This window comes from Prevotella sp. LCP21S3_D2 (assembly GCF_052118345.1).
Classification (GTDB): Bacteria; Bacteroidota; Bacteroidia; order Bacteroidales; family Bacteroidaceae; genus Prevotella.
On sequence record NZ_JBQKHJ010000013.1, the window covers coordinates 1 to 57,671 of the forward strand.

Here is a 57,671-nt window from a genome sequence, read left to right on the forward strand (position 1 = left end):
CATCTTCTTAGGAATGCAGAGTATCTGAACGAACTGGATCCAAACCAGAACTGGTCACGGAGATTCATCCATCTGATAGAACACTCTATAAATCTCAGAAGAGAGGACAACATTACCTCTAGAAAGATAAAGGTACTGAAGACAAAGATGAAGAACCTCTTGGGTGAAAGCCTCACGCATTTAGATAACGAGTTTGAGAAATTCAAGAGGGGTATCCTTAAAGTCAAAGACTACCTATTTACCTTTCTCTCCAATCCAAGTGTGCCTTACGAGAACAATGCCAGTGAGCGGGGAGTTAGGAAAATCAAGATAAAGCAGAAAGTCAGCGGTTGCTTCCGAACAGACAGCGGTGCCGATGATTTTGCCAAGTTGCACTCCATTGCTGAAACTGCTATGAAGAACGGAAATTCTAAATTCAATGCAATTCTTGCTGTAGTACAACAGTAAGACGATTACTCATGCCCATAGGGGTGCTGAGTAGTTACACTCAAGCCGAAAGATGTTAAACAATAATAATTTAAAGGAGTTTATCTTCTAAGCATCTTTATTTTTTCGTATCTTTGCGAAAAGTTTCGTTACGAAAAAATTCGATTATGGAAAATCCGTTTAAATTTGGCTCATTGGTTGATGCCCCATACTTTACAGACAGAGTGAAAGAACTGGACTACATCGTACAGTTTCTCAAGAGCGAGAACCACCTTGTTCTTATGTCACCACGACGTTTTGGCAAATCAAGTCTCGTAAAAAAGGCTGTTGTCCAAACCCAACGACCATACCTATGGCTCAACATGCAAGCCGTGCTCAGCAAAGAAGATTTTGCGGCAAAGCTTCTGAAGGAACTGCTCAATCAATTCAAACTGGAAAAGATGAAGCACTATCTTCGTAACTTCCGCATCATTCCTTCTATCAACATGAACCCGATGACAGACGAGCTATCGGTTTCATTCCAACCATCAACCGACAATGGAACAACTGCAATAGAAGATGTTTTAAATACAATTCAGAAGGTTTCTACACCTCAAAACAAACTGATTGTTGTCTTTGACGAGTTTCAAAGCATCCTGGAAATCGATAAAAACATGGATAAGCAGCTTCGTTCCATCATGCAGGAACAGACAGGCATCAATTACATCTTTCTGGGCAGCCAGGAATCGATGATGACAGATATCTTTGAACGTGTGAAGTCTCCGTTCTATCATTTTGGAATGCTGATGAGACTCAACAAGATTCCATACGAAGATTTCAAATCATATATTGCAGACAGATTGAAAGATGTATCAGAGCAGCCTACTCAAATTGCAGACGAGATACTGGCCTTTACAAGTTGCCATCCATACTACACGCAACAGCTTTCATTCGCAGTTTGGAACAACCTGGTAGCTGGCAAAAACGAGGATGTACTCCAACTCGCCATAGAAGACATCATAACAACTCATGATTTAGACTACGAACGTTTATGGTTGAATTTCAATAAGACAGACAAATATGTAATGGTCAGCATCTGCGAGGGCAACAATCCTGCACAAGACAGGAACCAGCCTACCAGCACGATGACCAGTGCCCTATTGCGTTTAAGCAAGAAAGGCTACATCATCCGAAGTGACAGATATGAAATAGAAGACCCATTCTTCAGGAAATGGATACTCAAGAATATGATAGAGTAAGATTATATACTGAGAAATCGCCAGCGAAGCTGTAGAAAGGCTTCGCTGGCGATTTTGCAAGAGAGATTTATCTATGTGTTAATAAAACAAACTCACTCCAAATTGGACTTTGATTGGATATCAATTAGAGCGAGTACTTATCCTGTGAAATCCCAATATTCTTGCAGCCTCGTTGATGCCCAGCATGGAGACACCTTCCGTTGTTGCAAAACAAATCTTCGACAGAGAGTCCAAAGAGTATTCCCTGCCGAAATATCTACAAATCATCTGCAAGCAGGTGATACCGCATTGCATGCTGTCATGTTGGTGAACAACCTTAATATTACGCATAAACAATTACAATACAGACGTTTTTGTCGTTCCGTTAAATTTCAAATTGCTCCCATGATTAATCTTCTTGCCATAATCTAAAGTATAACTTGCAGATAATGACACATAGCGTCTATCCCATGGACGGCTTTGATAAGAATAACTATCAATATAATCAGAGATAAGCCAACTCTTCGTATTACCATTTTTAAGTATGAGGGAATTAACCTGTAATTTAACAAATAAATTTCCCTTGGTATATTGTAATCCTAACTTCAAATTATCTGAGAAGCGAGTAAGGTTGGAACTTCCACGCATATATCCTTCTCCAGAACTATAAGCGTAATTGAGATTTACAGCCCAGAATTTTCCCAGTCTGCAATACAAGGTAGGATATAGTCCCCAATAACCGTTGTTTATATGAAACAGACCGGAATGCCATTCATGCACATACGAAACTTTAGAACTCAAACGAATCTTACCATGCGCAAGGTTCAAAGATGGAGTCACATTGATATATATTGGATTGAACGAGCCACTATTAATCATCTCCTTTACCATCAGTCCATTTATTTCATGCCAATAAGGTACAATATCATTGATGATATTATCCCAACTAAAGGATGAATTAAGAGAGAACAAATTAGAAGGCATCCATGTATATGACAAAAGGGCATAGGCCTGGCGTACAGTTTTCAAATCAGCATTACCCTTGCTGCCTGTCACCTCATCGTCCTGGCGCACCACTGTATTGTAGTAAGTAGGATTAATAGAACTTTGAGTGATGTTAGCCTGTACATAAACGGAATGCTTCTCGTTAAACCGTCCACTAAGCGTCATGCCTCCATTAATATAAGCCTTTGTCATCGTTGGTTCATCTTGAACCTTATAACTCTGTACAGGTATGGACATTTTCAAACTGCCACTCCACTTTTTAGAGAACTTATGATTATAATTTAAGTCAAAGGAATAGTAAGAGTTCACTAATTTCTGATAAGTATCGGCGGTTCCATAATAGTTCGTGCGATAAATCTCAGAGTTGAGTTGAGCAGTAAACACCAAATAATTTTGTTTATAAACAGGCAATCCATAACCTAGCCATAAGCTTGGCAAATAAGCATTTTCCCTTGTTCCATTGATGATGCTTTGACCTTCCGATTCCATTAATTGATAATCCTCGCTACCCTTGTTATGGTTATAAGAGAAAGAAAGTCCACCATATACATAAGCACGATGAGGCAGTCCCTCCAGATAGAATTGTGAGCTCACATAGGGCGTAAGAGATTGAGAGGTAGCATCAGAAACAGAAGAAGTCTCTTCAGACTCATTGTATCTAATGTTCTGTCGGGTATAAATATCAGGAGTTTTGTTATATTTCACACCAGCTTGAACCAACCAAATCAGATTATTGGAATCATATCTGGCGCTGATACCTGTAGAATAAATTCGCTGCTTTTCAACTTGCTCATAGTCAACCTTTTTGTTAAGCGTAGAAGCATCATTATAAGTATAAGTGATATTTCTGTTACCTCTTATTTCATGAGCATTTTTATAATATGCTCCCACAATTGCCTGATAAGTCATATGTCCCTTCTTCAGCTTTCCTGCGACATCATAATCACCACTATCATAGTTACCAAAGCTTTGGTTAGCCTCGGCCATTACATAACCTCCATATTTGTATTCACGCAATACAAAGTTGACTACAGCCTGATAGTTTTTATATTTTGCCTCAGATGGTGATTGTAAGAATTCCACACGTGCCACCTCTTTTGGTCGAAGAGTTTTCACCTCCCAATCGCTAGCCTCAAAACCATTGATAAAGAAATGAACTTCCTTGCCCCAATTTGTCTCAACTTTATTTGTAAATTCATCTACACGTAATCCTGCCACCATCATACGAGCCAGCAATGCCGAATAATTAGATGAAGACTTGCGTTCTTCAGGAGTTGGAGTGTATGAAACACCATCTTTGATTGCAACGTGATTCTTAGCAGTAACCACTACCTCTTTGATATGCTGAGTTTTCACAGAATCTACCTCTTGAGCAGAAACTGTAGCCGAAGATGCCAACAAAGTCAATAACAACAATTCTTTCATACTATTTTCTCTTTATATTAATTAAAATATCTAAGTGCAAAATTACGGCAAATTGCTCAAACTGGCAAACCTTTTACATCATTTCTTACATAATATTTATCCAAAAAAATATTATGTAAAAATGACGTTAAGAAGTACGCTACTTGAAAAAATATTTGTATTTTTGCATTTTTGAAGTTAAATGAGTAAAAATACAAAGCATGAAAAAGTATTATTGTATAACGGTTTTAGCACTTTTAGTTGTTATTTTGTTACAAGGATATAATATGTCTTTGCAATACAAAGATTATATCTATAATGAAACAGATAAGACAAATTCTGTACTAAAAGTTTCTGTTGATGAAGAATACGCTATCCGAGCTCAAAAGAGTAACACTCCGTACAAAGATAGGAAACAACGAGTTTATTACAAAGAAATGACAGAAGAAGACTTTCTTAAAGCGAAGCCTAAGAAAGAAGATATCATCGATTTTAATGAAATAAACATTCAAGATTTAAGAGACAAAGGTATTGTAGAAACTGAGTCTGATGCCTTGGGATTATTGACTAAAGATAGACTTACAGTCAAAGGTAAGCCCATCAACTTAGCTAAACTCTCCCAAATATTCAAGAAGAATTTAAATGAGGGCTTTACCTATACTTTATTAATATTAGACGAGAACAAAAAAGTTATCAAGAGTTATGGACAAACAAAGGACATTGATAGTTGGCAGGCTAGCAAGCCTATCGCCATCGGACTCAAACCTATCCGTTTCGTTCAAGCTAAGGTGAATATAACTCCATCTTCCTTCATCACAAACTCAATTTGGACATTAGTATCTACTATATTGTTGGCTCTTATCATCGTATTTTGCATAGGATACCAGATGACTGCCATCAGATACAAGGAAGACCTTCTGAGGAATCGTGAGGTAAGCCTTCATGGAACTGTACACGACTTGAAAGCACCATTGGCAAGCATCTTGCTAAAGTTGGGATTCATCAAAGACATCATCAAGGATGCTGACTTGCAGGAGATGATTACTTCTTCTGAAAGACAAATCAAGAATCTTGCCAATACCATCAAGACGATACTGATTACCTCTAAGGCCAGTGAAAGCAAGTTGGTTATCAACAAAGAGCAAGTTGACATCATCGAGCTGACGCAACAAGCGAAAGAACAAATAGACATCAACTATGCCTGCAAGCCACATGCCATCGGAATCCACGACCATCGTGAAGAGAATGCTCTGGTGTATGCAGATAAGTATCTGATAGAAAATGTGATGCACAATCTGATGGAGAATGCCGTTAAATACTCTGACAAGGAGGCAAATGTTGAAGTCAACATCAAACAGGATGAACATTTCACCATCATCAGCGTGTCTGACCATGGCGTAGGCATCGACAGGAAATATCAAAAGAAGATATTCGAGCAGTTCTATCGCATACCAGCCACACACCATAAGAGCGGATATGGCATAGGCCTTGCCATGGTAAAATATGCCGTCAAGGCACATGGCGGAACCATCAAGGTGGTGAGCGAACCAGGCAAGGGCAGTACCTTTACGTTCACATTGCCGCTCAACTAAAAGCAACAAATCGTAATGGGCAAGAAACAAGATAAAACATTATAAAATAAGAAATATGGAAAAGATAAAAGTACTATTGGTCGATGATGACCTGGATTTCGGCAACACTGCAGTCTTGCTACTTAAAAAAGCAGGCTATGAGGTCTATTTTCAAAACACGCTGTTTGGAGTAGAAAGCCTTATCATGAAGCTGTCTCCCAACCTCATCATCCTCGATGTGATGATAGGAGAAGAGAACAGTCTGGAAAGAATCAACGACATCCGTCTTGCCGCAGAAGACATCCCTATCATGTGTGTATCTTCGTTACATGATCCAGAACTCAAAACCGAAGCTGCCAATAATGGTGCAATGATTTACATCGAGAAGCCTTTCGACAGCCGTGAGTTCCTGGGATGGGTAAACCGCTATGCCAAGCGCAAAGACTTCAGCAATTCTCGTATGATAAACATGGGTGCCTACACCGTAGATACAGAGACTCATGTGCTCAGTTTCCGTGGCTGCAACGAGAAGACGCTGGGCAATACTGAGTTTGCCACACTCAAGCTATTATGGATCAATAAGGGCGAAGTCGTGCCACGCCAAGATCTCAAGGATACTGTTTGGAGAGGTGTACAGTGTAGCGAAGAAAGCCTCAATAATGTGATGTACAACTTGCGCCGATATTTCGCCAAGGATGCCTCCATCCACCTGGAAACCCTTCGTGGCGAAGGATTCAAGATGTGGATGGATGACTAGTTTAATGACGGCTCAATCCCGTCGGGAACCCAAAGACAGAGGTAACGTCATCTTCCAAGCGAGGTGAAGAGTGGTGAAGAGTGTTTATTTTCAGCCTTTCTGTCTGAAAGCAGAAGGCGTTACCCCTCTCATTTTCTTGAAGAACTTGGTGAGATGAGCCTGCGATGAGAAGCCGAAAGTGTTGGCTATCTCCTGCACCGTATGCGTGGTGGTAGAAAGCTCGCGCTCTATCTCCTTCACGATGTATTCATCGATGATTGCCTTCGGCGTCTTGCCAGAGATGCGGCGGGTAACCTGCGCCAGATAGCGGCCACTCACATTCAGCTGGTCAGCATAGAAATGCACATCGCTATAGGTGCGGCAGAAGTTGTTCACCTGCGAGATAAACTGATTGTAAAGTTCGGAACTCCTGCCCTGCAGATTACTCTCTCTTGCCAGTTCTATATTGATGAAATCCTGCGCCATCGCCAACGCCTCCTCCATCTTCTTGCCCTGATTCAGATAGATGGCAAGGGCAGAAGAGAAACGGTTGATGAGACCATGCGAATTGGCATTATCAAGGCGATAGATCCGGAGTCCCTGCTTCTCGGCAAGTTCCAGGAGTCGGGAGTTCTGAAGAATGATGTCGCTCTCCTTCTTTCTCGCCACAACTACCGAACAGAGCGGCAGCAGACGGTATTTGATCTGGCTCACCACATCCTCCGTCATCAGCGCATCGCCCTGACTAGACCAGATTGCTGGAGCATAGATGATATGAGCAGGACGATACCGGGTCAGGGCATCAATGACCACATTCAGCGTCTCCACTCTGCGTATCATACCTATCTTCACTATATCGGGCTGCATATCGTTCATGACAGCCTCTATCTGCCCCGAAACAATCTCGGCAGGAATATCGAAGAACTCCTGGATGCCGAGCGTATTCTGCACGGTAATGCTGGTTATCGCCGAAACGGCATAACCTCCCAATTCGAATATCGTCTTGATATCCGCCTGCACACCAGAGCCACCGGTGCTGTCGGAACCTGTAATCGTTAATATCATATACTTTGAACATTGAACATTGAACTTTAAGCTTTGAACTTGTAAGCCAATGCTGTTTCCGATAGACTTTACTTCTGTTTCATATATTCCGTAGGTGTCATTCCGAAGACCTTAGAGAAGCATTTCGAGAAATAACTGCTATTGGAGAAGCCAACAGTATACATCACCTCAGAAACACTAAACTTTCCGGCGCTCAGGAGTTTGGCAGCCTTTTGCATTCTCAGGTCTCGAATATATTCTACCGGAGTCATGCCTGTCAAGGCCTTCACCTTACGATAAAGCTGCTTATTGCCAATGCCCATTACTTCCTGGAGCATCGTGACATTGAAATCGGAATCTATCATGTGCTCCTCGATGGCATGGTTGATTTCATCCAGCAAATGCTGGTCAGCCTCACTCAATTCTGGTTCTGCAGCTGCTACCTCTGACTTTTTCTCATCAGCATCTTCATCTGCTGTCGATGAAGAAGTTTTCTCCATTTGAACGTCTGCCGTTGAAGAAGCATGATTCTGAGGCAGTTTGACATCCAGGAAGCGATGCATTAATTCGTTCACTTCATTAAACGACTGATGAGCCACAGCCATCTTCAATCCTTCGGTCAAACGGGCAAAGAAGGTCATACGCATCTGCACCTGATCAAGAATTTCAGCTTTCTGCTTCTGTTCCTCTGCCAATTTCTTATGAAGGAAATAGTAGCTTACCACCCAGGAGATAAGAACTATCAAAGCCGTGATGTAGAACAGTTTTGCCCAGATGGTAAGATACCAAGGTGGCAACACCGAGATGTCCTGCGAATAGACTTCTGCACCTATCTTTCCTTCACCATTTACGACACAAACCGTGAGATGATAGTTGCCATACGACAAACCATTGTAGACAATATCAATATTTCCCGACTTCAGATAATTCCAGTCATGATCACTGCCCTCCAGCTTGTATGCATAGACAGCAGAAGGATGATCAGCAAACGGAAGGTCTGTAAGCTGCAGGCTAAAACTGTTCTCATCGCTCTTGAGCACCAGTTTCTCACTACGCTCATCCCATGGTTTGCCATTCACGACAATGCCCGCCAAAATCAACCGGTTGAGTTTCTTCGGAGAAAGAACTGCATCAGAGCGAATCTCAACAAAGCCATCATTACCACCCATCACCACTTCATGGGTAGACTTGCTGTAGCAAATGGTAAATGGAGTAATGGAAGGGATGACAAAGCGCATGCTCTCTCCTTCACGGCTGATGACGCAACACTCATTACCGGTTACAGCCCATATCTTGCCATCCACATCACACATGGTACTTACCTTGCCCCCTATCTTCCACTCCTTTGAGCCGAAATTGGAACCCAGAATCTCGCCTGCAGCATAGTAACACTTCACCGAGCTATTATCACCAACCCATATATTGCCCTGGCTGTCGGTCATCATATAGTTAACCACATCAGAATTAGCCACATGAGCCACCTTCATATCATACGGATTGATACAATCGAGGCGATTGAAAGTGGAAACCCATATTCTTCCCTTTCCGTCCATGACCATCTGACCGACATGCAATCCGGAAAGGGCATTCTTGCCCTGGTCAGAGAAATGATAGTCGGCTACGGTCTTACCTGCAAGCAAGGAAGCCTTATCCATCACAAAGACACCCCCCTGATAGGATGCCATCCACAATCTGCCCTTTCTATCCTGAAGAATATCATAAGCCCAGGCAGTAGAATACTTGCCCGTTCTGTCATAGACGATGAAATTACGCATCTGTCTGGAGCTGCGATCATAAAGGTTGATACCATGGTCGGTACAAATCCAGACATCCCCATCATTGTCTTCATAAATCTTACGCACACGGTTGTGGCTAAGCGGATAAGCCTGATTGTTCTGCTTATACCAAGCCACATCCTGATAAGCAGCATCGCCTGTAGAAGATTTCGCCTGAGAATAATGAATCAAACCATTGGTTCCCCCCATCCACCATTCACCATTACGGGTCTGGAGCATGGCATGAAGACAGTTACCTTCGCCCGAAAAGGTTATCTTGTCGAGCGACACATAATTATAATAGGTATGGGTGGTGAGACGAGAAAGTCCGTTATCGGTTCCAATCCAGACATTCTGCCATTTATCCACGAAGCAGGCCCATACGATGTTGTTCGGAATGGTTGCTTCATTGCGAGAGTCGTGCGAATAATGGGAGATGGCATTGTTCATCGCCATCACATAGAGTCCGTTATCGGTTCCGATGTAAAGATTGCCATTTGCTTCTTCTGCCAGACATTTTACCGAGTTGCCATCCAAAGCTGCAATCCGGGAGAATGTCTGAAGATTGAGATCTGCACAATAGAGCGCACCTTCTGTACCAATCCAGTAGCAATGGCGCTTGGCATCGTATGCCAGGGCATTTACCAATGGCTGGGCACCTGCCGTAAGAGGCAACAGGCGGTTATTCAAATACAGACCATTTATCTTACCCTGCAACAGACCTTTTGAGGTATGCAGCAAGGCATAGACATCCCCTCCATAGTTGGCATTCTTGTCTTTCAGGTCCAGCACACGCAGCTCCATGACAGCTTTTCGCTTAGCTTCATCCTGAAAGTCTGCAACAGCTGGAGTCTGCACATAAGCATTGGCATGGGTGTCGAATTTCAAGATGCCATTGCCAGTAGCCAAATACAACAGGTTATTATCGAAAGCGAGAGCATTGACGCGCGTATTGCTATAGGCATGATCCTGATAGTGGAGATAGCCATGATAACCATCATAACTATAAAGTCCGTTATCAGTACCAATCCACATCATCCCCTGTGCATCCTGGGTAATGGCACACACGGTATGCGCACCCTCGAACGACACGTTAATGAATCGTTGCGCCGCAACCGGAAGAACCAGTAACGCCAACAAAAATACGACATATACTCTATGAATAAACTGCTTCATCTTGAAGTTATTTGTTAAATTAGTTGTTGTTGGCTGCAAAATTAATCAATTATTGGCACTTTACCAAATAAAAAGGAAAAAAAATCCCAAGGAATAAAGAACAGTCTCTATTCCTTGGATTTGTGAAAAGAAAAGGAATCCTACGATAAAAACGAAGGACATATATTTTCTAGATTGCCTCTAACTGAATGGTCTTTTCGATATTTCTTTTGCCATCCTTCACCTTCAGGGTGATATTGCCCTTCTGCGTACTACTCTGCACGATGACAACGAGTTTGCCTGAGAAGAGTTTCATATGTGGATGGGTGAAAGGTTCGAGCGATGTGGCATCGCCATTGCAGGCTGCCTTGAAGGTTCCGGCACCCGTTACTTCGAAGGTCAGCTCATCATCTGCGAGCGGACACTCATTGCCATCCTTGTCCAGGAGACTAACGGTAACGAAAGCAAGGTCCTTGCCATCAGCATTCAGCAGCACATTGTGCTCATCGGTGCAGCCTTCTACCATGCAGACGATAGGCTCATGGTCTGGAGTCTCCACACTGAACTTCATCTGCGCAGGTTCACCGGCTGTACGCTTCACGTCCTCGCCTACCTTGTCGCCATACTGGTTGTAGGTAACCACACGAATCTCGCCCGGTTCATACTTCACGTTGTTCCAGCGGAGGCGATAGCGGTCCAGACGGCTTGACTTGTCCTTGCGAACTCTGCCCTGGCTCTTGCCGTTTACAAAAAGCTCGCCTTCCACACCATCGGTGTAGCAATATACAGGGGTAATCTGTCCTTCCCTGCCCTTCCAGTTCCAGTGAGGGAGAAGATGGGTGGTATGCTGATGCTCATTCCAGCGGGCACGATACATATAATATCTATCCTTTGGAAGTCCGGCAAGGTCGCAGATACCGAAGTAGCTGCTGCGGCTTGGCCAGTAGGTATCGTATGGAGTCGGCTCGCCCAGATAGTCATAGCCCGTCCACACGAACTCTCCGATTACCCAACTGTGGTCATCCTGCATCTTCCAGTCATCATCCGGAAGATTACTCCAGGAGCAATACTCCGTGTCATAGCTAGAGCACTGACCATCGGCGTATGGATTGTTGTTGCTGGCACGCACCTCAACCGGGAACTTATACACGCCACGGGAACTGACGGTAGATGCTGTCTCTGAACCCAGGAGAAATCCCTGAGGCAACTGCTCGATATTCTTATAATATTTATGTACGCGATAGTTGAAGCCCGGAACGTCCATCACCTGGGCAAATCCACTCTTCAGGGCAGCCTCAGCCTTATCCATACCCTGGGTTACAGGGCGGGAAGGATCATACTGATGACAGATATCCTGCAGATGCTTGGCTATCTCCATACCCTCCTTGCTCCATTGCTCAGGAATCTCGTTACCGATACTCCACATAATGATGCTAGGATGGTTGCGATGGTGCTTCACCAGATTGGTCATATCCCTGTCGCTCCACTCCTTGAAGAACTTGGCGTAGCCATTCTTGCACTTAGGATAAATCCACATATCGAAGCTCTCAGCCATTACCATCATACCGAGAGAGTCGCAGATTTCCATCTGCATGGTAGAAGGCATGTTGTGGGCTGTACGGATGGCGTCGCAACCCATCTCCTTCATCGTCTTGATCTGACGGATGAGTGCCGCCTTGTTCTCTGCAGCTCCCAACGGACCGAGGTCGTGGTGCAGGCAGACACCCTTGATCTTGCGGGTAATGCCATTGAGCTGGAAACCATTATTCTTGGATACCGAGATGGTACGGATACCGGTCTTAAGCGTCTGGACATCAGCAACCTTCTTTCCTTCATATCGGGTTAACTTCACCTGATAGAGGTAAGGAGATTCCGGAGACCAGAGCTGAGGATTTGCTACCCTCAGGGTAGTCTTGATGGCTGGGGTTGCGCCAGAGATAGTCTGCTCGGCAACCTTTGTACCAGCCTCATCGAGCAAGGCGATGACCGTCTTGCCCGACTTACCGATTTTTCCTTCCAGCAGGGCGTTCACTTCCACTTCGGCTTCCTGCTTATCAGCTTTCAGGGTACGCACGAAGGTATCCCAGGTAGAGAAGTTCTCGTTACCGTAAAGTTCCACGGAAACCGGACGGTAAAGACCGCCGCCTGGATACCATCGGCTGCTTTCCTCTACATTGCTGAGATGAACCTCTACGAGATTCTTCTTTCCGCCAAACTGCACGTAAGGAGTAATGTCGATGCGGAAGGCATTGTAGCCGTAAGCCCATCTGCCAGCCTCCTTGCCATTCACCTTAACGATAGGCTGACTCATCGCACCATCAAAAACGAGGACAGCACGCTTGTAGCCCTTCGGCAACTGAAGATTCATCTTATACATACCCTCTCCAATCCAAGGGAGAGCTCCAGAGCGTCCCGACTTCTCGGTCTTCTCCTTTTCGCCATTCTGCTCGATAGCCACCATCTGCAGATCCCATTTCTTATCGAAAGGACCCGCGATAGCCCAGTCGTGAGGCACGGCTACCTGAGACCACACTTTGCCATCGCGGGAGAAATCCCACGATGGCAAATTTATTATTTTTCGGCTCTGCGCCTGGCACATGGTGGAGAGTGCCAGAGCGAGAGACATGAAAGCTATGCTTCTCTTGATCATATATATTATTTTCTATAGTTTGTTCTATATTCTATCTTCAGATTCGCTTCTATCGCTCCCAAAGGAAGCGAAGAAAGCCAACTTACCCGATTACTTGAAGGCATCGAGTGCAGCGGTTGGCTTGCCGCTGTTGTCGAAGGCTCCCTTGTCGTAGCCGTTCCAGCCGCTGTTGCATTCAGGCTCCCAGTAGAACACGCCCTCGCAGGTAGAGATTGCCTTGCAGCCATCCACCATCTTCTTGAGGAATGGAGCGGCATTCTCTGAATTCCACACCATACCAATCTCTGAGATGATGACATCGCAGTTGTATTTGCTGGAAAGGGTCTTGATGTTGCTGAGGCAGTTGTCAGAAACCTGCTCCCAGGTCTGGTCGGTAATCCAATCAGGATAGAGCGACATACCGATGACATCCCACTTGGCTCCATTCTGCTTCAAGCCATCAAACATCCAGGTATATTGACCGAGGTTGTTTCCCTTATCGAGATGCACAATCACCTTAGCCTCCGGATAAACCGCCTTGACGGCATCATAACCGGCATTGATATAAGCGGCAAAGTTTGCCATGTTCTTAGAGGCACGGCCTGTCACCTTCAGGGCAGCATCGCCATCCTCATCATTCCAGAGCATGCCATCGGTGGTCTCATTACCTACCTGTACCCACTCTACGTTAACGCCTCTTGCCTTCAAGGCATTGAGAACATCCTTGGTATGATCGGCAACCGCCTGCTTCATCTGCTCGAAGTCATAGTTCTTCCAGGCTGCAGGAATACCCTGCTTTCCTGGGTCAGCCCAGGTATCAGAGTAGTGGAAGTCTATCATCAGTCGCATACCGAGCTGCTGAGCTCGCCAAGCCTTGGCGATGACATCATCCTTGCCACACCAGCCACCTTCCGGGTTTACCCATACACGAAGGCGGATGGAGTTCATACCGAGGTCGCGGAGAAGCGCCATGCACTCCGTAGCCTTACCGTTGGCGTTATAGAACTTCTTTCCGTTCTGCTCCATCTCTGTAATCCAACTTACATCGGCTCCCTTGGCGAAGCCACTCATATCGTATGTCTTCTCCTTTTCGGGAGTGGTATTATCATCATTGCTGCAACTCGTGCCCGTAATAGAAAACAAGAGCGCTGTAGCCAGCAATATGGCTTTTCCTAAAATATTCTTCATTGTTATTCTGTCTTTAAGTTATTATTATAATGCAAAGATAATCAAATAAATGATTCGTTTACAATAAGGAAACTTACCCATGATGAATATTCTGCGCAACCGATTGCGCAGAATATTCATTAAGCTATTCATACTTCCATGTCATGGTGTTGAGATCGGCTGTAACCGTAAACTCAGTTTCACCATTTTCATCACCAAACCAGATATCCCAGGCACCATCGCCTGAAGTTAACTTGAACTGCTCACCATCGGCACCATACCAGGTCTGCTTGTCGTCCTTATTCTCTCCCACGAAGATGAAGCGGAAGTTCTCCCAGGAAGTTGGCTTGTACTTGCAGGTATAAACACCATCGCTCACTTTATTCATCACGGCAAGAAGGGTGTTACCATCCTTGCTGAACATGCAGAGAGTATTGCTAGCCTCTGGCTCAGGAGCAGTCTGGTTGCCTGACTCGATAGAGTAAGTCAGGTCGCTGTTCTCACCTACCTTCACGGTAACAGTATAAGTACCCGCCTTGGCAATGTTCACGCTGCCAGCAGTTGCGGCAGCTGTCATCTTGCCATCAGCAAGAGTGTAGTTCATTGTCTTGACTACGGCTGCAGCATCATCAGTTGCGGTTGCCTTGCTGTACTCTGCACCAGTAGCAACAATACTGATAGGTGTATTATCAGCAGAGGTTGTAATCACCTTGGTCCAGGCATAGTTAGGAGCATCATAGGTCATGTCCTCACCATTCAGTTGCATCGCCTTGATGTAGGTTGGCTTGAACTCCTTAGCCTTTGTATCTACCACAGTATAATAAATACCAGTCTGACCAGGGAACCAGAAGTTCCATGCCGACTCTGTATTATCCATTTCATATACATGTCCATCCTGTCCTACGTTACCCCAAATGGTTCCATCATTCTCCTTACCCCAGAAGTTGAGCCAGGAAGAAGCATTCATATATCCTGTGTAGATACCATCCTCGTCTGGAGAATAGAGAGAGGTCAGCACCTTGTTCTTATCCGCATTCCAGATGGTCATCTTGTCCATGTGTATAATATAAGGTGTAACGTTCACCTGGCACACATTGCTGTAAGCAGCATCTAGATTGTTGCCCATCTGACTCTTGATGCGGAAATAGAGAGGCGCACTCTGACCCGGAGTCGTTCCCAAATCCTTGGCAAGGGTGTTGAGATCAGCACCGGTGAAAGCCTTGGAGAGATCGGTTACAGAATACTCCTTTACCGTAGCAAAGCTCTCAGAAGAAGATGCCTGCAGATAGGTTTTCAACACACCGTTGCCCGCAGGCTTGGTCTCGTCGCTCGAAAGCAAGGTAGGATTCTTCCAAGCCATCGAGAGTACGATGCCCTTCGTATTGTCAACAGACAGGACCACATCGCTGGCCGATGCCATCAGATCGGATGCCTTGAAGCCATCCAGATATATCTTGTCGCCACTCTCGTCGCAACTCACCAGGGCGGTGAGTGCGCAGAGAAGCATCATCAGGTTTCTAAATATCTTTTTCATTCTTTTATCCTATTAATAGTTGTCGTTATGAAGATTTGGATTGGCGGTAAGCTCGGTGTTAGGGATTGGATAGATGTTGTACTTGCTGTCAACAGCCTGTCCATCGTGGGTGCCACCCTTCCACTGCCAGATATACTTGCTGGTAGTGAACTCGCCGAAGCGAATCAGGTCGGTGCGGCGATAACCCTCATGATAAAGCTCACGGGCACGCTCATCGAGAATGAACTGCAGGAACTCATCATCGTTGGCAAAGTTGTTAGCCCATACATCGGTATTACCTGCACGCTCGCGGAGAAGGTTGATCCAATAGATAGCTCCCTGCTTGCGGGAAGCGATAACCTCTGGATCAGCGGCATCAGTCTTTCCTTCTGGCCATGGGTCCCAACTTGAACCCTGGGTACGAGCCACGCACTCGGCATACATCAGATAGACATCAGCCAAGCGGAAGAGAGGATAGTCTGTTTCTACACCATCATTGGCAGTATTGGATGCAGTAGTTCCATCGTCCTTCAGGTTACTCCATTTCTCTGAGAGATAACCGGTGGTTTCATCGGTCATGCTGGTTACATCCTTGCTCTGACCATTAGTGAAGAACTTGCAGCGCTTGTCGCCACCTCCATCAATATCGGTCTGGGTAAACTTATCCACGAACTCCGGACGGAGACGGAACTCGCTCCAGCCATTGGTGACACCGAAGTCGGCAACATTCTGGTTGGCATTCGACATACTCAACTGTCCACACACCAAGTAAGTGGAAGAACCCCAGCTTACGGTATGCTCTGCACTTACCGGCAAGGCGAAGATAATCTCGTTGGTACGCTTGTCGTTATCAGCATTGAAGAGCTTGCTGTAATCAGACTCGAGAGAGTAACCCATGTTCATCACCTTCTCGCAAGCCTCCTTGCACTCGGCATACTTGGCAACGCCGGTATAAACCTCGCTGTTCAGATAAAGCTTGGCAAGCAGGGTATAGGCAGCACCCTGAGAAGCCTGACCGTAAGGACAGGTGGATGCAGGAAGCATATCGCCTACGCAATCCTTCAACTCACTCTCGATATAATCGAAAGTTTGCTGTGGAGTATAACGAGGAGGAATGTAGCTGCCCACAGGGTCGTTCTCTGTCACCATCGGAATATTGCGATAGAAATCGAGCGCATGGTAATAGAACAGAGCGCGCATGAAACGGACTTCTGCCTTATACTCCTTCATCTTCTCTGCATCAGCACCCGAGAAATTGGCATTATTGGCATTGCGGAGGAACTCGTTGCAGAGGGCGATGTTGTAATAGATACGATAGTACATATCTGATACCCAAGCATCGTTGGCATCCCATGAAAGATAGGTCAGGCCGGTGGTCTGCTCACCTGTCAGCCAGGTGGAGGCAAATTCATCGGTACCACACTCCTGCATATTGATAAACATACGCATGTAGTCGAAACCACTGCCGCTGTTCAATACAGAAGACATATCCTTGTTATCGCCACCCTTACCCTGACCACTGGTCACCATGGCAGCATAAATCTTACCCAGCACAGCCTCATAATTGGCAAGCGAGGTATAAACATCCTTAGAGGTTGTCTCCGTCTGAGGATATTGGTCGAGGTCGGATACACAGCTGGTAGCGCTGGTCAGCACTGCTGTTCCCAACATCATACTATATAATATATTCTTAAGTTTCATTGTTATCAATTTTGATTGTTAGAACTGAAGTCCGAGGCTTACTGAGTAAGTGCGAGGACGTGGATAGAACGAGTTGTCCATTCCGTTTGGCACCTCAGGGTCTGTGCCTGAGTAACCGGTAATGGTGAATACATTCTGTACCATCGCTGATACGGTGAGTGAAGCCCACTTGTTGATTTTACCTATGTTGTAGCTCAAGCTCAGGTTGTCGAGCTTCAGGAACGAAGCATTCTCTACGTAGTAATCTGAAAGATACTGACGGGTCTTGAAACCGGTCTTCAGGAAGCTGGCGTTGAGGTTATTGAGCTGTGAGTTGTTGTAGCTCACGGTCTCCCATGCACCAGTGCTCATACCCATGCCATTATATACGTAGTTGTCGATGTTGGCACGGAAGCTCATACCGAGAGTCAGCTGCTTGTATCTCAGAGATGTGCTCAAACCCATGATGTACTTAGGGGCTGGAGAATGATAGCGGTAGAGATCGCCATCATTGATTTCGCCATCACCATTCAAGTCTGCGTAAGCGCCCTCGATCGGCTTGCCCGTCTCTGAATCGTAGAGCTGATGATATACATAGAACATATATGGCTCATATCCCTCGGAGAGTACCTGGAACTGGTAAGCATCGATAGATGGACCTACCTTCACATTGGTCTGACTTCCACCCTGGGTAAGAGAAAGGTTCTTCACCTTCATGTTCTGCCAGGTGAAGTTGTAGCTCAGATTCCACTCCCAGTCCTTGGTCTGGACAGGAGTTGCATTCAGGGAAACCTCGATACCCTTGCTATCTACATTACCTACATTGGTAAGGATAGTCTTTGAGAAGTTGGTACCTGCTGCTGTAGGAACAGAAGCCAGCAAATCCTTGGTCTTGCGGGTATAGAAATCGATGGCACCACCGATACGACCATTCAGGAATCCGAAATCAAGACCGAAGTTCCAGGAGGTTGTAGTCTCCCACTTCAAGTCTGATACGTATGCCTCAGGACGATAAGTTGTAATATACTGTCCGTTGATGAGTGCCTCGGCACCTGTTACACTGGATGTATAGACCGGAAGATAGTTGTAGTTGCCGATACCTTCCTGCTGACCGGTTACACCATAGCTGGCACGGAGTTTCAGGTTAGAGACTACCTTGTTGTCCTTCAACCAAGGCTCCTCTGTCAAGGTCCATCCCAAAGCTACAGATGGGAAGGTACCCCAACGGGTATCCTTAGAGAAACGGGAAGATGCATCGCGACGGACTGTAGCAGTCAGGAGATATTTTCCATCGAAGGAATAATTGACACGACCATAGTATGACAACATCACGTGGCGGTAATCAGAAGCCTTCACGGTAGAAAGGGTTGTACCAGCCGCACTCTTGGTATAATAAAGAGGTGTAGAGCTCTTCCAGTACTGATAGTCGTAACCAGCAGTCAGATCCACATTGCTCTTGATATTCTCGAAATACTTTGCATAGTTGGCATAGAGGGTAAGCAGACGGTTCTCGTTCTTCTGAGGTCCATACTTGTAATCGCTACCGCTCAAGGACTCATCCTTGTTGAATGACTGTGCTGCGTAGCCAGGAACATAGATGGTACCATCACCCTTGGCATAATCAGCACCAATGGTAGCATGGAGCTTGAGGTCTGGTAGGAAATGAACCTTGTAATCTACATCCATCGAACCGATGAAACGGCTCACCTTACTCTTTGAATCATAAAGATCCACCAGACCACGTGGGTTTCTTACACCCGCATTTACCGGATAGCCATCAGCATCGAGAGCCTCATTGAAACCACCATAGCTGTTATTACCTGAATATACAGGAATGGTTGGGTTGAATGTTGCGGCAGCCCATACTGCACCACCATTGTTGAAAGAGTTGTTATTGAGTGTACCCTTGGCATTGATGGTCAACTTCAGGTGATCCTGGAAGAAGCTAGGAGTCAAGACCACGTTACCAGTCCAGCGCTCCACATTGTCCTTACGCACCAGACCACTCTGGTTGTAATATCCGGCAGAAACACGGAAAGGCAAATACTTACCGATGCTTCCGCTCAAGCTGAGGTTGTTATCAGTACCGAAAGCTGTGCGATAAACCTCGTCGTTCCAATCGGTATTGGCATTGCCGAGCAATGACTTCTGGTTATCTGTACCATACTGATTGATGACATTCACGAAATCATCGTGGTCCAACATATCCACCATCTGTGCACGGGTCTGCATACTGTTGGTAGTATTGAAGTTCACTTTCAAACCGCCCTGCTGTCCCTTCTTGGTGGTAATGATGATGACACCATTGGATGCACGGGAACCGTAGATGGCGGTAGAAGAAGCATCCTTCAATACAGTCATGCTCTCGATATCAGAAGGGTTGATCATACTGAGGAAGTTGCTGCTGTTACCAGAGATACCGCCCTGCTCCAATGGCACACCATCGAGCACGATAAGCGGGTCGTTGCTGGCATTCAGAGAAGCACCACCACGTACACGGATGGTACTACCTGCTGAGGCAGAACCACTGTTGGACATGATCTGTACTCCGGAAACCTTACCATTGATCAACTGCTCTGGAGATGAAACAAGACCCTTGTTGAAGTCCTTTGCCTTCACCGTAGCCACGGAACCCGTCAGGTCGCTCTTGCGCGCTGTACCATAACCGATGACCACGACATCGGCAAGCGCCTTGCTATCCGATTCGAGTTTCACCTTCATATTTTCAGAAATAGCCAGTATCTTATCTATATAACCTATATAAGATACCTTGATCTTCTTGGCAGAAGAAGATACTTGAAGACTGAAGTTACCGTCGAAATCAGTAACCGTACCACCCTTTTCGCCTTCCACCGTAACAGTGGCACCGATAAGAGCCTCACCATTTTGAGCATCTGTCACCTCACCTTTGACGGTGCGAGTCTGCGCAAAAAGCTGCAAACATCCCATGAGTAACAAAGCTGCGAGAAGGATACCTCTCTTTCTTACTTTACTAAAGATTGCATTCATTTGCCTAGTTGTTTAATCAGGTTATTATTTGATCTAACATTTTGTTGTGGTTGCAAAAGTATCAAATACAATCAAAAGTACAAGACTGAAAATTGCCAAAAGAAAACAAAAAACGGACAAGAAACCAGAATATGTCTGGTTTTGTCCGTTTTGTAATATATATCAGTCCATAATTCATTCCACACCCATTACTTTCACAACACCCGACTCGTATGAATCCAGGATAAGGCTTGGCTACCTCATAAGCATCGAAACTTGCAGGATTGTCAGCGTAAGTAATATAACTGATCAGTTCCCTGCAGAGAACTCACGATTGGGCGCTTCACTGCCTCGAAGTAGTTAGACTCCATGAAAATATTTGAACCCGAACAACTTTTATACGAAAACGTTATCATAGATCAGGAAATTAACAAAAAAAAGCTGAATCTTGTTACGAAGATTCAGCTTCAATAGAAGTGGTACCACCAGGAATCGAACCGGGGACACAAGGATTTTCAGTCCTTTGCTCTACCAACTGAGCTATGGCACCAACTATGAATAACAAACGATTTCTCATTTGCGGGTGCAAAGGTACACATTTTTTTTGGTTCCAACAAATTTTTTCAAGAAAATCTTTCCCAAAAGTGAAAAAAAATGCATTTTTATTTTGTTTTGTCCCAATTTTCATGTACCTTTGCATCGTCATTCTGTAAAAAACAGTAAATCGGCATCGGGATTTAGCGCAGTTGGTAGCGCACGTCGTTCGGGACGATGAGGTCGCTGGTTCGAGTCCAGTAATCCCGACCTATATAAACCAACAGAATGGTGTATGATATTAAGAGACTTATTTTACCTGCAACGGAATGATCGCGATGCCTTACTGGCGATCATAATAGCTATGACTGTTTTAATGGGACTCATTTTTCTTTTCAATAGGGAACCATCAGAAACAGCCCAGAAAGACAACGACTCTATTCAAACTTACCGGACAGAACATGCCACTAGTCAGAATCCTGTATATTATAAAGAAGGATATCAAATCAAAGAGGCTTTTCCATTCGATCCGAACACGGCAGATTCTGTCCAATTCAAACGTCTTGGTCTGCAAGCTTGGCAAATAAGAAGCATTCTTCATTACCGTGCCAAAGGAGGTGTATATAGTAGACCTTCCGATTTTGCACGTGTCTATGGTATGACGAAAAGACAATACGAGGCCTTGGCACCATTCATAAGAATAGCAGATGACTACAAGCCTGCTTCCGATTTTTACAGAAACGAGCCATACCGTCAGCAGAAACGATACAACAGACCTGATATAACTGCAACCACCCGTTCTACAACACCGGAAAACGAAAAAGTATACAGTTATCCACACAAGCTGAACCCAGGACAACACATTAATATAAATACAGCCGATACTACCGAACTGCAGAAGATACCGGGAATTGGCAGTTATTATGCCAAAATGATTATAAGATACAGAGACCGTCTAGGTGGATTCGCTGCTGCCGAACAGTTGAACGAAATAGAAGGCATTCCAGAATCTGCCTTGGCGTTTATCCACATAGATGCCAACCATATCCATAAGCTTGACATCAACAAGCTCAACCTCAACCAGCTCCGCCAACATCCATATCTCAACTTCTATCAAGCCAAGGAAATCTGTGACTACCGCCGACAGAGAGGTCCGATAAAAAGTCTGGAAGAGCTGAAACTATTAAAGGATTTTCCACCAGCCGAAATAGAAAGACTTACGCCTTATATCTCTTTTTAACGGAACATCTCACCTTAAAACTATATGTCTCTTTCTAAAGAAGAAAAAGCCAAATGCACTATGCCTGATAGCGCATTTGGCTTTATATATAATAGGTATCAGATAACACCAAACTGATGCAAGAAGATGAGCAGAATGCAGATTGGACTGACGAAACGAATCATGAAGAGGAAGACGGGGAACAACTTACCGCTCACCGTGCCCCAATTCGTAAACTCATCACGCACTATCTTCTTCGGTACATACCAACCCAGGAACAGACAGGTGACAATCGAAGCAAGCGGCATCAACAGCTGCGCCGTGAAATTGTCACAATTCGTAAGGAAATCCTTACCAAAGAATCCCAATCCAGGAACTGCTCCCTGAGAAAGAGAACAGAATACGGCAATGATGCTGCAGGTAATGGTCTCTATCCACGCACCCTTGGCACGGGTAATCTTGCGTTCCTCATAAATCATCGCCGTACCAATCTCGTGCATGGAAATCGTAGAGGTCAAAGCTGCCAATACCAACAATGCATAGAACAATACTGAAATGATGTAGCTCACCACTGGCATATCGCCAAATGCCTGCTGGAACACATTAGGCAAGGTGATAAAGATGAGTGACGGACCACTATCAGGCTGCACACCTACCGAAAAGGCTGCCGGGAATATCATCAAGCCTGCCAATACTGCAATAAGTGTGTCGATAACAACTATCTGACTTGCCGATTTCAAGAGATTGGTCTGGCGGCTGAAGTAAGATGCGTATGTACACAGACAAGCCGTACCCAAACTCAAAGAGAAGAAAGCCTGCCCCAAGGCTTCGAGCAATACGTTCTCATCAACCTTTGAGAAATCAGGATGAAACAGGAACTGCACGCCCTTCATTGCTCCCGGCAAAGAACAGGAAGCTATTACGATGACAACCAGCAGCACGAAAAGCAGCGGCATCAATATCTTGGAAGCTTTCTCGATACCATTGCGAACACCTCTTACCACCACTGCATGAGTAAGCAGGATGAAACCTACAGCCCATAAGGTAGGACGAATAGGATCGGAAGCAAACGTCTGGAAGTAGGTCTTCACATACTCCGGATCGCCATGCACACCACCCATGATGCTGGCATAGAGATATTGCAGACACCAGCCTGCCACCACGGCATAGAAGCCAAGGATAATCATGGAGGTGATGACGCCCATCAAGCCTACGGTTCCCCAAGCCTTGTTCTTACCCAAATTACTATAAGCCCGCGCTGCATTGGAAGCCGAATGGCGACCAATAATAAACTCGCTCATCATGCCAGGCAAACCCAACAGGATGATACAAACCAGATAGATAAGGATGAAGGCGGCACCTCCATTCTGACCTGCCATATAAGGAAAACGCCAAACATTACCCAAACCGACAGCTGAGCCGGCTGTAGCAAGAATGACGCCCAATTTACTTCCGAAATTTCCTCTAGTCTCCATTGTTTTTAATGTTTAATGGTGAGTATTCAATGCTTACTGATAAAACACGACATACTACACCTTATTATATATATAGCTTATCCCAATACTCCGAACTGATTCAGGAATACCAGGAAGATAAGGATTGGACACACAAACTTGATCAGGAAAAGGTAGACATTGAAAACCTTTCCCTTCAGGGTTCCCCAGTTGGTGAATTCATCCTGCACCACCTTCTTCGGCACATACCATCCCAAGAACAGACAGGTAAGGAGACCTGCTGTAGGCAGGAACAGCTGACCCGTTACGAAGTCGAACCATTCGAACAAGGTCTTGCCACAGAACGACAACTTATCTGTAGCCCCCAAAGAAAGCGAACAGAATGCACCAATGATGGCACAAGATACCGTAACAATCATAGCACCCTTCTTTCTGTCAATCTTCAACTCCTCATAGAAGAAAGAAGTATTCACCTCGTGAAGCGACATCAGGGATGTCAATGCTGCCACAGAAAGAAGTACATAGAACATCAAGGAGATAATCCATCCCAATACCGGCATTGATGCAAACGCCTCGTTAAAGACATTTGGCAGGGTGATGAAGATAAGCGAAGGACCACTATCCGGTGATATTCCTACAGAGAATGCTGCAGGGAAAATCATCAATCCTGCAAGAACAGCCACCATCAAGTCGATGGCAGAAATCTGAATTGCAGATTTCAGGAGATTGGTCTGACGACTGAAATAAGATGCATAGGTACAGATGCAACCCATACCGATGCTCATGGAATAGAACGACTGTCCCAAGGCATTGAGGAATACATTCCTATCCACTTTTCCGAAATCAGGCTTCAACAGGAATTCTATTCCCTTTCCGGCATCCGGCAACAGACAGGATGCCACCACGATAATAAGAAGCAGGATAAACAGAAGCGGCATCATTACCTTGGATGCCTTCTCGATACCTCCACGGACACCATGGATAATCACAAAGTGACAAATCAGGAAGATTGCCACCGTCCACATCACCGGACGAATTGGATCGGCAGAAAACTCCTTGAAGTAATTTGCCACAAAAGTAGGGTCGCCATGCAGTTCGCCCATGATGCTGGCATAAACATACTGCAAGCACCATCCCGAAACCACCGCATAGTAACCGGTAATCAGGAAACCCGTGAGCACTTCCAGATAGCCCACCCACTTCCAAGCCGTACCATTGGCAAGCTTGGTATAGGCACGTGCCGTATTGGAGGCACCATGACGACCGATAATAAACTCTGAAATCATACATGGGATGCCCAACAGAAGAACACTTCCTATGTAAACCAGGATAAAGGCTGCGCCACCTTCCTGACCAGCCATATAAGGGAAGCGCCATACGTTACCTAAACCTACGGCGCCACCAGCTGTAGCAAGTATCATTCCTATCTTGCTACCAAAACTTCCTCTATTTGATTCTGCCATTTTCTTGTCTTTCTCTTACTAATTTCTTAACGTTTCATATTATTGACTGCAAAATTATAAAATAATTCCGAGATATATGCAACATTTGAAAGCAAAAGTATAAAATTAGTAATATTTATGCAACTTTTCGTACATTTTCAAGAGAAAAAGGCTTTAAAATGCTTTTCTAACGATATTCTTCCGGCAAAGTATCACGCCATTTCGAGAAAGGATTTCCAAGAAGATGAGAATTGTAGAAGCGTTTATCGCCTGTTACCTCCATACCGATGAAGGCAGGCTTCTCATATTCTTCCGTCTCACTTCCCAGTTCCACTTCTGCCATCACCAAACCATCATTATCACCGTAGAATTCATCTACTTCGAAGGTATGGTCTCCACTCCTGACAAGATAGCGGCGCTTATCGATGACTCCCCCCTGACAGAGTTGCAGAAGATGCTGCGCCTCGTCCATGGTTATTTCCTTTTCAAATTCATAACGGGTCATACCACCGTTTACCGACTTACCTTTAATCGTGAGATAAGCCTTCTCGTCTCTCGTGCGAACTCGCACCGTAGCCCCTTCAGCCGGAATATACCCCTGCTGAATATGACTAGAAGAAAAGGCGGCGCTTTTATAAGCGTCGCCCTTCTTAACGAGGAATTTTCTTTCTATTTCCAATCCACTCATTTTCTTATACCTTTAACTTTAAGCTGAAAGCCACATTGTATAAATCATGAAGAGGATACCCAAGATGATCAATCCTCCAAAAATCCATTTCACTACTTTGTCTGCTTTTGCAGCCTGTTTCTTCTGGTAAGCTTCATGCTTAGCTCTTCTTAAATCTTTATTTCCACCCATAGTTATATATTTTTTAGGTTATTATTGTTCTTCATCATTCGTAGGGAACTCCATCAGATATGCCTTGATGAAATCATCTATCTTACCATCCATCACGCCATCAACATCCGATGTCTGATAGTTGGTACGATGATCTTTCACACGACGGTCGTCGAAGACATAACTTCTAATCTGGCTTCCCCACTCTATCTTCTTCTTGCCGGCCTCAATCTTAGCCTTAGCCTCCAGACGCTTCTTCATGGCGCGGTCGTAGAGTTGACTCTTCAAGAGCAACAGGGCTTTGGCACGGTTCTTTGGCTGGTCACGGGTTTCGGTGTTCTCGATGAGGATTTCCTCTTCCTCGCCTGTATCTGGATCTGTATACCAATAACGCAGACGGACACCGGATTCAACCTTATTCACATTCTGACCACCGGCACCACTCGAACGGAAGGTATCCCAGGAGAGCTTGGCTGGGTCGACATATACCTCGATGGTATCATCTACCAACGGAGTTACGAAGACACTGGCGAAACTGGTCATTCGCTTGCCCTGGGCATTGAAAGGAGAAACACGCACCAGTCGGTGCACACCATTCTCGCTCTTCAGATAGCCATAAGCGTACTCGCCGCCCTCGATGGTCATGGTAACGCTCTTGATACCAGCCTCATCGCCTTCCTGCATATCGGTGATGGTTACCTTATAGCCATGAGCCTCAGCCCAGCGCATATACATACGCATCAGCATCTGCGCCCAGTCCTGGCTCTCGGTACCACCGGCACCGGAATTGATCTTGAGTACGCAGTCCATCGGATCTTCCTTCTGGCGAAGCATGTTCTTCAACTCCAGGTCTTCGATGGCTTTGATCGCCTTGGCATAATCGGCATCCACCTCTTCCTCGGTTACCATTTCATCTTTATAGAAGTCGAACGCCAGCTTCAACTCGTCGGCATAAAGACGTACAGTCTTATAACCGTCGAGCCACTTCTGGATACCTTTCACCTTCTTCATCTGCTCCTGAGCATACTTCGGGTCTTCCCAAAAGTCAGGAGCCTGAGTGCGGAGCTGCTCCTCTTCAAATTCTACTTTCTTCTGGTCTATATTGAGATAGCGATGCAGAGCGTCAGCTCTGTCCATCACATCTTTCAACTGGTCAGCTGTAATCATTAACTTTGAACTTTGAATTTTGAACTTTGAACTTTATGTTTACTTTGAACTTCATCTTTATCCCCTCCAACTATATGATAAGAGTCATCATCATAAAGAGTTATCATAAAGTTCAAAGTAAAACCATTACTCCTCATACATCTTGTCAATCTCCGCCTTGTAGTTCTTATTGATGATAGGGCGGCGAATCTTCAAGGTGTTGGTCAGCTCGCCCGACTCCATAGAGAAGTGGTGAGCCAGGAGGGTGATACGCTTAATCTGCTCATAATAAGCCAGGTGCTGCTGAAGAATCTTGATGCGGTCCATCAGCATCTTCTGCACCTTCTCGTTGGCACACAGGTCCTCACGGCAAGTGAAGGCGATGTGATGCTCACGCGCCCAGTCCTCCACGAGGCGGAACTCAGGCACAACGAGGGCTGATACGAACTTGCGCTGGTCGGCGATAACGGCAACCTGGTCGATGAACTTATCTACCAGGAGCAACGATTCTACCTGCTGAGGAGCGATATACTTACCATTCGATGTCTTGAACAGGTCCTTGATACGCTCGGTGAGAAAAAGCTCGCCATCCTTCAAGTAGCCGGCATCACCGGTATGGAAGAATCCATCCTTGTCGAATGCCTTCGCATTGGTGGTATCACGATGATAATATCCCGGAGTGATGGTAGGGCCCTTGAGAAGCACCTCATTATCCTCACCTATCTTTACCTGAATGCAGGAGATTGGACGACCCACCGAACCCAGACTGCGTTTCTTGTCAGAATGATCACAAGATACGGTGGCAAGGCTCTCGGTCAAACCATATCCCACCACCATATTGATACCGATGGCATGTACAAACTCCTCTACTTCCGGACTCACGTAAGCACCCGCTGTAGGGAAGATATTCGGTTTTTCCAGGCCCAACTGCTTGCGAACCATGCTCAGGACAGTCTTGTTGATAATTCTATATTCCAACTCCAGAGCCAAAGGAGGACGCATGCAGTTGGCAATATACTCGATGTTACGTTTCTTACCTACCGCCAAGGCATGATAGAAGAGCTTCTTCTGGACAGAACCGGCATCATCCATCTTAGCCTTTACAGCGATATAAACCTTCTCCCAGAAACGTGGCACACTACACATACAGGTAGGATGCATCTCTCGCATACTCTCCTGAATTTCATGAGGATAAGTATTGATGATGAGTTCGGCACCTTCGCTCAAGCAGAGATATGCCCATCCACGTTCAAAGATATGGGTGAATGGAAGGAAATCGATGACACGGTCCTTGTCGGTAACAGGAATGCACTCATCGTTTGCCTTCAAAGCAGCATAATACTGGCTATAGGTCAGCATCACGCCCTTGCTATCTCCAGTTGTTCCACTGGTATAGAGAATATTAGCCAAGTCATCCATACTTGCCTGCTTGTAGAGTTCCTCTACCTCCGTCTGACGAGGGAGATTCTCTCCCAGCTTCAGGAAGTCCTTGAAATAGAGAGCAGCAGGATCGTGGGTACTGATGCGCACGCTTGAATCGAAGATGATGATACGTTCCAGAGATGGACAGAGGGCAAAGATACGATGAGCCTTGTCATACTGCTCCTGTTCGCCTACAAAGAGGAAGCGAATCTGCGCATCATTAATCATATATTGAATCTGCTGCTCGCTGCTGTTGGCATAGAAAGGCACAGAGGTAACTCTGATACCGTACGCACCGAAGTCGGTGTACAGATAATGCACACAGTTCTGCGAGAAGACAGCGATTTTGTCAAGAGGTTTAGCCCCAAGATTCAGGAGGGCATTGCTCACTTGTTTCACTCTTAGCGAGAAGAGATTAAATGAAACCGTTTGCCACTGGTCACTACCAAACTTTCTGAAGGTAAGCGCTGGCTTATCTCCCCATTTCTTAGCTAGGTCGTGAATCAGTACCGAAAGATGACTATTAATTTGCATAAGCTTATATTTATATTCTGATGCAAAGATAATAGAATTTGTTAAGAACACAAAATAAAAAGATATTTTTTCCACTTTATCTGCTCTTTTTTTCGTATCTTTGCCCCAAAATCAAAAAATAGAGAGATTATGATGCTACAAGAAGAATATGTAAGCGATGCCGTGGATTTGCTGAAAAAGCTCATCGCCACCCCATCGGTAAGCAGAAACGAGAAGGATGCTGCCGACATCATGGAGCAGACCATCCGCAAATATGGTTTCGAACCTCATCGTGAGGCGAACAACATCTGGATTATCGACCCTCATTACGATGAGAGCCGACCTACCCTACTGCTCAACGCTCACATCGATACCGTGAAGCCTGTGGCTTCATGGACACACAACCCGTTTTCACCGGATGTAGAAGAGGGTGTACTTTACGGCTTGGGCAGCAACGATTGCGGCGGCGGACTCTGTTCGCTCCTCCAGATATTCAGAATGCTGACCGCAAAGCCTCAGCAGTATAATCTTATCTATCTGGCATCCGCCGAAGAAGAGGTGTCGGGAAAGGATGGCATTACCCGTGCCCTGCCTTTGCTTCCGCATATCGACCTTGCCATCGTAGGTGAACCTACCGGCATGAACCCGGCTGTTGCCGAAAAGGGACTGATGGTGCTGGATGTGATTGCTCACGGAAAGAGCGGTCATGCTGCCCGCAACGAGGGAGTAAACGCTATCTACGAGGCATTGGATGATATGCGATGGATTCGTGACTATAAGTTTGAGAAGGTAAGCGAGTTCCTGGGACCTACCAAGATGACGCTTACAGTAGTGAATGCCGGAACCCAGCACAATGTGATTCCGGATAAGTGTACGATGCTTGTGGATATCCGCACCAACGAGTTTTACGACAACGAGGAGGTTTACAAGTTTATCTGCCAGCACCTGAAGAGCGAGGTAAAGGCTCACAGTTTCCGTTTGAAGTCATCCCGCATCGACCCGGCACATCCTCTTATCAGGAAATGTGTAGCCATGGGCATGAAGCCATTCGGCAGTCCTACCTTGAGCGACCAGGCTCTGATGCACTTCCCTTCGTTCAAACTGGGTCCTGGCGAGTCCTCCCGTTCCCATTCAGCCGATGAATTTATCAAAATAAGCGAGATTTCGGATGCTGTAGCTAAATACCGGGAACTCTTGGATGGAGCCAGCATCTGAAAGAGACATTCGTTCTGACTACAATACTGAGTACACTACAAAAAGTCCGTAAACTTTTGAGTATTAATAACTTATTTAATAATCGTCTCGTTTTAACGGGATACTAGTGGTCTAGCTTATGGATTTCCTCCGCTAAATTGAGTGTCTTTACAGCTTCAGTTCGGCTCATGATACGGCCAGCTCCATGGGAGCAGCTCATGAAACTAAGAGGATTGCCAAGGTCTTCCACGATATATGAACTCGTTCTTTGTGAACCAGGTATGATACCAACTTCACCTTCTCGGGCACTTGTTGCTCCCTTTCGGTGTATGATACAATTCTCACCAAAATGGGATTCCCAATTGGCTAGGCAACTGGATTGCAGCAGCAAGATCTCTTCATCCTCTTTCGGGCACTTGCTTTCACTCCCACTTTTATTATAAGGCGTCTTATGGTAAACAGAATGTTTGCAGTACACCCTATTGAGAAGAATCCATGCTGAGATTTGGTTACGCCCAGACTTTGGAAACTTTTGAGGAGGTAGTGGATCAATTACCTATGAGACTTCTGGTTTCCCTAGGCAATGCAGCAGAGATTTACTTTGATGAGGACGCTATACGCTCCATACAGACAATTACCGGGCTTAGAAAGACCATCAATCACAACAAGCTGCTTGCCCTGTATTCATGTGAGGAACGGCAGCAGATGGTGGATGCTGTATATGCCATGTACAAGCATGCCAAGCTCAAACGCTTCCAGACAACAGAGACAGAAAGCAAGAGCATCTACATTGCACCCGAACTATTTGACATACCAATCAATGTGGGTGACCGTTCTTCTACCATACAGGATACCAGCTGTGCCTTGATAGGTATTACTCTCCTGCTAGCCATTATCATAGTTATCAAATCAAAGGCAAGCACCTAATTGCAGCTTCAAGTCCAAGCTTCCCTTGAAAAGGATGCCATGAATACCCACATGATTGGCTCCTTCTACATTCGCGGCCTATCATCAATGAAAATGCTCTCCGAAGCCTGGAGGTGATAGCGATTTAATAATAGCTGATAAATCTCCAGATTCGGTTTCACCATCTTCTTTTCCCCACTTACTACAATCCCATCAAACATGTCGAAAAGGCGGGCATGTACCTTCTTGACAATTGGAAAAGTCTCATGAGACCAGTTGGTAAGACAGTATAGACGATATCTTCTTTGCTTCAGTTCACACATGATCTCAGAGATGCCAGGGATTTCACCACCATCCATATCTTTGTAACAGTACCAGTAGGCAACGATGTAAGGAGCATACTTGGGATAAGCCTGTTTTAAATCAAAGAGACATTCATCTATAGGCTTACCCAAGTCTGTCTGATCATTCCATTCATTGGTGACCACATGATCGATTATCCACTTAGCCTTCTCCCTGTCACCATGGAACAGAGTGGTATAAAGGTTCATGCGCATCCAGTTCACCAATACACTTCCTACATCGAAGACGATATTCTTGTATCTACTCATAGCTGTCTTATTCTTTAAACATTCACATAGAAAAATTCAGGCTGCTTAGGTTCCGAATACGCTTTCTCGAATTTCCAGCTGACAGCCTTATACAACAGGGCACCGAAAAGTCGGGCATGCTCAGGACAGACCACGACACAGCGTCCGCAAGAGATGCATTTCTTTTCGTTGGTCTTGTAGGGTTCCCCCATAGTGATGGCTCCGACAGGGCACATTTTCACACAAGCATGGCAGGATGTACATTTTCCCCTACTCCCTTTTGGATGCAGAGGAATAGGCTTGGTATCACGATAAGGGCGATTTCCCTTTACCATCAGTCGGCTGACTGCTGACATCTTTGGTATCTGGAGTAGAAGTTCCCTACTCTTTGAAGCAAAATCATGGAGTTGCTCCATATCATCCGCATTAGGTCTTCCTTCTGCTATCTTGGGAAATATGGAATGCTGGGCTATGACAGCAGCCGCAGAAAGTAACTTGAAGCCATGGGATTCCACCAGGTCCTTCAGCTCTATGAGCGTATCATCTCTATGAGCGTATCATCGTAGGCTCTGTTACCATAGACTGATACGATGAAGGCTGGGGTATTGTTTCCCAGAAAACGTCTCAATGAACGAACTGCCATTTCCGGGACTCTACCAGCATAGGAAGGTACGCCCACTATCAGCAGATCGCCATCACTTCCCAGCGAGACATCATCCTTCAGCACGTCTGAGGTAATGTCATACTCAATGACAGGCTTCTGAAACTGGGATGCTATCTCACGAACGATACGTTTGGTGGAGAAAGTGACACTAAAATAGGCCAAATGGATATTCTTAATGTACATAATGTCTTTGGTTTCTTTTTGTTGGATGCAAAGTTACTATTTTTAGGCGAAACCAGCGAGTGATTTCTAGAATTTTGTTATCTTTGCAGAAGATTTGCTGCACTCGGCATCATATTGACGAGGATTTTTGAAATAACAAAGGAACATACAATGATAGATACAAGACTGAAAGTTTTCAGAAGTGTGGCTACACTCCTGAGTTTCACTAAGGCTGCCAACGAACTGTTCATCAGTCAGCCTGCCATCAGCAAGCACATACAAGAGCTTGAAAAGGAATATGGGGTGCAACTGTTCGACAGAATCGGCAATCGCATCCAGCTCACCCGTGCCGGACAACTTATGCTTGACCATGCCTGCAAGATTATCGATGCCTATCAGAATCTCGATTTCGACATGAAGAAGCTCACAGAGAAATCTGGTGGCGAACTGCGCATCGGAGCCAGTACCACCATCTCACAATATGTTCTCCCCGAACTGATTGCTGAATTCAGGAAACTATATCCCGACATTCGTCTTACCCTGCTCAGCGGAAATTCTCATGAGATAGAGGATGCGCTTGCTGCAGGAAGGATAGATCTGGGTATGGTGGAAGGCATCAAGCGGCAGCCCACCTTTAAATACACTCCTTTCATGAAAGATGAGCTGGTGGCGTTCGTACATTGTTCCAATCCCCTAGCCCAGCAAGAGGAGATTTCTCTGGACCTTCTCAGGCAGACACCGATTGTACTGCGTGAATTAGGTTCCGGAACTTTGGATGTCATCCAAAAAGCCCTGCAGGAAAACGGCATTGCTCTTTCTGATCTGAACATTGAGATAAATCTGGGAACCACAGAGGGCATCAAGCATTTCGTGGAACATTCCTTAAGCATGGGTATCATCAGCATAAGAGCCATCTACAGGAATATCTATGAACAAGTATTCAAGGTTCTGGAAATTGAGAATCTGAAGATGGAACGAGAATTTCTATTTGTTGAGAAGAGAGGCGAGACCGCTAAACTCCAGCAGACATTCAAGAAATTCATAACTAAAGGTTATAACGTATAGCTATTATGTATATACAACATCTCATGATTTTTCGTACCTTTGCACCCGCTTTTCAAAAGCGAATAACCAACAAAAAAAAGAAAAATATGAGATTATCAGAACAAAGGAGCAGTATGCTGCATGGCGTATTGCTTATCGCACTCTTCGCATGCGCAGCTTTCTACATCGGTGGCATGGACTGGGTGAAAGCTCTTTCGTTTAGCCCCATGGTGGTGGGCATCATCATTGGTATGCTCTATGCCAATAGTTTACGTAACAACCTGCCCGACACCTGGGTACCGGGCATCAAGTTTTGCAGCAAGCGAATCCTCCGCACAGGCATCATCCTTTATGGTTTCAAGCTCACCTTCCAGGATGTGATGGCTGTGGGCTTCTCTGCCATCGTAATGGACGCCATCATCGTATGCGGCACCATCGGCTTGGGAATCCTGGTGGGAAGACTTCTGAAAATTGACCGCAGCATCGCACTGCTCACCGCTTGCGGAAGTGCCATCTGTGGAGCTGCAGCAGTATTGGGTGTGGATGGGGCCATTCGTCCGAAGCCTTACAAGACGGCAGTAGCCGTAGCCACCGTAGTCATCTTTGGAACATTATCCATGTTCCTCTACCCTATTCTCTACAGGGCTGGCATCTTTGACCTATCACCAGATATGATGGGACTCTTTACGGGTTCCACCGTTCATGAAGTAGCCCATGTGGTAGGTGCAGCCAATGCCATGGGAGCCGAGGTGAGCAACAATGCCATCATTGTGAAGATGATAAGGGTGATGATGCTGGTACCGGTATTACTGGTGATTGCATGGACCGTTGCAAGGGATGTTGCCAAAAGAGATAATCTGGAAAATACTGATACCAACAAGCCTAAAATCAGCATTCCATGGTTTGCCATTCTCTTCCTGGTAGTGATTGGATTCAATTCTCTTGGTTTGCTTTCGGAAAGCATAGTAGATTGGATTAACCAACTGGACACCTTCCTCCTGACCATGGCCATGGCAGCATTGGGAGCAGAAACAAGCTTTGACAAATTCAAGAAAGCTGGCATTAAGCCTTTCCTCTTGGCTGCCATTCTTTATTGCTGGCTCATTGGAGGTGGATATTGTCTGGTGAAGTTTGCCATACCTTATTTATAGGAATAACTATATAGAAGGTATATTATACCGACAGATGAAAACATCCATGTGAAAAGTAGAACGATTCACAAATGGGGAAAGAAAAGCCGGAGAGAGATATATACATGATAGTATTTACATCGTCATAAACGGAAAGAGAAGCTTTATTGATAGACTACAAGTTCTCTTGGGAGATTGATTATCTTCAACCTCTCGAACCAGAGCTTCATGGAAGAGCCTTGGTGGCGCTTGACATGGCTATTGATGATATAATAGTCGGCCTGGTATTCGTCCATCAGGTCAGAGAAAGCTGCCTTGATGCGCGAACACTTCTCGTTGATGGCATTATCAAGAGGGTTCGTCAGGCGATTCACTGTTTCTGTGATTTTATCGGAATCGATTCTGTTGCCGATTTTTCGGTAGAGGGCAAACAGTTCCTCACGATGATCCACCAGGTTCTTGAACTCTATTCCTTCCGGGTGATTCAGAAAGAGCAGATAGAGGGCCTTGTGGATGGGACTGAGCTGCACTTCCCTGTTTCCATAATCAGGGAGCAAGAAACGGTAATCTTCCGTGATGACCAGAGGACTGAGGGTTGCCCTTGCTGCCTCGATACGGAGCTGTTCCAATACGGGCACACTGATGGCTTTTAACAAAAGATCGGTTCTACCTTCTGCTAAAAGCTGGGTGGAAAGCGTCTTTACCTGAGCGGCTTTCTCCTCTGGGGTCATATTTCTTGTTTCTTCTTGCATACAGATTGCAAAAGTACAAAAAGAATGGGAAAAATCGTTTCTCATCTAGAAAAAATCTTCTTCTGCAAGGCTTGCGTTTGATTTTTCATAGGGAATCTGATTCTTTGTATGTATCTTTGCATCTAAATTGAAATATAGAAATGATGAAAGAAGATTGGACTCCTATAGATTTCGGACAGACAGAAGATACTACCAAGAACATCATCAAGGTGATTGGTGTGGGTGGTGGCGGATGCAATGCCGTTAAGAATATGTATGCAGAGGGTATAGTAAACGTGAGTTTCGCCGTCTGCAATACGGATAGTCAATCACTATCCAAGTCGCCTGTGCCGGTAAAGATCATGCTCGGAAAGAGTGGTTTGGGTGCAGGGGCAAATCCCGAAGTGGGAAGAAGTGAGGCTCAGAATACCCAGGAAGACATCAAGAAACTGCTGGACGACGGAACCAAGATGGTTTTTGTTACTGCCGGAATGGGTGGTGGAACGGGTACGGGTGCCGCACCTGTCATTGCCGGTATTGCAAAAGGGATGGGCATCCTTACCGTTGGCATCATCACCATACCTTTCTACTTCGAGAAGAGAAAGAAAATTGTCAAGGCTCTGCAGGGTGTAGAAGAAATGCGCAAGAACGTGGATGCCTTACTTATCGTCAACAACGAGCGTCTCTGCGATGTTTATGCCGACTCCGAGATTACCGTAAAGGATGCCTTCAAACTGGCAGACAAGGTACTGAGTGATGCCACCAAAAGTATCTCGGAACTCATCACTGTGGAGGGAACCATCAATCTTGACTTCCGAGACATCGAGACTACCATCAAGAGCGGTGGCGGTGCTATCATGGCCATGGGTAGAGCCAGTGGTGAGGGAAGGGTTCAAAGTGCCATAAAGAATGCGTTAGACTCTCCTCTGCTCTATGGCAGCGATATCAGTAATGCCCAGCGCATCCTTTTCAATATCTACACTTCCAGCAAGCACCCTATCTTTGTGAGGGAGATGAGAGAAATTGATGCCTTCTTTGATGAACTGAACCCTGACATCAAGGTGATTTGGGGTCTTTCTGATGATGACAGTCTGGATGAGGATGCCAAAGTCACCATTCTGGCAACTGGTCTGAACAATGAGTTGACCGAGGATATTCCTGAAAGTTCTTCTGTATTGAAGGATGAGGAAGACTATCAGAGAATCATCGACAAGCTCTATCATCCTATCAGAGACAACTTCCAGACGCTAGCAAATAAAACCGAGCAAAAGCAAGAAGCAGAATCTATAGATAACATCAATCCAGATGCTACAGAGAAGGAAGCTACTATTGTCCATCAAGAAGAAATGCCAGGAAATGAGTCTGGAAATGAGTCTGGAGAAGAGCCAGCTAAGGTTTTAGTGGAAGACAATCCTTCTACAACCGAAGATTCAAGAGAAGTTCCTGTTGAAACGCCTATCGCCAAGCCAAAGTCATGGACTTTAGGTGGAAGAATCAAAAATGGGCTGAAGAAAATAGCAGAAGATCTGGACATCATCACTTACAATGATGAAAACTACAAGTAGTTGATGATGATTAATACTAGGAAAGAGATTTTGGTTGGAAATAGAGGGTGCGTCATAAGACCATGACGCACCCTCATATAACAATCATTTAGTGCTCGGAATCGCTGCGATTTGCAGGAGGCAAGCCATCAAAGGTCTACGCCAGATTTTTGGATAGGACCACTAGGGGAAAGCTTACTGCATGACTATCACCTCGAAGATGGGGCTATTACTCATTAAATTCTTCTAAGAATTGTTTTCTTTTTCCTCTAATTCGTAAGTCTTCTAACTCATAAATTGACTGGGAAAATCATACATCGAAATAACAACACGATATTCGTCTGTCTTTTCAAACTTCAACTGAACAGAATAATAGCGAATCAGCTCTTCATAAGAAGTCAAATCGGCTGCAAATAAGAATACCTATTCACAACCTACAATTTTCAACAATTCCTGTATTTTTGGCACTTGCTTGTTGAACTCGCGATTGATTTAGCTCTCAAATAATGCCTAAAAGATATAAAAAAATACATGAGAAAATGCTTTTGATACGTCATCAGGTAAATTGCAAGTAACCATCTCTCTTGCAAGCAATAAAAAACCTCCAATCAAACCAAGCGATTGGAGGTTTCATTTCTATCATCTACAGCAACCAGGCAGTAAAAACACTACCGGCTGCACCATTTCATACATTATCGGCTCAGCCAAGCCTCCGGATTGAGCTTGGCAGTCTCCTTGCGAAGCTGGAACTGGAGGAGGTTGTCAGAACCCACGGCACCCAATGCCTGGCGGGTACTTACCTTCTGTCCCTTATGAACGCTGACCGATTTCAGGTTACAATATACCGAGATGTAGGCACCATGACGAACCAGTACATTCCACATGCCACCATAACCGAAGACGGCACTCACCTCACCATCGTAGATGCTACGAGCCACACAACCCGGTTTGCCCTGAATGTTGATACCCTTGTTGTCGAGGGTAACACCCTTCAAGCCCTGTACATTATACTGTCCGAAATGGCTGACGATGCGATAACCGCCGCTGATAGGCATTGGGAGACGACCACGGTTTGCCTCGAATCCGCCACTCAGCATACGGTCTACCGAACTCAAGGTAGCCTCCTCCTGCGCCTCCTTCTTGGCAGCAGCAATCTCACGAGCCTGGCGCTCCTCGTCCGCCTTAGCCTTCAACTCAGCAGCCCTTCGTTCAGCTTCAGCCTTTCTTGCCGCCTGTTCAGCAGCAGCCTGACGTGCAGCCTGTTCTGCTGCAGCACGCTGGGCAGCCTCGGCAGCAGCACGCGCCTTAGCCTGCGCCTTGGCCTTAGCCTTCGCTTCAGCCTGAGCAGCCGCTTCTTCCTGAGCCTTTCTTGCAGCCTCAGCAGCCAGCCTTGCCTCTTCGGCAGCCTTTCTTCTTGCCGCCTCGGCAGCAGCTTCACGAGCCTTCGCCTCAGCAATACGACGTGCATTCTCCCTGGCAGCAGCCTCGGCAGCAGCCTTCTTACGCGCCAATTCCTCAGCACGTTTCTTGGCGGCAGCAGCTGCAGCAGCCTTCTTCTTAGCCTCGGCAGCAGCACGGGCACGAGCCTTGGCTACTTCCTGGGCAATCAAACGGTCAATCTGGGCATTGATTGCCGCATCCTTCTGACGCTGGTCGGCAATCACAGCCTGAATGGTCTTCTGCTGCTTCTGCAGTCCGTGTACCATTTCCTGCTGTTGGGTCTGCTTGCCTTCGAGTGCAGTCTTCTCCTGCTTGCCCCTATATAATAAGGTGTTCTTGTGTCCCTTTACGTTTTGCAGCTGCACATGCTTCTCGTTCACCTGCTTCTGCTTTGCCTTTACAGCCTCGCCCTGCACCTTCTGATAGGAAGAATACTGGCGGATGAAGGAAAGTCGGCGATACATCTGGGTAAGATTCTTGGCACTGAAGATGAACATCAGCTTGTCCTGTACAGTATGATGACGGCTCATATAGCGCATGGAACGGATATACTTGTTCTTTCTGTCCTGCAACTGCTGCTGAAGGGTTTTCAGCTGCGCCTGCAGGATACCGATATTTCCGTCGATATGATGAATATCCTTCTGGATGCCATCAATCTTCTTCTGACTCTGGTCTATCTCACCGTTCAATATCATCAGGTCTTCCAGTCGCTTCTTCACATCCGCCTGATTCCTGCGGAGCGCCTGTTCCTGCTCCTTGATTTTCTTCTGGATAGACGCACGCTGTCCCTGCAATCCTCGGATAGAAGCATTGCTGTAGGTAGCCACCTTGCGTTCTGCCCTGGTAGGGGCAGCCTGCCTTACCGGTCTTTTTTTTCTGTTCTGAGGCTTGGCAGCCACTGCGGTCTTTCTCACTGGTCGCTTCTTCTGCACCTGTTTCTGGGCATAGGGAGCCAGCGAGAATACCAGAGCCATCATTAATAATAGGATACGTTTCATCAGATACTCATAATTTTGCGAAGTGCTTCTTCAGGCGAAACCTGCTTGTATTTCTTTGAAATTTCGGTCTGAGTACTCCAGTTACTATCTGTCTTCACCTCGTTGAGATTGAGAATAAGTTTCATTTCCTGCTTCTTCTGGGTTGCAGTAGTCATAAACGACATCACCTGGGTTGCCGGAAACATCTTCACGCCCACACTCTTGAACTTGCTGTAGTCTACATGCAGACGGGATGTGCCATGCTGCGAGCTCTGATAGTTGACATCAGCCGATGTGATGCGCCCGTTCTCGCGGCTGGTATTCCAGGCATAGGTCATATAGCCATTCTTGACGGTTACCGGAACCTCGTTGCCGGCAGCATTCAGGTTGACGTCAAACTTCTTGAGGTTTGACTCGGTCACCTCCTTTTCGCCCGGCAGAATCAGCTGATTCCAGAACAACGCCTGCAAGGTATAGAACGAGATGCCTTGCTTCTTCAGGAAATCCACCTGCGTATAGTCTGCCTTGACATACTGCTTGTGATAACGGTCCAGAATCAACACATAATCAGGAGCAAACTCGAGACGCCCCAACTCACTACCCAGGAAAGGCATGAAGATCTGGATACGCACCAGCTGGTCCTTGCGCATGCTCAACTTGGCAGGAACGCTCACTTCCTTGTCTCCCATCAGGATGGTGAAATCCATCTTGCCCACAATATCCTTGGCGTAGACCTGATTGTCCGAAACCATCTGCAGGAAAGCACGCTGGCTGAAGCTTTCACCCTGCTCGTCTGCCTTGACAGATGTCTGCTGCTTGCCGGCATCAACCTTGCCGGTTCCCTGTACCTGTCTGCTGGTTCCGCAAGCAGCCATCAGCATCATGGCAGCTCCGGCACCCATCAACATCCATTTATTCTTTTTCATCTCTTTCTACCTTTCTTAATGATTTTCTTCGTTACCGATTCCTTCTTTGCCGGTCTGTTACGACGCAGCAGTTCATCCTCGGTAATATATTGTCTATTGTTTATTTTCCATTTCAGGACGGCATTCTGTCCATCGCCGTCCAGCGCCTGCTTCCAGTATTTCATGGCGTCATCTATCATTCCGTTCATGGCATAGATGTCGCCGGCATGTTCCAATATCGTACTGTTATTCTCGGTAGAATCGCTGTTCTTGAGAGCAGCATCGATATAAGTCTTGGCATCGGCATAGCGCTCTTCCTTGAACAGGATCCATGCATAGGTATCCAGATAAGTGCCGTTGTTAGGTTCCGCCTTCACGGTCTTATAGCTCATCGATTCTGCCTTATGCAGGTCGATGCCTTCCTCGCTCATGTAATAAGCATAGTTGTTCAGCGCCATCACATTGTCATCCTTCCATTGCAGACAGGAGTCGTAAGCCGCATAAGCCGCCTGCTTGTCCTTCTTCTTGTAAAGGATGTCACCCATGACGGCATAGAGATCAGAAACCAGGTCAGGAGAAACATCGGCTCTTACCTGTGCCACGCCCTGACGGAATTCATGGAGCGCCGCATCCTCATCATTTTTCTGATAATGCGCCATTCCACCGAAGTAATAGAACACCATTTCTTCCGGATTATACGCATGAGCCGCCTTGCTCTGGGCGATTACCGATGTATAATCTTTCTGATTCCAGAGCAGCTGCACCAGCTGCAGTCTGGCATTGACATTATCCGGTGCGATGGCAAGCACCTTCTCGTAAGCCTTGCCGATGATGCTGTCCGGCATCTTCTTCAGACTCATATAGGCAGCACGCATTTCTGCCACATCAGCCGATGGCTGCGGCACATCGAGCACTTTGTCGAAGAGCGCCACCACCTGGGTGGAATCGCCACCATGGGTCTCATTGTCCTGGATAAACGAACGGAACATCATCACCTTGGTTTCCAGATCCGTCTTCGGACTGAGCAGTATTTTATCCAGCATCTGATGAGCCTGGTCTTCCTGCTGGGTTGCCTTGTAATAGTCGTAGAGCGACATCTGGGCATAGGAATTCTCCGGCTCCTCCTTCAGCACATCCGTAAACATCTTGAAGGCTTCCTTCTGGCGGTGATGCTGCATGAGCCAGTTGCCCAGCATCGTCTTGTAAACCATGTCGAGCGGATGGGCATCTACCAGCGACTTCAATTCCTTATAGGCAGCCTTCTTGTCGTCCATCATTTCGTAGATGCGCATCTTGGAAAGCGTATACTGCTCGCTCTCACCCTCCTCGGTTTCCAGACGCGAAATGGTCTTCAGCATCATCGGGAAGTTCTTCTGCTGCTGATACAGCTGCACCAGGATATGCAGGGCATCTGTATTGCCATGATTGCGGGCATAGAGGTCTTCGTAGGCATCTATCGCCTTGTCATACTGCTGCTTGCCGATATAATGCTGGGCAAGATTCTCGGCATAGGTCTGGTTTTCCGGAGCCAGCTGTATTGCCTTCTCCATATAGTGAAGGGCGAGAGAATCTTGCTTCAGTTGAGAATGATACATCGAGAGATAGAAGTATGTCTCTGCGGCATTCGGATCTATCTGTCGGGCATGCTCAAAGAGGTCCATCGCAGCAGAATAGTTGTTGGCTGCATGTTGCCTTCCCGCCTCCAGGAAGAAGTATTCAAAACGCTTGCGGTCGTTAGGACTGAGCGAGTCCTTCACCGCTACCGCCTGCTGCGCCACGTGTTTCACTTTTACCTTACGGGCCATAGACGGCAAAGCCGCAGAGCCTATCAGCCCCACGACCATCCAGATAGCAGTATTTCTCAAACTGAATTTCACGATTCGATTCCTTTCTTTTTATTTTACTCCCGTATGACCATAGCCACCAGCGCCTCTCTCTGTCTCGTCGAGTTCTTCTACCTCGATGAAGTCGCATTGTTCATGCTTGGCAAGCACCATTTGTGCAATACGCTCGCCGTCATTGATGACGAAGTCCTGCTGTGAGAAGTTGATGAGCAGCACCATGATTTCGCCTCTATAGTCGGCATCGATGGTACCCGGCGTATTGAGCACGGTAATACCATGCTTCAGTGCCAGTCCGCTGCGAGGTCTTATCTGCGCTTCATAACCAGCCGGCAATGCCATGAAAAGCCCCGTAGAAACGAGTCTACGCTCCATAGGATGAAGCACGATAGCCTCATCGATATTAGCACGCAAATCCATGCCCGCACTCTGAAGTGTGGCAAACGCAGGGAGAGGCTGATGCCCCTTATTGATAATCTGTACTTTCAGCATATTTTTCTATTTTTCTGCAAAAATACTGCTTTTTAGGCGAATAATCGCATTTTATAAGTAAAAATGATATAATTTATCTATTTTTATTTTGAATTATGCGCAGATTCCTGTATTTTTGCGCTGCAGAACGATAAATGTGCAATATTTAAAATATAAGGATCAACGGATTATGGAATGGAAACAACTCATATCAAACAAGCGTTTCGGACAGGAACACAAGCATGCAGAGCGCCACGATGACCGCTCTGAATTCAAGCGCGATTACGACCGTCTCATCTTCTCTTCGGCATTCCGCCGGTTGCAGAACAAGACTCAGGTCTTCCCTCTTCCGGGCAGCATCTTCGTCCACAACCGTCTCACCCACAGTCTGGAGGTGGCAAGTGTGGGCATGTCGCTGGGCAACGATATCTCCCGTCACATCATCCAGAAGCGCCCGGAGCTGAAGGATACGCTCTTCGAGGAAATCGGAACCATCGTGAGTGCCGCCTGCCTGGCGCACGATCTGGGCAATCCTCCCTTCGGTCATTCTGGCGAGAAAGCCATCCAGACTTTCTTCAGCGAGGGTGCCGGACAGGGATTGAAAGATGAAGTTTCTGCCGAGTTCTGGGACGACATCACCCATTTCGAGGGTAATGCCAACGGCTTCAGAATCCTGACGCATCAGTTTAAAGGTCGCCGCCAAGGTGGTTTCGTGATGACCTATTCCATGCTTGCCTCCATCGTGAAATATCCGTTTGCCAGCAGTCTTGCCGGGAATCACGGAAAATTCGGCTTCTTTGCTTCCGAAGCGGAATCTTACAAGAAAATAGCCGATGAATTGGGCATTTCCTGCAAGTCGGCACCAGGTGAACCCCTCAAATACGCCCGACATCCACTTGTTTATATGGTAGAAGCTGCCGATGACATCTGCTACGAAATCATGGACATCGAAGACTCCCACAAGCTCAAGATTCTTTCCTATGCTGAGACGGAGCACCTGCTGCTGAGTTTCTTCGATGAAGATATCCAGCAGAAGATACGCCAGCGAATCATCGACGAAGAACTGACTGACGAAAACGAAAAAGTAGTTTACATGAGAGCCAGCGTTATCGGAAAACTGGAAAACGAATGTGTGGCAGCCTTCCTGGCTCACGAGGAGGAAATCTTAGCCGGAACATTCGAAGGTAGTCTCATCGACCACATTTCCGAGCGCCAGAAAAAGGCATACCAGGAATGCGAGAAGATCTCCTACTCTAAGATTTACCAAAGCAAGCCGGTGCTCGACATCGAACTTTCGGGTTATCAAATCATGGCTACCCTGATGGAGGTCTTCATCGAAGCAGCCGTCAACCCGTCCCGTTTCTATTCCAAGCAGCTCCTGCGCCGGGTTAGCAGCCAATACGACATCGAGAACGAGAATCTGGAAGAGAGAATCATGGCTGTATTGGATTACATCAGCGGCATGACCGACATCTATGCGCTCGACATCTATCAGAAAATCAACGGCATCAGCCTGCCTATTGTATAAGGAGCTAGCACAGGTAGGCGTGCACAGAGAAAAGTTTATCTTACTATGGCAAATTATTGCCCCTTGGCGGGCAACTTTTTGCCGTAACCAGACACAAAAAGATATGTCGGGAGAAAGTTTTTGACAGGTCTGCCACAACCGTTTGCAGGCTGTATTCCTGCTGCTGTAAGAGTTGTTTCTGCTGGTATAAAACCTACTCTCGTTTTTACTCTTCACTCTTCACCAAATCGGCTGAAACCCCTATAAACACTGGGGGTGTGGGCGGTGAAGAGTGGTGGTTCACTCTTCACCACTCTTCACCACTCTTCACTTATCGCGAGATTCAGCTATCATTTATTCCAAGATCTGGTCTTCATTGATGACAAAGCCTGGTCTTCATTGATGACGGAACCATTGCCTCTCTGACATTCTTTCCTCCAAAATAATATGGGTGAAGAGTGGTGAAGAGTGAGTCTCCACTCTTCACCGCTATAACTACCTAACTAATAGATCGTTAAACCATATCTGTGAAGAGTGAAGAGTAGAATACTATTCTTTTTCCTTGTAGAAAATCTTGTTGGCACCGCTTGTAATCTTCAGCGCCTCAGGATGCTCCTCAATAAAGCTGTTGATATGGCGGATACGCTTCTCCTCCAGGATTTCATCCACGGCAATGAGAATGCCCGTCTCCTCTACATCGCCGAAGCCATAATTGATGGCTGTACCAAAGAGCTTCATGGTAGGACTGAGGTTCATGTAGGCATTTACCAGAGGAGGAATATTGAAACCGAGCTGGCGAATCTCATGATTCAGAATGCGATAGTCAGCACGGAAATCATCTTCCGTGAAGATAGCTGCCATCTCGCTCTCAGGAGTTTCCAACTTCAATGGCTTCATCGGAATCACCAGGTTCTCCTTATCATCAAAATGCTTCTTGAGGAAGTAGAGAATCATATCGCGGCCACGACGGATGTAAGAAGGATACATCGTCATCTTGCCGAAGAAATACTTTACATCCGGATAGAGCACGGTGAGGGCACCCAATCCGTCCCAGAGATTGTCGAGAGCAAAGATACTCTTGGTATTCTTGCGCACATTCTGATACTCGAGAGAGACGAACGAACGGCCCAGCTCTACGGTATATGGCATGTATTCCTTCAGGAACTTGTCTGAAAAGTGGAACATGTGACTGGTTGCAAGCTTAGGCTGCCCCTTTTCATCAAGTTCCCAATCCTTGCCCAGGAGATAACGGTAACCACCGATAATCTCATCAGCCTCCGGATTCCAAACGATGAGCTGCTTGTAGCAGTTGTCACCAAAATCGAATTCATCAAGGTCCATCGACTTACCAGTACCACCTCCCGCTTCACGGAAAGCGATTTCACGCAAACGTCCAATCTCTTTCAAGACATTAGGCGAATCATTGGCTGTCACAATGTAAATCTCATTGTGGCTCTTGTTTGTCATTCGAAGTTGCTTTTCTGGAGTCAGTTCGCTCTTAAGCAGCTCCTTATCAATCGGTTGGATGATTTCTTCTTCCATACTACTCTTCTCTATATATTCTATATAATTACGATATGATTTCTACAATTTTCTACTTGATGCTACTAACTTTACAGTTTATAAACACTATCCTTCACATACTGCGCCCACTCGGTAGCCGACTTGCTGTGGTCGAAAGTCTGCCATGGAATCGGCTTGCCAATCGCAATACGGAAATGCTTGCCCACGTTCTTATACATCTCGTCTACCAGAAAGAGCATGGCGAGATTGAACGGCAGATGCTTGTCGCTGAAACGGGCTATGCGATAGAACCGCTCAGAGTTGCGCCCGCCAAAGTGGATAGGCACAACATCACGATTATACTCCACACTCTTGGAGATGAACGTCTTTTTCCAAGGCAGGTCACGGATGGTTCCGTCTTCCTGCTTGCGGCTGTTCAAGCCGGCAGGGAACATCAGCATGTGGCAATCGCTCTGGAAACCGGCCTCTACCATGCGAGGGAAGTCGCGGCTCTGTCGGCCGGTCTTGTTGATTCCAATGCTGACAGGCTTCAAGCCAGGGAGATTGAGCAGGAGGTCGTTGACCAGATAACGGAATTTGCCGTCATAATGCTGTCCGATGATGGAACCGAGACACACTCCGTCCTGTCCTCCCAACGGATGATTGGAAACGAAGGTATAGAGCTTGCCGTCATTCTTGTCGGGCAAGTTTTCCAGTCCCACGATTTCCACATCCATCTTCAGATAACGTACGCATTCGGTGAGCCATTCCGTTCCCGAAAGGTTACGACTTTCCCACAAGAACTTGTTGACCTCGTCCTCGTGAACAATCTTCTTGAGCCAGGAAACGAGGAATCGCGGAACGTATTTTGCCTTGCTTCCCATCTTGCTCTTCAGTATCTTATCTATGTCTATCGTTTTCTCTATAGAAATGCTCATGTCAAGTAAACTTATATAAGTAGGTGCAAAAATAACTCAACTTTCTCAAATACGTGCCATTTTTTGCGAAAATTTATCAAAAACAAGCAAATTTGCTACTTTTTCGGTTCCTAAGGAGAGAAATTCGGGCATTTTCAGCCGTTTTCATGCATCCAACCAGGGTTCATCCCGAGAAGGCGAAATTTGACTAAAAGCAAGTTTTTTATCCCCTTTAATAAAATTTGTAGGTTAAAATAGAGTGAATGTGGGGAATTTTGTGTACCTTTGAACCCGATTTTACATTAAATATGTACATGTGCGTAATAAATAAGAAAATATGATAAAGACAGCAGAAACATACCACGTACCAGTGCTCCTCAAGGAGAGCGTTGACGGGTTGAATATTCAACCTGGCGGAATCTATGTAGACGTAACCTTCGGCGGAGGCGGACACTCCCGTGAAATCCTATCGCGACTCAGCGAGGGAGCCCATCTCTACAGCTTCGACCAAGATGCCGATGCGGAGCGCAACGTGGTAGCCAGCCCCAACTTCACCTTCGTATGTTCCAACTTCAGATATCTGAAGAACTGGATGCGCTATTATGGAGTAGACGGGCTGGACGGACTCCTGGCAGACCTCGGCGTGTCAAGCCACCACTTCGATGACGAGAGCCGTGGTTTCTCTTTCCGCTTCGATTCCCCTTTAGACATGCGCATGAACAAGCGTGCCGGCAAAACCGCTGCCGACATCGTCAACGAATATGACGAAGCAGCCCTTGCCGACCTCTTCTATCTCTACGGAGAGCTGAAGAATGCACGCCGCATCGCAGCTGCCCTGGTCAAGGCAAGAGCAGCACAGAAGATAGAAACCACGAAAGACTTCATGGCTGCCGTGGAACCGCTCTTCAAGAGAGAGCGTGAAAAGAAAGACATGGCTAAGCTCTTCCAGGCACTACGCATCGAGGTGAACCACGAGATGGACGCCCTGAAGGAAATGCTACGTTCTGCTACCGAACTGCTGAAACCAGGCGGAAGACTCTCTGTCATCACCTATCACTCGCTGGAAGACCGCATCGTGAAGAACATGATGAAGGCAGGAAACCCGGAGGGCAAGGTTGTACAGGACTTCTACGGAAAAATAGAAAGTCCTTTCAAGCTTATCAACAATAAGGTAATCATACCTGACGATGAAGAGCAGGAAAGAAACCCAAGAAGCAGAAGTGCCAAACTAAGAATTGCAGCAAAGAAATGAATAACGAAATAAACAAGGATATAGAACAGAAAGCAGACAATGCCAAGGTAGAAGAACCGCAGGAGTCACTCAAGGAGGCGATAGCAAAGCAGGCCATCGAAGAGGAGGTTTCCGGCTCTTCCAACTTCACGCTGCGCAAGATTCTGGGTGGCGACATCCTGACCACTCAGATTATCCGCCGGCAGATATGGCTCGTCATACTCGTCGTGTTCTTCATCATCATCTATATCTCTAACCGATATAGCATCCAGAATGATATCATCGAGTTAGACAAACTACAGACAGAGTTGCAGGAGACCAAGTATAAAGCCTTGTCGGCCAGCAGCCAGATAACAGAGAAAAGCCGCGAGAGCAACGTACTCAACATGTTGAAGACCAACAAGGACAGCACCTTGCACATTGCGACCCAACCTCCATACATTATTAACGTTCCAGAAGAATGAGTAAATTCGACCATAAGAAAGTAATGCCCCGCTTCAGCGCCATCGCCATCGTGATGTCACTCCTGGCGCTGGCTGTCATCGCCAAGTCATTCTACATCATGACTGCCAAGCGCGACTACTGGCTGAAGGTGGCTGAGCGACAGAAGAAAGACTCAGTGACCGTGAAGCCAAACCGAGGCAACATATTAAGCTGCACCGGGCAGCTGATGGCAAGTTCACTGCCTGAATTCAAAGTATTCATGGACTTCAAGGCCCTGAAGGTTGCCAACAACGACTCTCTTTGGGATGCCAAGCAGGACTCCATCTGCCTCTGTCTCCACAAAATCTTTCCGGAGAGAAGCATCGAGGAGTTCAAGCGTAACCTCACGGAAGGACGTGCCAAGGAAAGCCGACACTGGGCGGTATACGACAAGCGTGTAGACTACAATACATTCACAGAGATTAAAGCCATTCCTGTTTTTCGCCTGAAATCCAACAAGGGAGGCTTCCACTGGGAAGAATTCAATGCCCGAACACGTACCTACGGCTCTTTAGCCGGACGTACCATCGGTGCCATGTTTGGCGCCAAGGATACGGCGAGATTCGGACTGGAGTTGTCGTATGACTCCATCCTCCGCGGAACCAACGGCATCGTACACCGCCGAAAGGTGCGCGACAAGTTCCTGAACATCACCGACACGCCTCCTATCGACGGAGCTGATATCGTAACAACCATCGACGTGAGCATGCAGGACCTGGCAGAACGCTCGCTGATAGAAGAATTGAAAGAAATCAATGCCAACGTGGGTGTAGCCATCGTGATGGATGTGCCTACGGGCGACATCAAGGCTATCGTAAACATGGAGAAATGTTTCGACGGCGAATATCGAGAGATACACAACCATGCCGTGAGCGACCTGCTGGAACCGGGTTCGGTGTTCAAGCCTGCCTCTATCCTCGTGGCACTTGACGACGGAGTGGTTGACACAACATACCGTGTAGAGACGGCAGGAGGTGTCTGGCCGATGTACGGCAGAGACATGAAGGACCACAACTGGCGCAAGGGCGGATATGGAATGCTGACCCTGGCACAGACCCTGTGGTACAGTTCCAACATCGGTGTGAGCCGCATCATAGACGATCATTACAGGAACAACCCGGAGAAATTCGTGAAGGGAATCTATCGCACGGGTCTGCATGACGACCTGAAGATACCACTGGTGGGAGCAACTTCGGCGAGAATCAGAATGCCGCACAAGAACAGTCACGGACAATACGACAACTGGGCGAAGACCTCTTTGCCTTGGATGAGTATCGGATATGAGACACAGGTGCCACCTATCTCTACCCTCACCTTCTACAACACCATCGCCAACAATGGTAAGATGATGCGTCCACGATTTGTGAGCAAGGTAGTAAAGAACGGAGAAACCATCATGGAATTTCCACCGGAGGTGATGCGCCCGCAGATAGCCAAGGAGAAAAGCATAAAGGAACTGCAGACTATCCTGGAGCAGGTAGTAAGCGTGGGTCTCGGAAGAAAGGCAGGATCGCCAAACTTCAAGGTAGCCGGCAAGACGGGTACGGCACAGGTTTCAAAGGGAGCCGGAGGTTACAAGGCTGGAGGAACCAACTATCTGGTAAGTTTCGCAGGCTATTTCCCTGCCGACAATCCTCGCTACAGCTGCATCGTCTGCATCCAGAAATCAGGTCTTCCAGCATCAGGAGGCAGCATGAGCGGTAAGGTGTTCCACGACATCGCTGAAGGTATCATGGCACAGAGCCTGAAACTCGACGTGAAAGATGCCAAAGACTCAGCATCCGTATTCGTACCAGACGTAAAGGACGGCAACATCCTGGCAGCCGACTATGTCCTGACCCATCTGGGCATCAAGACCAACGTAAACTGGTCGGGCAGTTATGCCAACGGCAATCCTATATGGGGAAGAACCGAACACGCAGGCAGCCGGAGCATACGAATGATCAAAGAAAAGCAATATAGCAAAAGAGCGGTACCAGACGTAAGCGACATGGGAGCCAGAGATGCCATCTTCATGATGGAAAGCCGAGGCATCAAAACCAAGATATATGGTAGAGGCAAGGTTGTCAAACAAACTCTTGCGCCAGGATTGCCAGTGAAGAAAGGCATGGTTTGCGCCATTTATCTGGAATAAAGAAACATGGGAACATGGCTGCACAATCAGGGTGCGGCTCTGCTCTATTATATATAAAAGGTGTAATAAAACAAAAAACATTATATGAAGTTACAAGAATTGCTCAAAAACATCCAACCGGTTCAGATTATCGGCGATGCAGAAGTAGAGGTGTCGGGCATTAACATCGACTCTCGAAAGATTAAGGAAGGTCACCTGTTTGTTGCCATGAAGGGTACACAGGTAGATGGACACAAGTTTATTCCTAAGGCGATAGAGCTCGGTGCCAAGTCGGTATTGTGCGAGGATATGCCTGAGGACAAGACAGAGGGCGTAACTTACATTCAGGTAGAATCTACCGAAGACGCTGTAGGAAAAGTAGCCACTCTCTTCTATGGCGACCCATCGAGAAAGCTGAAATTGGTTGGCGTTACTGGTACCAATGGAAAAACCACCATCGCCACCTTATTATATAATATGTTCCGCAAGTTCGGTCATAAATGTGGCTTGCTCTCTACCGTATGCAACTACATCGAAGACGAAGCTATCCCTGCTGACCATACTACTCCAGACCCTATCGAACTGAACATGCTCCTGGGCAAGATGGTAGAGGCAGGCTGCGAATATGCGTTCATGGAATGCTCATCCCACGCCATCGCTCAGAAGCGTATCGGCGGTCTGCAGTTTGCCGGTGGTCTGTTCACCAACCTGACCCGTGACCATCTGGACTATCACAAGACATTCGAGAACTACCGCAATGCCAAGAAGGCATTCTTCGACGGTCTGCCTAAGACTGCCTTCGCCATCACCAATGCGGACGACAAGAACGGCATGATCATGGTGCAGAACACCAAGGCTACCGTGAAGACCTACTCTACCCGCTCCATGGCAGACTTCAAGGCAAGAATCCTGGAGTGCCACTTCGGTGGCATGTATCTCGAGATAGACGGCAGAGAAGTTGGCGTACAGTTTATCGGTAAGTTCAACGTGAGCAACCTGCTCGCCGTTTACGGTGCAGCCATCATGCTCGGCAAGAAGCCAGAGGATGTACTCGTAGTGATGAGCACCCTCCACAGCGTGAACGGACGTCTGGAGCCTATCCAGTCACCAGAAGGCTATACAGCCATCGTTGACTATGCCCATACACCAGATGCACTGGAGAACGTATTGAACGCCATCCACGAGGTACTCGACGGCAAGGGCGGCGAAGTAATCACCGTATGCGGTGCCGGCGGCAACCGTGACAAGGGCAAGCGCCCATTGATGGCACAGGAGGCTGTAAAGCAGAGCGATAAGGTAATCATCACCAGCGACAACCCACGTTTCGAAGAGCCACAGGACATCATCAACGACATGCTTGCCGGACTCAATGCCCAGCAGATGAAGAAGGTAATCAGCATCGTAGACCGCAAGGAAGCCATCCGCACAGCCTGCATGATGGCAAAGAAGGGCGACGTAATCCTCGTTGCCGGCAAGGGACATGAAGACTATCAGGAGATTAAGGGCGTGAAGCACCACTTTGATGACAAGGAAGTGATTCGCGAAATCTTCGGTATCAACAAGTAGTAACATCATCAATTAGAAAAAAAGAAAAGAACAATGTTATACTATCTTTTTAGATTTCTGGAACAGTGGGGCATCTCAGGTTCTCACATGTGGGGTTACATCTCGTTCCGTGCCCTGCTCGCACTGATATTGTCACTGGTTATTTCTGCCTGGTTCGGAGAGAAATTCATCAAGTATCTCAAAAGCAAGCAAATCACAGAGACTCAACGCGACGCCAGCATCGACCCGTTCGGCGTAAAGAAAATCGGCGTACCTTCCATGGGTGGTGTCATCATCATCCTGGCCATTCTCGTACCGGTATTGCTGCTCGGAAGATTACGCAACATCTATCTTATCCTGATGATTATCACCACCGTATGGCTCGGTTTCCTAGGTGGTATGGACGACTTCATCAAGATTTTCAAACGCGACAAGGAGGGCTTGAAGGGCAAATATAAGATTATAGGACAGATTAGCATCGGCCTGATTGTGGGACTGGTAATCTGGTCTTCACCTGATATAAAGATGAACGAGAACCTCGCCATCGAACGACAGGGACAGGAGACGGTGGTGAAGCATCGTACGGAAGCAAGAAAATCGCTGAAGACCACCATCCCATTCGTCAAGGGACACAACCTCGACTATTCCAGCATCACCAGTTTCTGCGGTAAGTACAAGGTAGCAGCAGGCTGGATTCTCTTCGTCATCATGACCATCTTCGTAGTGACCGCAGTTTCAAACGGTGCCAACCTCAACGATGGTATGGACGGAATGTGTGCCGGAAACTCCGCCATCATAGGTGTGGCACTAGGCATACTTGCGTATGTGTCTTCGCACATCGAGTTTGCCGCCTACCTCAATATCATGTATATTCCTGGTTCTGAGGAACTGGTAGTATTCTTCTGTGCCTTCATCGGAGCCCTCATCGGTTTCCTCTGGTACAACGCCTACCCTGCCCAGGTATTCATGGGCGATACGGGTTCGCTGACCATCGGCGGTATCATCGCAGTAGGTGCCATCATCATCCACAAGGAGCTGATGCTGCCTATCCTCTGCGGTATTTTCTTCGTAGAAAGCCTCAGCGTGATGATGCAGGTTTACTATTACAAGATAGGAAAGCGGAGAGGTGTGAAGCAGCGTATCTTCAAGCGCACACCTATCCACGACAACTTCCGAACACAGGACAATCAGCTGGATCCTGACTGCAAGTATCTGTGGAAGAAGCCTCGCAACTGCTACCACGAGTCGAAAATTACCATCCGTTTCTGGATTGTAACCATCATCCTGGCGGCATTGACCATCATCACATTGAAGATTAGATAATACACGGGCTCTTATCAGCCTGAACAGATAAAAACAAAAACAATGAGTAAAATTGTAATTTTAGGAGCTGGCGAGAGCGGAGCAGGTGCTGCCGTGCTGGCCAAGAAAGAGGGATTTGAAGTCTTTGTATCTGATATGTCGAAGATCAAGGACAACTACAAGAAGTTGATGGACGACCACAATATCGAGTGGGAAGAGGGTCATCACACTGAAGAGAAAATCTTAGATGCCGATGAGGTCATCAAGAGTCCGGGTATTCCTAAGGAAGCACCTATGATTCAGAAACTGATGGCAAAGGGCACTCCTATCATCAGCGAAATAGAGTTTGCCGGTCGTTATACCGACGCCAAGATGATTTGCATCACTGGCAGCAACGGTAAGACTACCACGACTTCTCTGATATATCACATCATCAAGTCGGCTGGCTATGATGTAGGCTTGGCTGGCAACATCGGAAAGAGTCTGGCACTTCAGGTGGCAGAGACTCCTCACAAGTATTATGTCATCGAGCTGAGCAGTTTCCAGCTCGACAACATGTATGAGTTCCGTGCCAACGTGGCTATCCTGCTCAACATCACTCCAGACCATCTGGACCGCTATGAGTTCAAGATGCAGAACTATACCGATGCCAAGATGCGCATCACACAGAACCAGACAGAGGAAGACAGCTTCATCTTCTGGAACGACGACCCTATCGTTACTAAGGAGTTGGCTAAGTACAACCTCAAGTCACACCTCTGCCCATTCTCTGAGTTCAAGGAGGAGGGTTGCGTGGGCTACATCGAAGACGGCAAGTACAAGCTCAACTTCCCATCAACCTTCGAAATGCCACAGGCTGACATGAGCCTCCGCGGCAAGCACAACATCTACAACAGTCTGGCTGCTGGTCTGGCTTGCAACATCGTAGGCATCGACCATGAAACCCTGCACAAGGGGCTCAGTGACTTCCCTGGCGTAGAGCATCGTCTGGAGAAGGTGGGCAAGTTCCAGGGCGTCTACTATGTGAACGACTCAAAGGCAACCAACGTGGATGCCTGCTGGTATGCGCTGGAGAGCATGACCACCCCTACCATCCTCATCATCGGTGGTAAGGACAAGGGAAATGATTACAACCAGATCAAGGACCTGGTGAAGGAGAAATGCACAGGTATCGTATACCTGGGAGCTGACAACCAGAAGTTGCACGACAACTTCGACGCACTCGGCATCCCAGTCCGCGACACCCACAGCATGAAAGACTGCGTGGCAGCCTGCCAGGAACTGGCAAAGCCAGGCGATACCGTATTGCTCAGCCCATGCTGCGCCAGCTTCGACCTGTTCAAGAACATGGAAGACCGTGGCGAGCAGTTCAAGGCATTGGCAAGAGCCATCGGAGAATAACTTTTTATTTTGCAGGAATTTAGAGATAGGACAATTAGGAAATGAACAATAAAACCATAGGCAACATATTCAAGGGAGACAAAGTTATCTGGATGATATTCTTCTTCCTTTGCATGATAAGTATCATAGAGGTATATTCTGCCTCCAGCTCTTTGACATATAAGACCGGCAACTATATGGCACCTGTCATCAGACATATAGGTCTGCTGGGACTCGGCTTGCTTACCATGATATGTATGCTCAAGGTGAAGTGTAAGTTCTTCAAGATTGTGACGCCGTTCATGCTAGGCCTATCCTTCATCTTACTCCTCTGGGTGCTCGTGGCAGGTCAGTCTACCAACGGTGCTTCCAGATGGATAAGTCTGGCAGGTATCAATTTCCAGCCATCAGAGATAGCCAAAGGAGCCGTCGTCCTAGCCGTAGCACAGATTCTGAGTGCAATGCAGACAGAACATGGAGCCGAAAAAAGAGCGTTCAAATACATTCTGATTGTCTCCAGTATTTTCGTCGCTCTCATCGGATTGGAAAACCTTTCTACCGCCATGCTGCTATGTTTCACCATCTTATGCATGATGATCATAGGCAGAGTACCAATGCGGCAGATAGGCAAGCTGGTGGGAACTGCACTTATAGCCATCTGTATTATCTTTGCCAGCATCATGATAGTAGGTAAAGACAAGGGCGATACGGCTAAGCCGGAAAACTCTCTGACAGAGAAGGTTGTGCAAGACGAAAAGGAAGAAACGGGCGTAGTAGACAAGCTGTTCCATAGAGCCGACACCTGGAAGGCGCGCATCGATAAATGGACAAGTTCCAAAGCGATTGCACCGGAGGATGTAGACCTGGACAAGGATGCTCAGGTGGCACATGCCAACATCGCCATCGCCTCTTCCAACATCGCAGGAAACGGACCGGGCAACTCTGTAGAACGAGATTTTCTATCGCAAGCCTACTCTGACTTCATCTATGCCATCATCATCGAAGAAATGGGTATAGAAGGAGCCATCTTCGTGGCTCTGCTCTATATCTTCCTACTGTTCAGAGCAGGAAGAATTGCAAACAGATGCGAGAATAATTTCCCGGCATTCCTATGCATGGGACTGGCGATATTGCTGGTAATACAGGCTTTGTTCAACATGCTTGTAGCAGTGGGGCTTGCACCGGTAACCGGACAGCCTCTGCCACTTATCAGCCGAGGTGGAACATCCACCGTTATCAACTGTCTATATCTTGGCATCATTCTGAGCATCAGCCGTACTGCTAAAAAGAAAGAAGGGGCTCAAAACATGCCAAATTCTGACAAAATAGCTGTTGCATAAAAAAAAGTATAATTAATTAAGCAAAAAATGCCATTAAATGGATTTTTTTGCTTACCTTTGCGTTGGATTTATGACCTTCGGGTCAGCAAACTAGAATGGATATGAATAATGAACTAAGAATTATCATAAGCGGAGGCGGTACAGGTGGTCATATATTCCCTGCTGTATCCATCGCAAATGCCATCAAGGCGAAACGCCCTGATGCTAAAATTTTGTTCGTAGGAGCACTCGGCAGAATGGAAATGCAGCGTGTTCCTGCTGCAGGTTATGAAATCAAAGGATTGCCAATCTGCGGCTTCGACAGAAAACATCTGCTCAAAAATGTCGCTGTACTCTTCAAGATATGGAAAAGTCAGCACATGGCTAAGAACATCATCAAGAACTTCAAGCCAATGGCGGCTGTAGGAGTGGGCGGCTACGCCAGTGGACCAACTCTCAATGTTTGCGCCAGCAAAGGTATTCCTTGTCTCATTCAGGAACAGAACTCATACGCAGGTGTCACCAATAAGCTCTTGGCTAAGAAGGCTGAAAAGATATGCGTGGCTTACGAAGGAATGGAGCGTTTCTTCCCTGCCGACAAGATTATCATGACGGGTAACCCAGTCCGACAGAATGTACTTGATTCTACTATCAGCAAGGAAGAGGCTAGAAAGCAATTCGGACTCGATCCGGAAAAGAAGACCATCCTGCTCGTAGGTGGTAGCCTCGGAGCCAGAACCATTAACGAGAGCATACTTCAGCACCTCGACCTGGTGAAGGAAAGCGGTGTACAGTTCATCTGGCAGACTGGTAAATACTACAATGCTGCTATCATGGAGCAACTTAAAGGTAAGGAATTGCCTATGCTCAAGGTAACAGACTTCATCAGCGACATGGGCGCAGCTTACAAGGCAGCCGACCTGGTTATCAGCCGTGCCGGTGCCAGCAGCATCAGCGAGTTCTGCCTCATCGGCAAAGCCGTCATCCTGGTTCCAAGCCCTAACGTGGCAGAAGATCACCAGACCAAGAATGCCATGGCATTGGTCAACAAGGATGCTGCCATCTACGTCAAGGACGCAGACGCACCTGAGGTATTGCTGAAGAAAGCCGTTGAAACAGTGAAGGACGAAGCCAAGCTCGCTTCACTCTGTGAGAACATTAAGAAATTAGGATTAAAGAACTCAGCCGACGTCATCGCCGACGAAGTCATCAAATTAGCAACAAAGTAATGGAAATCAAAGATATTAAAGCAGTTTATTTTGTAGGAGCAGGTGGCATAGGTATGAGTGCCATTGCAAGATACTTCCTCAACAAGAAGTTGGTAGTAGCAGGATATGACAAGACTCCATCCAATCTGACTCATGAGTTGGAGAAAGAGGGAATGCTCATCCACTATGAGGAAAACGTAGACCTGATTCCTGAAGCTTGCAAAGATGCCAAGACTACATTGGTCGTCTATACACCAGCTATTCCAGCAGAACACAAGGAACTGGTTTTCTTCCATGAGAACAACTTCACCATCGAGAAGCGTGCACAGGTTTTAGGAACATTGACACGTACTCACAAAGGATTGTGCGTAGCAGGTACTCACGGCAAGACATCAACTTCTACCATGTGTGCCCATATCATGCACCAGAGTCACGTTGACTGCAATGCCTTTCTGGGAGGTATCTCTAAGAACTACGGCACCAACTACATCCTCTCCGACAGGAGCGACTACGTAGTAATCGAGGCAGATGAATTCGACCGCAGCTTCCATTGGTTACGTCCATGGATGAGCGTCATCACATCTACAGACCCTGACCACCTGGATATTTATGGCACCAAGGAGGCTTATCTTGAAAGTTTCCGCCACTATACAGAATTGATTCAGCCTGGCGGTGCGCTTATCATC

Annotated in this window: 45 protein-coding genes, 2 tRNA genes and 1 pseudogene (1 of these 48 running past the window's edge); 21 read left to right on the forward strand and 27 right to left on the reverse strand. The window is 46.6% G+C overall.

All coding sequences use genetic code 11. The features are described 5' to 3' along the window. Positions 1-447: IS66 family transposase (locus ACTQ16_RS09580; protein WP_441937202.1), on the forward strand; the 447-nt coding region annotated here is incomplete at its 5' end. Positions 448-593: 146 nt separating this feature from the next. Next, complete coding sequence (locus tag ACTQ16_RS09585) at positions 594-1,664, forward strand: AAA family ATPase (RefSeq protein ID WP_153092071.1); 1,071 nt, start codon at positions 594-596, stop codon at positions 1,662-1,664. A 129-nt stretch (positions 1,665-1,793) separates the two neighbouring features. Here the strand turns inward: ACTQ16_RS09585 and ACTQ16_RS09590 are convergent. Together ACTQ16_RS09590 and ACTQ16_RS09595 are read right to left on the reverse strand one after the other, a co-directional pair. After that, positions 1,794-1,994, reverse strand: a pseudogene (locus ACTQ16_RS09590) (cysteine peptidase family C39 domain-containing protein); the annotation flags it as partial. Positions 1,995-2,000: 6 nt separating this feature from the next. Further along, positions 2,001-4,073, reverse strand: a complete 2,073-nt coding sequence (locus tag ACTQ16_RS09595; protein WP_441937203.1) for a hypothetical protein — start codon at positions 4,071-4,073, stop codon at positions 2,001-2,003. A gap of 416 nt (positions 4,074-4,489) precedes the next feature. On the opposite strand from ACTQ16_RS09595, the gene ACTQ16_RS09600 reads away from it, so the two are divergent. Both ACTQ16_RS09600 and ACTQ16_RS09605 read left to right on the forward strand, forming a co-directional pair. Beyond that, on the forward strand, positions 4,490-5,644 hold the full coding sequence (locus tag ACTQ16_RS09600) for a sensor histidine kinase (RefSeq protein ID WP_441937205.1): 1,155 nt from the start codon (positions 4,490-4,492) through the stop codon (positions 5,642-5,644). A 55-nt stretch (positions 5,645-5,699) separates the two neighbouring features. Continuing rightward, a complete protein-coding gene (locus ACTQ16_RS09605; protein ID WP_441937206.1) occupies positions 5,700-6,380 on the forward strand; it encodes a response regulator transcription factor in 681 nt (226 codons plus the stop codon). Positions 6,381-6,470: 90 nt separating this feature from the next. Here ACTQ16_RS09605 and ACTQ16_RS09610 read toward each other — a convergent pair whose 3' ends face one another. The 8 genes from ACTQ16_RS09610 to ACTQ16_RS09645 all read right to left on the reverse strand — a co-directional run bounded on the left by ACTQ16_RS09610 (position 6,471) and on the right by ACTQ16_RS09645 (position 20,860). After that, complete coding sequence (locus ACTQ16_RS09610) at positions 6,471-7,424, reverse strand: bifunctional hydroxymethylpyrimidine kinase/phosphomethylpyrimidine kinase (RefSeq protein ID WP_441932777.1); 954 nt, start codon at positions 7,422-7,424, stop codon at positions 6,471-6,473. Between the two features lie 68 nt (positions 7,425-7,492). Next, on the reverse strand, positions 7,493-10,354 hold the full coding sequence (locus ACTQ16_RS09615) for a two-component regulator propeller domain-containing protein (RefSeq protein WP_441937208.1): 2,862 nt from the start codon (positions 10,352-10,354) through the stop codon (positions 7,493-7,495). A 169-nt stretch (positions 10,355-10,523) separates the two neighbouring features. After that, complete coding sequence (locus ACTQ16_RS09620) at positions 10,524-12,983, reverse strand: glycoside hydrolase family 2 TIM barrel-domain containing protein (RefSeq protein WP_441937209.1); 2,460 nt, start codon at positions 12,981-12,983, stop codon at positions 10,524-10,526. A gap of 90 nt (positions 12,984-13,073) precedes the next feature. Further along, on the reverse strand, positions 13,074-14,150 hold the full coding sequence (locus tag ACTQ16_RS09625; RefSeq protein ID WP_294967464.1) for a glycosyl hydrolase 53 family protein: 1,077 nt from the start codon (positions 14,148-14,150) through the stop codon (positions 13,074-13,076). Between the two features lie 124 nt (positions 14,151-14,274). Beyond that, positions 14,275-15,663, reverse strand: coding sequence for a DUF5114 domain-containing protein (locus tag ACTQ16_RS09630; RefSeq protein WP_294967462.1), 1,389 nt, complete (start codon positions 15,661-15,663; stop codon positions 14,275-14,277). 12 nt (positions 15,664-15,675) lie between these two features. Continuing rightward, positions 15,676-17,343 carry a RagB/SusD family nutrient uptake outer membrane protein gene (locus ACTQ16_RS09635; protein ID WP_441937212.1) on the reverse strand — a complete coding sequence of 556 codons (1,668 nt, stop codon included), beginning with the start codon at positions 17,341-17,343 and terminating at the stop codon, positions 15,676-15,678. Positions 17,344-17,361: 18 nt separating this feature from the next. Next, positions 17,362-20,331, reverse strand: coding sequence for a SusC/RagA family TonB-linked outer membrane protein (locus ACTQ16_RS09640; protein ID WP_441937213.1), 2,970 nt, complete (start codon positions 20,329-20,331; stop codon positions 17,362-17,364). Between the two features lie 456 nt (positions 20,332-20,787). Then, positions 20,788-20,860, reverse strand: a tRNA-Phe gene (locus ACTQ16_RS09645). 181 nt (positions 20,861-21,041) lie between these two features. On the opposite strand from ACTQ16_RS09645, the gene ACTQ16_RS09650 reads away from it, so the two are divergent. Next, positions 21,042-21,114, forward strand: a tRNA-Pro gene (locus tag ACTQ16_RS09650). A gap of 94 nt (positions 21,115-21,208) precedes the next feature. After that, complete coding sequence (locus ACTQ16_RS09655) at positions 21,209-22,084, forward strand: helix-hairpin-helix domain-containing protein (RefSeq protein WP_295347500.1); 876 nt, start codon at positions 21,209-21,211, stop codon at positions 22,082-22,084. 98 nt (positions 22,085-22,182) lie between these two features. Here ACTQ16_RS09655 and ACTQ16_RS09660 read toward each other — a convergent pair whose 3' ends face one another. From ACTQ16_RS09660 to ACTQ16_RS09685, 6 genes are all read right to left on the reverse strand, one after another. Beyond that, a complete protein-coding gene (locus tag ACTQ16_RS09660) occupies positions 22,183-23,538 on the reverse strand; it encodes a sodium-dependent transporter (protein WP_294967458.1) in 1,356 nt (451 codons plus the stop codon). A gap of 77 nt (positions 23,539-23,615) precedes the next feature. Beyond that, complete coding sequence (locus tag ACTQ16_RS09665) at positions 23,616-24,980, reverse strand: sodium-dependent transporter (protein WP_294967456.1); 1,365 nt, start codon at positions 24,978-24,980, stop codon at positions 23,616-23,618. 166 nt (positions 24,981-25,146) lie between these two features. Beyond that, positions 25,147-25,647, reverse strand: a complete 501-nt coding sequence (locus ACTQ16_RS09670) for a CYTH domain-containing protein (protein WP_217760565.1) — start codon at positions 25,645-25,647, stop codon at positions 25,147-25,149. 18 nt (positions 25,648-25,665) lie between these two features. Further along, positions 25,666-25,818, reverse strand: a complete 153-nt coding sequence (locus ACTQ16_RS09675; protein WP_194256887.1) for a hypothetical protein — start codon at positions 25,816-25,818, stop codon at positions 25,666-25,668. 21 nt (positions 25,819-25,839) lie between these two features. Continuing rightward, entirely contained in the window at positions 25,840-26,964 is a 1,125-nt protein-coding gene (gene prfB / locus ACTQ16_RS09680; protein ID WP_264950925.1) for a peptide chain release factor 2, read from the reverse strand. Positions 26,965-27,090: 126 nt separating this feature from the next. Further along, on the reverse strand, positions 27,091-28,899 hold the full coding sequence (locus ACTQ16_RS09685; RefSeq protein WP_294967449.1) for an AMP-dependent synthetase/ligase: 1,809 nt from the start codon (positions 28,897-28,899) through the stop codon (positions 27,091-27,093). A gap of 129 nt (positions 28,900-29,028) precedes the next feature. Between ACTQ16_RS09685 and ACTQ16_RS09690 the strand changes: the two genes are divergently transcribed. Then, complete coding sequence (locus ACTQ16_RS09690; RefSeq protein WP_294967447.1) at positions 29,029-30,093, forward strand: M20 family metallo-hydrolase; 1,065 nt, start codon at positions 29,029-29,031, stop codon at positions 30,091-30,093. Positions 30,094-30,196: 103 nt separating this feature from the next. Here ACTQ16_RS09690 and ACTQ16_RS09695 read toward each other — a convergent pair whose 3' ends face one another. Beyond that, on the reverse strand, positions 30,197-30,550 hold the full coding sequence (locus ACTQ16_RS09695) for an RtcB family protein (RefSeq protein WP_294967445.1): 354 nt from the start codon (positions 30,548-30,550) through the stop codon (positions 30,197-30,199). 17 nt (positions 30,551-30,567) lie between these two features. On the opposite strand from ACTQ16_RS09695, the gene ACTQ16_RS09700 reads away from it, so the two are divergent. Beyond that, on the forward strand, positions 30,568-30,999 hold the full coding sequence (locus ACTQ16_RS09700; protein WP_441937215.1) for a hypothetical protein: 432 nt from the start codon (positions 30,568-30,570) through the stop codon (positions 30,997-30,999). A gap of 65 nt (positions 31,000-31,064) precedes the next feature. On the opposite strand, the gene ACTQ16_RS09705 is transcribed toward ACTQ16_RS09700, so the two are convergent. From ACTQ16_RS09705 to ACTQ16_RS09715, 3 genes are read right to left on the reverse strand one after another with little or no spacing between them, the layout of a single operon-like run. After that, a complete protein-coding gene (locus tag ACTQ16_RS09705; protein WP_441937217.1) occupies positions 31,065-31,589 on the reverse strand; it encodes an HAD family hydrolase in 525 nt (174 codons plus the stop codon). A gap of 14 nt (positions 31,590-31,603) precedes the next feature. Further along, positions 31,604-32,083, reverse strand: coding sequence for a 4Fe-4S binding protein (locus ACTQ16_RS09710; RefSeq protein ID WP_441937218.1), 480 nt, complete (start codon positions 32,081-32,083; stop codon positions 31,604-31,606). A gap of 14 nt (positions 32,084-32,097) precedes the next feature. Next, entirely contained in the window at positions 32,098-32,415 is a 318-nt protein-coding gene (locus ACTQ16_RS09715; protein WP_441937220.1) for a flavodoxin family protein, read from the reverse strand. Positions 32,416-32,565: 150 nt separating this feature from the next. Between ACTQ16_RS09715 and ACTQ16_RS09720 the strand changes: the two genes are divergently transcribed. Continuing rightward, entirely contained in the window at positions 32,566-33,459 is an 894-nt protein-coding gene (locus tag ACTQ16_RS09720) for a LysR substrate-binding domain-containing protein (protein ID WP_441937221.1), read from the forward strand. An 86-nt stretch (positions 33,460-33,545) separates the two neighbouring features. Continuing rightward, on the forward strand, positions 33,546-34,589 hold the full coding sequence (locus tag ACTQ16_RS09725; RefSeq protein WP_295347484.1) for a YeiH family protein: 1,044 nt from the start codon (positions 33,546-33,548) through the stop codon (positions 34,587-34,589). A gap of 143 nt (positions 34,590-34,732) precedes the next feature. Here ACTQ16_RS09725 and ACTQ16_RS09730 read toward each other — a convergent pair whose 3' ends face one another. Beyond that, positions 34,733-35,299 (reverse strand): hypothetical protein, encoded by a 567-nt coding sequence (locus ACTQ16_RS09730; RefSeq protein WP_441932765.1) that lies wholly within the window; start codon positions 35,297-35,299, stop codon positions 34,733-34,735. Positions 35,300-35,460: 161 nt separating this feature from the next. Between ACTQ16_RS09730 and ftsZ the strand changes: the two genes are divergently transcribed. Then, on the forward strand, positions 35,461-36,864 hold the full coding sequence (ftsZ, locus tag ACTQ16_RS09735) for a cell division protein FtsZ (RefSeq protein ID WP_441937223.1): 1,404 nt from the start codon (positions 35,461-35,463) through the stop codon (positions 36,862-36,864). Between the two features lie 671 nt (positions 36,865-37,535). Here the strand turns inward: ftsZ and ACTQ16_RS09740 are convergent. The 4 genes from ACTQ16_RS09740 to dut are packed head-to-tail and all read right to left on the reverse strand — an operon-like array spanning position 37,536 to position 42,498. Further along, positions 37,536-39,281, reverse strand: a complete 1,746-nt coding sequence (locus ACTQ16_RS09740; RefSeq protein ID WP_441937225.1) for a murein hydrolase activator EnvC family protein — start codon at positions 39,279-39,281, stop codon at positions 37,536-37,538. Further along, positions 39,281-40,186 (reverse strand): DUF4292 domain-containing protein, encoded by a 906-nt coding sequence (locus tag ACTQ16_RS09745; RefSeq protein WP_441937227.1) that lies wholly within the window; start codon positions 40,184-40,186, stop codon positions 39,281-39,283. Before ACTQ16_RS09745 ends, ACTQ16_RS09740 begins: the two co-directional genes overlap by 1 nt. After that, on the reverse strand, positions 40,183-42,042 hold the full coding sequence (locus ACTQ16_RS09750; RefSeq protein WP_441937229.1) for a tetratricopeptide repeat protein: 1,860 nt from the start codon (positions 42,040-42,042) through the stop codon (positions 40,183-40,185). Before ACTQ16_RS09750 ends, ACTQ16_RS09745 begins: the two co-directional genes overlap by 4 nt. 18 nt (positions 42,043-42,060) lie before the next feature. After that, a complete protein-coding gene (gene dut / locus ACTQ16_RS09755; protein WP_441937231.1) occupies positions 42,061-42,498 on the reverse strand; it encodes a dUTP diphosphatase in 438 nt (145 codons plus the stop codon). A 169-nt stretch (positions 42,499-42,667) separates the two neighbouring features. Here dut and ACTQ16_RS09760 point away from each other — a divergent pair, with 169 nt between their 5' ends. Next, complete coding sequence (locus ACTQ16_RS09760; RefSeq protein WP_441937232.1) at positions 42,668-44,005, forward strand: deoxyguanosinetriphosphate triphosphohydrolase; 1,338 nt, start codon at positions 42,668-42,670, stop codon at positions 44,003-44,005. Between the two features lie 528 nt (positions 44,006-44,533). Here ACTQ16_RS09760 and ACTQ16_RS09765 read toward each other — a convergent pair. Both ACTQ16_RS09765 and ACTQ16_RS09770 read right to left on the reverse strand, forming a co-directional pair. Further along, a complete protein-coding gene (locus ACTQ16_RS09765; protein ID WP_294967418.1) occupies positions 44,534-45,526 on the reverse strand; it encodes a GNAT family N-acetyltransferase in 993 nt (330 codons plus the stop codon). A 71-nt stretch (positions 45,527-45,597) separates the two neighbouring features. Continuing rightward, positions 45,598-46,425 carry a glycerol acyltransferase gene (locus ACTQ16_RS09770; RefSeq protein WP_441937233.1) on the reverse strand — a complete coding sequence of 276 codons (828 nt, stop codon included), beginning with the start codon at positions 46,423-46,425 and terminating at the stop codon, positions 45,598-45,600. Between the two features lie 316 nt (positions 46,426-46,741). Between ACTQ16_RS09770 and rsmH the strand changes: the two genes are divergently transcribed. The 9 genes from rsmH to murC all read left to right on the forward strand — a co-directional run. Continuing rightward, positions 46,742-47,656, forward strand: coding sequence for a 16S rRNA (cytosine(1402)-N(4))-methyltransferase RsmH (rsmH, locus tag ACTQ16_RS09775; RefSeq protein ID WP_441937235.1), 915 nt, complete (start codon positions 46,742-46,744; stop codon positions 47,654-47,656). After that, the gene (locus ACTQ16_RS09780; RefSeq protein WP_441937237.1) at positions 47,653-48,099 is read left to right on the forward strand and encodes an FtsL-like putative cell division protein; all 447 of its coding nucleotides are present in this window, start codon (positions 47,653-47,655) and stop codon (positions 48,097-48,099) included. Before rsmH ends, ACTQ16_RS09780 begins: the two co-directional genes overlap by 4 nt. Further along, the gene (locus ACTQ16_RS09785) at positions 48,096-50,252 is read left to right on the forward strand and encodes a penicillin-binding protein (protein ID WP_441937238.1); all 2,157 of its coding nucleotides are present in this window, start codon (positions 48,096-48,098) and stop codon (positions 50,250-50,252) included. The genes ACTQ16_RS09780 and ACTQ16_RS09785 overlap by 4 nt, the downstream gene beginning before the upstream one ends. Before the next feature lie 84 nt (positions 50,253-50,336). Further along, on the forward strand, positions 50,337-51,797 hold the full coding sequence (locus tag ACTQ16_RS09790) for a UDP-N-acetylmuramoyl-L-alanyl-D-glutamate--2,6-diaminopimelate ligase (RefSeq protein WP_217760577.1): 1,461 nt from the start codon (positions 50,337-50,339) through the stop codon (positions 51,795-51,797). Positions 51,798-51,830: 33 nt separating this feature from the next. Beyond that, the gene (mraY, locus tag ACTQ16_RS09795; protein ID WP_294967410.1) at positions 51,831-53,099 is read left to right on the forward strand and encodes a phospho-N-acetylmuramoyl-pentapeptide-transferase; all 1,269 of its coding nucleotides are present in this window, start codon (positions 51,831-51,833) and stop codon (positions 53,097-53,099) included. 42 nt (positions 53,100-53,141) lie between these two features. Beyond that, positions 53,142-54,479: a UDP-N-acetylmuramoyl-L-alanine--D-glutamate ligase gene (gene murD / locus ACTQ16_RS09800; RefSeq protein ID WP_153124160.1), complete on the forward strand. Its 1,338-nt coding sequence runs from the start codon at positions 53,142-53,144 to the stop codon at positions 54,477-54,479. Between the two features lie 41 nt (positions 54,480-54,520). After that, positions 54,521-55,798: an FtsW/RodA/SpoVE family cell cycle protein gene (locus ACTQ16_RS09805; RefSeq protein ID WP_441937240.1), complete on the forward strand. Its 1,278-nt coding sequence runs from the start codon at positions 54,521-54,523 to the stop codon at positions 55,796-55,798. A gap of 101 nt (positions 55,799-55,899) precedes the next feature. Beyond that, positions 55,900-57,006 (forward strand): undecaprenyldiphospho-muramoylpentapeptide beta-N-acetylglucosaminyltransferase, encoded by a 1,107-nt coding sequence (murG, locus tag ACTQ16_RS09810; RefSeq protein ID WP_153124156.1) that lies wholly within the window; start codon positions 55,900-55,902, stop codon positions 57,004-57,006. Then, positions 57,006-57,671, forward strand: the 5' end (the start) of a protein-coding gene (gene murC / locus ACTQ16_RS09815; protein ID WP_441937242.1) for a UDP-N-acetylmuramate--L-alanine ligase. The gene runs 711 nt beyond the window's last position; 666 of the gene's 1,377 nt are visible here — the first part of the coding sequence; its start codon is at positions 57,006-57,008; its stop codon lies off the right edge, out of view. Before murG ends, murC begins: the two co-directional genes overlap by 1 nt.

What these genes read in the sequence shown, in the direction of transcription:
- ACTQ16_RS09585 (WP_153092071.1), top strand. Translation starts at nt 594, where the DNA reads ATGGAAAATCCGTTTAAATTTGGCTCATTGGTTGATGCCCCATACTTT.
- ACTQ16_RS09595 (WP_441937203.1), bottom strand. Translation starts at nt 4,073, where the DNA reads ATGAAAGAATTGTTGTTATTGACTTTGTTGGCATCTTCGGCTACAGTT.
- ACTQ16_RS09600 (WP_441937205.1), top strand. Translation starts at nt 4,490, where the DNA reads ATGACAGAAGAAGACTTTCTTAAAGCGAAGCCTAAGAAAGAAGATATC.
- ACTQ16_RS09605 (WP_441937206.1), top strand. Translation starts at nt 5,700, where the DNA reads ATGGAAAAGATAAAAGTACTATTGGTCGATGATGACCTGGATTTCGGC.
- ACTQ16_RS09610 (WP_441932777.1), bottom strand. Translation starts at nt 7,424, where the DNA reads ATGATATTAACGATTACAGGTTCCGACAGCACCGGTGGCTCTGGTGTG.
- ACTQ16_RS09615 (WP_441937208.1), bottom strand. Translation starts at nt 10,354, where the DNA reads ATGAAGCAGTTTATTCATAGAGTATATGTCGTATTTTTGTTGGCGTTA.
- ACTQ16_RS09620 (WP_441937209.1), bottom strand. Translation starts at nt 12,983, where the DNA reads ATGATCAAGAGAAGCATAGCTTTCATGTCTCTCGCTCTGGCACTCTCC.
- ACTQ16_RS09625 (WP_294967464.1), bottom strand. Translation starts at nt 14,150, where the DNA reads ATGAAGAATATTTTAGGAAAAGCCATATTGCTGGCTACAGCGCTCTTG.
- ACTQ16_RS09630 (WP_294967462.1), bottom strand. Translation starts at nt 15,663, where the DNA reads ATGAAAAAGATATTTAGAAACCTGATGATGCTTCTCTGCGCACTCACC.
- ACTQ16_RS09635 (WP_441937212.1), bottom strand. Translation starts at nt 17,343, where the DNA reads ATGAAACTTAAGAATATATTATATAGTATGATGTTGGGAACAGCAGTG.
- ACTQ16_RS09640 (WP_441937213.1), bottom strand. Translation starts at nt 20,331, where the DNA reads ATGAATGCAATCTTTAGTAAAGTAAGAAAGAGAGGTATCCTTCTCGCA.
- ACTQ16_RS09655 (WP_295347500.1), top strand. Translation starts at nt 21,209, where the DNA reads ATGACTGTTTTAATGGGACTCATTTTTCTTTTCAATAGGGAACCATCA.
- ACTQ16_RS09660 (WP_294967458.1), bottom strand. Translation starts at nt 23,538, where the DNA reads ATGGAGACTAGAGGAAATTTCGGAAGTAAATTGGGCGTCATTCTTGCT.
- ACTQ16_RS09665 (WP_294967456.1), bottom strand. Translation starts at nt 24,980, where the DNA reads ATGGCAGAATCAAATAGAGGAAGTTTTGGTAGCAAGATAGGAATGATA.
- ACTQ16_RS09670 (WP_217760565.1), bottom strand. Translation starts at nt 25,647, where the DNA reads ATGAGTGGATTGGAAATAGAAAGAAAATTCCTCGTTAAGAAGGGCGAC.
- ACTQ16_RS09675 (WP_194256887.1), bottom strand. Translation starts at nt 25,818, where the DNA reads ATGGGTGGAAATAAAGATTTAAGAAGAGCTAAGCATGAAGCTTACCAG.
- prfB (WP_264950925.1), bottom strand. Translation starts at nt 26,964, where the DNA reads ATGATTACAGCTGACCAGTTGAAAGATGTGATGGACAGAGCTGACGCT.
- ACTQ16_RS09685 (WP_294967449.1), bottom strand. Translation starts at nt 28,899, where the DNA reads ATGCAAATTAATAGTCATCTTTCGGTACTGATTCACGACCTAGCTAAG.
- ACTQ16_RS09690 (WP_294967447.1), top strand. Translation starts at nt 29,029, where the DNA reads ATGATGCTACAAGAAGAATATGTAAGCGATGCCGTGGATTTGCTGAAA.
- ACTQ16_RS09700 (WP_441937215.1), top strand. Translation starts at nt 30,568, where the DNA reads ATGCTGAGATTTGGTTACGCCCAGACTTTGGAAACTTTTGAGGAGGTA.
- ACTQ16_RS09705 (WP_441937217.1), bottom strand. Translation starts at nt 31,589, where the DNA reads ATGAGTAGATACAAGAATATCGTCTTCGATGTAGGAAGTGTATTGGTG.
- ACTQ16_RS09715 (WP_441937220.1), bottom strand. Translation starts at nt 32,415, where the DNA reads ATGTACATTAAGAATATCCATTTGGCCTATTTTAGTGTCACTTTCTCC.
- ACTQ16_RS09720 (WP_441937221.1), top strand. Translation starts at nt 32,566, where the DNA reads ATGATAGATACAAGACTGAAAGTTTTCAGAAGTGTGGCTACACTCCTG.
- ACTQ16_RS09725 (WP_295347484.1), top strand. Translation starts at nt 33,546, where the DNA reads ATGAGATTATCAGAACAAAGGAGCAGTATGCTGCATGGCGTATTGCTT.
- ACTQ16_RS09730 (WP_441932765.1), bottom strand. Translation starts at nt 35,299, where the DNA reads ATGACCCCAGAGGAGAAAGCCGCTCAGGTAAAGACGCTTTCCACCCAG.
- ftsZ (WP_441937223.1), top strand. Translation starts at nt 35,461, where the DNA reads ATGATGAAAGAAGATTGGACTCCTATAGATTTCGGACAGACAGAAGAT.
- ACTQ16_RS09740 (WP_441937225.1), bottom strand. Translation starts at nt 39,281, where the DNA reads ATGAAACGTATCCTATTATTAATGATGGCTCTGGTATTCTCGCTGGCT.
- ACTQ16_RS09745 (WP_441937227.1), bottom strand. Translation starts at nt 40,186, where the DNA reads ATGAAAAAGAATAAATGGATGTTGATGGGTGCCGGAGCTGCCATGATG.
- dut (WP_441937231.1), bottom strand. Translation starts at nt 42,498, where the DNA reads ATGCTGAAAGTACAGATTATCAATAAGGGGCATCAGCCTCTCCCTGCG.
- ACTQ16_RS09760 (WP_441937232.1), top strand. Translation starts at nt 42,668, where the DNA reads ATGGAATGGAAACAACTCATATCAAACAAGCGTTTCGGACAGGAACAC.
- ACTQ16_RS09765 (WP_294967418.1), bottom strand. Translation starts at nt 45,526, where the DNA reads ATGGAAGAAGAAATCATCCAACCGATTGATAAGGAGCTGCTTAAGAGC.
- ACTQ16_RS09770 (WP_441937233.1), bottom strand. Translation starts at nt 46,425, where the DNA reads ATGAGCATTTCTATAGAGAAAACGATAGACATAGATAAGATACTGAAG.
- rsmH (WP_441937235.1), top strand. Translation starts at nt 46,742, where the DNA reads ATGATAAAGACAGCAGAAACATACCACGTACCAGTGCTCCTCAAGGAG.
- ACTQ16_RS09780 (WP_441937237.1), top strand. Translation starts at nt 47,653, where the DNA reads ATGAATAACGAAATAAACAAGGATATAGAACAGAAAGCAGACAATGCC.
- ACTQ16_RS09785 (WP_441937238.1), top strand. Translation starts at nt 48,096, where the DNA reads ATGAGTAAATTCGACCATAAGAAAGTAATGCCCCGCTTCAGCGCCATC.
- ACTQ16_RS09790 (WP_217760577.1), top strand. Translation starts at nt 50,337, where the DNA reads ATGAAGTTACAAGAATTGCTCAAAAACATCCAACCGGTTCAGATTATC.
- mraY (WP_294967410.1), top strand. Translation starts at nt 51,831, where the DNA reads ATGTTATACTATCTTTTTAGATTTCTGGAACAGTGGGGCATCTCAGGT.
- murD (WP_153124160.1), top strand. Translation starts at nt 53,142, where the DNA reads ATGAGTAAAATTGTAATTTTAGGAGCTGGCGAGAGCGGAGCAGGTGCT.
- ACTQ16_RS09805 (WP_441937240.1), top strand. Translation starts at nt 54,521, where the DNA reads ATGAACAATAAAACCATAGGCAACATATTCAAGGGAGACAAAGTTATC.
- murG (WP_153124156.1), top strand. Translation starts at nt 55,900, where the DNA reads ATGAATAATGAACTAAGAATTATCATAAGCGGAGGCGGTACAGGTGGT.